The sequence below is a fragment of the Flavobacterium sp. JLP genome (genome assembly GCF_015350755.1).
In the GTDB taxonomy this organism is placed as follows: domain Bacteria; phylum Bacteroidota; class Bacteroidia; order Flavobacteriales; family Flavobacteriaceae; genus Flavobacterium.
On sequence record NZ_JADKPS010000001.1, the window covers coordinates 1 to 57,671 of the forward strand.

A 57,671-nucleotide genomic window follows, 5' to 3' on the forward strand; every position below is an offset into this window, starting at 1 on the left:
CTTTTTAAAACCCTGTCCAGTCCGGACAGGTTTTTTTTGTTTTGCACCCTTTTCTAAAAATAATGCTCTATAGATTCTACTACGAATTATAGAAGTTCATTTATCTTTTTATACTACTTGTTTATTAAGTGACAATTTGTAATTTTTGCTTTTACTTCCTTCAAATATGAATTTTAAGACAAGATTTTAAGCTACAATATTCAAATATGATGGCACACTGGAGGATGTTTAGACTCCTTATAAATTTTATTTGAATTACAATTATGTCATTAGGGTCTAAACACTTTTACTTTATTAAAGAAAAGAAAATTATGGAAGATTGTATACTTAATGGATACTCGGCGCAAGTAGCAGTTTTAAATGACTTGGGTTAAATAATAGTGGCAAATATCTGTCAATAAACATTCTTCACATTTTGGAATAGGTCTGCAGGTTTCTCTTCCTAAAAATGAAATTGCCATTCCAATTTCCGACCAGATATTTTTAGGTAATGCTTGCATTAAATCTTTTTCGACTTTATTTCCGTCTTTACTTTCTTTTATTATTCCTATTCGCGGAGCTACTCTAATAACATGTAAATCAGCTATAATACCTTCAGCAGGTTTGTTAGTTTCTCTTAAAATTACATTTGCAGATTTTCTTCCAATACCTTTTAAGGCTGTCAATCCATCCATGGTTAAAGGAATATCTTCGTCATTTTTAATAGTTTGAGCAATTTCTAAAAGCCATTTTGCCTTTGTTGGATAATTTCGAACTTTGCTAATATAAGGTATGAGTGTGTCAGAATCTGCTTTGGATAAACTTTTTAATGTAGAATACTTTTCAAATAAAGCTGGAGCAATTTTATTAATATTTGCATCTGAATCTTGCGCTGACAAAATCACCATAATCATTAACTGATAGGTGTTTTCATATTCTAAAGGATGTTTTTTTCCTTTATATTTTTTTAAAATTGGTTTTAATTTTGTTTCCCAATTCAATTTTTCTCCAAATAAATCCATTTTAATTTTCTTTTTAAATGAAATAAATATTTGCAACTCTTATAAAATTAAGTGATTTTAATGAAATCTAGTATTTTTTTTATAACATTTTGATTTCCTAATATTTTTCTATGTCCTAAACCATCTGTCAAAAATAAGGTTCCTTCCATTAAATGTTGATAAATATGAATTCCTGCTTTTACTGGAACTTCTGGATCATCGTTATCATGAATTACTAAAACTGGAATTTTTATTTTTTGTGCCGCTTTATATGCCGAAAAGTCATCCATTTTAACTTTATATTTATCTTCAAAAAGATCTCGAAGATGTTCACTCATTTTTTTCTTTAGACCTAATTTTGCAATAAACTCCTCCAAAATATCCTGCACAATATCACCACTTCCAATGATTACAGCTTTCTTTACCTGAAAGCCATCTTTTATTGCATTCAAAACAGACATTCCTCCTAATGAATGTCCAATTGCAATTTCAAAAGCACCAAACTGTTTTTCAATTTCTAATATGGAAGCAATAAATTCAGACATTATTGTGGTTTTTCCTTTAGATTTACCATGTGCAGGAGCATCAAAACTAATTGTAGAATATCCAATTTTTAAAAGCTCATCGGCTATTTTAAAGAGCTGTGTGCCTCTGCCTGACCATCCATGAACTAATAAAATCTTTCGTTCACTTTTTCCATATTCATAAGTAATAATGCTTTTGTTAATACTAGGTACATAAACCGTTTTTTGAATGCTCTTATGGTCCATGTCTAGCTCTCTTTTTGGAACCTTATGTTTTATTGGTGTTGTAAAAAGTCTTCCTGCATATTTTGTTCCTAGCTTAGTTGAAATAAAAGTGCATATTCTACTTGATAATATGATAAACTGTGGAATTTTTAAAGATTGCGTAGGATTAGTAGTCTTTTTTGTCATATCAATAATTTTTTTTTGGAGTCTTTAGTTTGCTTATTTTTTCCTAAATTTAGGAAACATAAAAGTAGTACAATAAATACAGGTTTGTTTCAAAAATACTTTTCAAATTAAGATATTAATAGGTTTATAAAGTTCTAAAATGGAAATATTTCATATCAGTGCAGAATGTTACCCAATGGCAAAGGTTGGAGGTTTAGCTGATGTAGTTGGCGCATTGCCTAAGTATCAGACAAATGCAGGGCATAAAGTTAGAGTTGTAGTTCCTTGTTATGATACAAAATTTAGAAAACAAAATGATTTTGAATGTGTTCATTGGGGAAGTGTTAAGCTTGGAAATTTTGATTTTCCGTTTAGTATTTTAAGGGAGACAACAAATAAACTCGGTTATGAATTATATCTGGTAGAAATTGATGAATTGTTTAATCGTCCAAATATTTATGGATATGAAGATGATATCGAAAGATTTTTATCTTTTCAAATTGCTGTATTAGATTGGATTTTAGCAAGAAAAACAATTCCGGATGTTATTAATTGTCATGACCATCATACCGGATTGATTCCGTTTTTGGTTAAATATGCGTATAAATATGAACTTCTGCAAAGTGTTAGAACTGTAATAACAATTCATAATGGTTTGTACCAAGGCTGGTTTGGCTTTGACAAATTGCATTATTTGCCTGAGTTCAATTTAATTCATGTTGGATTTTTGGAGTGGAATAATTCTTTGAATTCATTAGCAGTTGGTGTTAAGTGCGCACATGCAGTTACAACCGTTTCTCCTAGTTATTTAAATGAAATTAATCATGCAGCAAATGGATTGGAGTCGTTGTTCAATTCAGTTAAAAGTAAATCAAAGGGAATTTTAAATGGAATTGATATTGAAGTTTGGGATCCGCTAAGAGATCAAATGATAGAGGCTAATTATTCAATTGAAACTTTTGAAATAGGAAAACAGAAAAATAAGGAAAAATTATGCGAACAATTTGAATTAGATCCGACAAAACCGCTTTTTAGTTTTATAGGAAGATTATTTGAGGAGAAAGGAGGCGATTTACTGCCACAAGCCTCTGCTTTAGCACTTTCTGAGAATTTCGAGAATATAAATATCTTAATTTTAGGATCAGGAAGTTTAATTATCGAAGAGCAGTTAGTGCAATTACGAAATGATTATAAAGGAAATTACAATGTTTTTATTGGTTATAATGAAGAATTAGCGCATTTAATATATGCTGGATCAGATTATATTTTAATGCCATCTAGAGTAGAACCTTGCGGATTAAACCAAATGTATGCTTTGCGATATGGTACAATTCCGATTGTTAGAAGAACAGGAGGTTTGCGAGATACGGTAATTGATTTTGGTGATGATGGAAACGGAATTTGCCATGATCAGGCTTCAGTTGGAGATATTTGCTATTCTATAAATCGTGCTGTAAAATTGTACGCTGACAGAGCAAATTTTAATAAAATTAGAAAAATAGGAATGGAAACTGACCATTCCTGGGAAAGTGTTTGCCAAGAATATATCGAGATATACAACTTAATAATTGAGAAAAATGAAGTTTAAAAAGAAAAATGTAGTTGCTATTATTTTAGGAGGAGGCCAGGGTTCGCGTTTGTTCCCTTTAACAGAAACAAGATCAAAGCCGGCAGTTCCGATTGGTGGAAAATACAGATTGGTTGATATTCCTATTTCAAATTGTATCAATTCTGATATATTTAAAATATTTGTTTTGACACAGTTTAACTCTGCATCATTAAATGCACATATCAAAAACACTTTTAATTTTAGCATTTTCAGTCAGTCATTTGTTGATATTCTAGCTGCTGAGCAAACTCCAGATAACCCAACCTGGTTTCAGGGAACTGCCGATGCCGTTAGACAATGTATGTCGCATTTTTTGAAACACGATTTTGACCATGCTTTAATTCTTTCTGGTGATCAATTGTATCAAATGGATTTTAACGAAATGTTAGAAGCACATATTGCCGCAGACGCAGAAATTTCTATTGCAACCTTACCTGTTAATGCTAAAGATGCACCAGAATTTGGAATTCTTAAAACGGATCATGAAAATAGGATTCAGGCCTTCATTGAAAAACCACATCCTTCATTATTGCCAGAATGGGAATCTGAAGTAAGTGAGCAAATGCAGGAAAAAGGTAAAAAATATCTTGCATCAATGGGGATTTATATTTTTAATAAGCCATTACTGGAAGAATTAATGTGCAATCCTGAAACTAAAGATTTTGGAAAAGAAATTATTCCCGAAGCAGTTGGAAAACATAAAATACTAAGTTATCAATATGAAGGATATTGGACAGATATTGGAAATATAGAATCATTTTTTGAAGCCAATATTGGTTTAACGGCAGATATTCCGGAGTTTAATTTATTCGATAATGAGAATAAAATTTTTACCAGACCGAGATTATTGCCACCGTCAAAATTTAGAAACTCAATTATAAATCAGTCTTTAATTTCTGAAGGATGTATTATTAATGCAAAAGAAATTAAAAGCTCAGTAATTGGTATTCGCTCTAGAATTGGTGTGGGAACGGTGCTTGAAAATTGCTATGTAATGGGAAATGATTTCTATCAGGATCTTGACGAAATGAATCATGAAAGCACGATCAATAAAATTCATGTTGGAATAGGTGAAAATTGTTTTATAAAAAATGCGCTTGTGGATAAAAATGTACGTATAGGAAATAATGTACATATTAATGGAGGCAAACATTTAGATAATTTTACAAACGATTTATACAGTATTAAAGACGGAATTATTGTTATAAAAAAAGGAGCTGTTCTTTCTGATAATTTTAGAATTGAATAAATACTTAAAATTAATTATTGCCTTAAAAACTATATATGTCTAAAGTAATCACGCATTCTCTATTTACTGATTTTGATATTGATTTATTCAAAGCAGGAAAACACTTCAAATTATACGAAAAATTAGGAGCGCATTTAGTTGAAGTTAATGGAGTAAAAGGTGTTTATTTTGCAGTTTGGGCTCCAACTGCACACTCTGTCTCTGTTGTGGGCGACTTTAATTATTGGACACAAGGCGAACATCTTTTACAGGTTCGTTGGGATTCTTCTGGCATTTGGGAAGGATTTATACCTGAGATTGCAAAGGGAACACTCTATAAATATAAAATCCAGTCGAATATTGATGGAATTGTAACTGAAAAAGCAGATCCTTTTTCTCTTTATTGTGAAAAACCACCTCACACCGCTTCAGTTGTTTGGGATTTGGATTACAATTGGAAAGACGAAAAATGGATGAATACTCGCCAACAAAATAATGCATTAGACAAACCATATTCGGTTTATGAAGTGCATTTAGGATCTTGGAAACGAGCTGATCATAATCGTTTTTTGACGTATTTAGAATTAGCAGATGATTTAGTTGCATATGTAAAAGAAATGGGTTTTACGCATGTGGAGTTTATGCCTATAATGGAATATCCTTATGATCCTTCTTGGGGTTATCAATTGACAGGATATTTTGCTCCAACTTCTCGTTTTGGCAAACCGCAGGATTTTATGGTTTTAGTCGATAAATTGCATGAGGCTGGTATTGGTGTAATTTTAGACTGGGTTCCATCACATTTTCCTGATGATGCGCACGGTTTAGGGTTCTTTGACGGCTCACATTTATACGAACATCCCGACCGCAGAAAAGGGTATCATCCGGATTGGAAAAGTTTAGTTTTTAATTATGGGCGTAATGAAGTTCGTGCCTTTCTTATTAGCAATGCGGTTTTTTGGCTGCAGCTTTATCACGTCGATGGATTGAGAGTTGATGCAGTTGCTTCGATGTTATATCTTGATTATTCTCGAGAAGAAGGTGAGTGGGAACCAAATATTTATGGCGGAAGAGAAAACCTTGATACTATAAGTTTTCTTAAAGAATTCAATGAAGTTATTTATGCTAATTTTGAGGGAGTTCAGACTATTGCTGAGGAAAGCACTTCTTTTCCGATGGTTTCCAGACCAACGTTTACTGGAGGTTTGGGATTTGGAATGAAATGGATGATGGGCTGGATGCATGATACTTTAAAATATTTTCAAAAAGAAACAGTCTACCGAAAATACCATCAAAACGATCTAACTTTTTCAATGACTTATGCGTTTACTGAAAATTTTATGCTTCCATTTTCTCACGATGAAGTCGTTTATGGAAAAAAATCTATTGCTAATAAAATGCCTGGCGATGAATGGCAAAAGTTTGCAAACTTGAGATTGCTGTATGGATATATGTTTACGCACCCAGGAACCAAATTATTATTCATGGGATCTGAATTTGGCCAAAGCGACGAATGGAATTTTGAGAAAAGCTTAGATTGGCATTTGCTTCAATATGATTATCATTCTGGAATAAAAAAGTTAGTTACAGATTTAAATCAATTGTATAAATCATGTCCAGCTTTATATCAAAAACAGTTTACTGGCGAAGGTTTTGAATGGATTAATTATTCAGATCATCAAAATGCTGTTTTATCTTATATTCGAAAAGGAAATAATCCTGATCAAAATGTAGTTATAGTTTGCAATTTTACACAAGTAGTTAGAGAAAATTACAGAATCGGAATTTCACAAAAAGGTCAATTAGAAGAGATTTTTAATAGTGATGCTTTTATTTACGGAGGAAGCGGTGTTTGTAATGCTAAAACAATTAATATTGAATCTTCGCCTTACGATGGAAGAGATTATTCTGTCGAATTAATCTTGCCTCCGCTAAGTGTGACTGTTTATTCTTTCGCATAAAGTCTCAATAATTATTTTTCTTAATTCTGTTTTATCAGTTTTGCGTGCTTAAATTATCGAATTGTCGTTTTTTAGATGGCTAATTTAGCAGTCATTCATAAAAAACGTTTTCGTTAATAAACCTTTTATTCATAGTCGTTTACTAACTTTTTTTGTATGTTTGAAATAGAGATTAGCGTTATATAATTAATTCATTAGCGATATGATTACAAATACATCATTAGAATATAAAGGCGATTTATATCCATCAAAAATCGTTTCGCATGAGCATGAAGGCGATTCCATTTTTTTTCATACAGATAATAAAGTAATCTTAAAAGTCACTATTCTTAGAGACAGTTTAATCCGATTTCGCTTTACTACAAAAGGTTATTTCAGCAATGATTTTTCGTATGCAATAGATAAAACACAGCTTCACGGTTATAATTTTTTAGAACTTACAGAAGAAGAGACTTATTTTCAAATTAGAACCAGCAAGGTAAAATGCAAAATTCAAAAAGCAGATCTTCGTTTGTCTATTTACGATTTAAGCGATTTTTTAATTCTCGAAGATGAACTTGGTTTTCATTGGGAAGAAAGTTACGAATATGGTGGTAATATCGTAAAAATGAGCAAATCTTCTAAAGATGGAGAATGTTTTTACGGTCTTGGCGACAAAGCCACTCAAATGAATTTAAAAGGCAAAAGACTCGAAAATTTTGCTACAGATCAATATGCGTACCAAAAAGATCAAGAGCCTTTGTATAAAGTAGTTCCATTTTATATTGGCTTACATAATAAACAATCTTACGGCATTTTTTTTGATAATACCTTCAGAACTTTCTTTGATTTTTGTCAGGAAAGAAGAAATGTTTCCAGTTTTTGGGCAGAAGGCGGTGAAATGAACTATTATTTTATTTACGGCCCACAAATGGAAGATGTAGTAACTACTTATACTGATCTTACAGGTAAGCCTGAATTGCCGCCATTATGGGTTTTAGGATATCATCAATGTAAGTGGAGCTATTATCCTGAAAGTAAGGTAAAAGAAATCACATCAAAGTTTAGAGAATTAAAAATTCCGTGCGATGCCATTTATTTGGATATTGATTATATGGAAGGTTTTAGATGTTTTACATGGAGTAAAGAATATTTTCCAGATCCAAAAAGAATGGTGGCAGAATTGGCTGAAGATGGTTTTAAAACGGTTGTAATCATCGATCCTGGAATTAAAATTGATAAAGATTATTGGGTTTATCAGGAAGCTTTAGAAAAAGATTATTTCTGCAAAAGAGCCGATGGTCCTTATATGAAAGGAAAAGTTTGGCCGGGAGAATGTAATTTTCCAGATTATACAAATCCGGTAGTTAGAGAATGGTGGGCTGGATTATTTAAAGAATTAATTTCAGACATTGGCGTAAAAGGGGTATGGAATGATATGAATGAACCAGCTGTAATGGAGGTTCCTAATAAAACTTTCCCGATGGATGTTCGTCATTCTTATGACGGAAATCCTTGCAGTCATAGAAAAGCACATAATATTTATGGCACACAAATGGCCAGAGCAACTTATCATGGTGTAAAACGTTTTGCTTATCCTAAACGTCCTTTCGTAATAACAAGATCTGCTTATTCTGGTGCACAACGTTATACGTCTTCATGGACAGGAGATAACGTTGCAACTTGGGAACATTTATGGATTGCTAATATCCAAGTTCAGAGAATGTGTATTTCGGGAATGGGTTTTACAGGTTCTGATATTGGAGGTTTTGCGGAACAGCCAACGGGAGAATTATATGCGCGTTGGATTCAGCTTGGTGTTTTTCATCCTTTCTGCAGAACCCACTCATCTGGAGATCATGGCAATCAGGAACCCTGGGCTTTTGATGAAGAAGTAATCAATATTACTCGAAAATTTGTAAGTCTTCGTTATCAATTGCTTCCTTATTTATATACCATGTTTTGGCAATATATTGAAGAAGGAATTCCGATGTTAAAACCTTTAGTATATTACGATCAAGATGATACTCAAACTCATTACCGAAATGATGAATTCATCTTTGGAAATCAAATTTTAGTTTGCCCAATTCTTGAACCTAATGCTGTAGGCAGACGTATGTATATACCTAGAGGAGAATGGTATAATTACTGGACAAATGAGTTTACTACCGGCGGAAGAGAAGTTTGGGTTGATACTAAATTTGATGAAATCCCGGTTTTTGTAAAAGCAGGTGCAATAATTCCAAAATATCCGGTGCAGCAATATGTTGGGGAACTTGAGTTTGATGAATTGACACTTGATTTATACTTTAAACAGGGTAAAGAAAAATCTGTTGTTTATGAAGACGCACAAGATGGTTATGATTATAAAAAAGGACGTTATAGCTTTTTATCTTTTAGAACCATCGGGAAAGAAAAAGAATTAATTGTGCAGCTTCATAAAGAAGGAAAGTACGATACACCATACAGTAAATATAAAATCAATTTAATTGGATTGCCTTTTAGAGTAACTGAAATTGAAATTGATAATGAAAAAGTAGCATTTGATCAAGTTAGCTTTGATACAGACCATTTCTTAATTGTTGACAAAGAATTCAATGAACTTCATATAATTGGAGAATAAGTAAAAATTATGATAGTTTTTATGTTAATTATGTAAGATTTCGAAATTATGATTTTTGTATTTTTACTTTAAATTAAAATTTAAAAACATGAAAAATTATTTACTTATAGCGGCTTCAACAGTGCTCTTGTGTAGTGCCTGCGCAACTAATCCGATTACAGGAAAACAGAACTTAAATTTTGTTTCAAACAGCGAATTATTTCCAACTGCTTTTCAGGAATACAATAAATTTATTGCTGAAAACAAAGTTATCACAGGAACTGCAGATGCAAGAAGAGTTGAAACTGTTGGTTCAAGAATTAAAGCTGCCGCCGAAAAATATTTAACTTATTTAGGACAGACACAATATTTACAAGATTACCGCTGGGAATACAAATTAGTCGAAAATAAAGAAGTTAATGCATGGTGTATGCCAGGAGGAAAAATTGTGGTGTATTCAGGAATTTTACCAATTACAAAAGATGATGCTGGCTTAGCCACAGTTTTAGGACATGAAGTGTCTCACGCTTTGGCCAATCATGGTGCACAGAGAATGAGTGCAGCACAGTTACAGCAAATTGGAGGTGCAGCATTAGATGCAGCAACAAGTTCTAAATCTGAATCAACAAGACAAATATTTTCGCAAGCTTACGGATTAGGTTCTGAAGTGGGAGTGATGCTTCCATTTAGCAGAAGCAACGAAAGTGAAGCAGATAAAATAGGATTAACATTAATGGCAATTGCTGGATATAATCCAGATGACTCTATTACATTTTGGACAAGAATGTCTGCCAATGCAGGAGGTGGAACGCCAGAATTTATGAGCACCCATCCATCAGATGCGACAAGAATTGCAAATTTGAAAAAATTAATTCCTGAAGCAAAAGCTACAGCACTTAAAGTAGGTGTAATCAGATAATAATATCTCAAAAAAAATATAAAAGCTATTCTTTAAGAGTAGCTTTTTTTATGCGAATTCAGATTCTAAAAAGTTTATAATTTAATAATATAGATTTAGAAAAAATCACTTTGATTATGATAAAAAATGGATAAATTCGTAACCAATTAACTAAATCATTTTTATGAGAAACCTACCTAAAGGAGATAAAAAATTATTAAATGCATGGGCTTTTTACGATTGGGCTAATTCTGTTTATCCATTAGTTATTTCATCGGCAGTTTTTCCTATTTTTTATGAAAAGTTATTTTTAAATAGAGATCATTATATCGATGTCTTTGGTATGAATCTTAAAAATTCTGCTTTAATAAGTTTTGTTACCGCTGCAGCGTTTTTAGCAGTTGCTTTTATTTCACCATTTTTATCAGGTATTGCTGATTATGTTGGTAATAAAAAAATATTTATGAAATTTTTTTGCTACATGGGCGCCTTGTCATGTATAGGATTGTATTGGTTTAAGCTTGAAGATATTTATGTAGGAATACTTTTTTATTTTTTAGGATTAATAGGCTTCTGGGGAAGTTTGGTTTTTTACAACTCTTATTTGCCAGATATTGCTTTTCCTGAACAACAGGATAAATTAAGTGCCAAAGGATATTCTTTAGGTTATATAGGCAGTGTTGTTTTATTGGTGGTAAATTTAACTATGATTATGGGAGCCGAAAATGTTGCAGATGCAATGGTAGCAATGCGCTGCTCATTCTTGATGGTTGGCATTTGGTGGATTCTTTTCAGTCAATATACCTATTATTATTTGCCAAAAGGAAATAGTAAAGAGAATCAGAAAGTTACTAAAGATGTAATTTTTAATGGTTTTAAGGAATTGAAAAAAGTTTGGAAATTACTAGGAGAAAATATTTCTTTAAAACGATATTTAGGAAGTTTTTTTGTTTACAGCATGGCTGTTCAAACCGTTATGATTGTTGCGACTTACTTTGGAGCACAAGAAATTAAATGGTCTTCGGAAAGCGAAAGCACAGTAGGACTAATTATCTGCATATTAGTAATTCAGCTGGTCGCGATAATTGGAGCATTTTTAACATCAAGAGCATCAGCTAAATTTGGAAATATTCCAACTTTGATTGTTATAAATTGTATTTGGGTTGTATTATGTATTTTGGCTTATTTTATAACATTGCCAATTCATTTTTACGTTATGGCAACTTTAATTGGTTTTGTTATGGGTGGAATTCAGGCATTATCACGCTCAACCTATTCTAAATTATTGCCTGAATCTGAAGATACTGCCTCATTTTTTAGTTTTTATGATGTGGCCGAGAAAATCGGAATTGTAATTGGAATGTGCATTTACGGAATAATTGATCAGATTACAGGAAGTCCAAGATTTGCAATCGTAATTTTAGCATTATTTTTTGCCATTGGAGTTTTATTGTTAAGAAGAGTACCAAAAAAAGGTGTCTTAAATGAATAAGACACCCCACTAGTTTTTATTTAGAAAGCTCAATAATAAAGACGAAGATTCTGTTCTTTTTTTGATTAGATGATTTTTGAAATTTTTTATTATTGAGCTTTTTAATTTATGCTTTTGAAATATTTCCTGAACCAGAAACTTTTACATCTCTTTTTTCTGGATTCCCCGTATATTTAATATCTCCCGAACCAGAAACTCTTGCAGTTAAGCTTTCGTTGCAATTTACTTTGCTATTTCCAGAACCTGAAACATTTACATCTACATTTTTAGATTTTAAATCAGAAGCATCAATATCACCAGATCCAGAAAGTTTTGTTGTGAAATTAGAAGCATTTCCTTTTAAATGAACATTTCCAGATCCACTTAAATTAAGTTCTAAAGAGCTTGAATCTATTGCTAAATCAAAGTTTCCAGAACCAGAAAGTTTAGCCAGGAATTTATCATTTTTGATTGTGCTTTTCGATTGAATATCTCCTGATCCAGCCAAACTTAATTCAGAAATTTTATCGAACGGAACTGTAACTTGAACTTTTTTGCCAATACTTGAACGAATGTTAGTATTTTTCTTTACATAAATTTTCAAAGTATTTTCTTCTACTTCAACAATAATTGCATCTAGAATATTTTCTTCTCCTTTCAATATAATTTTGCCCTCTTTTCCTGCAACTAAGTCGACATCAAAAGAACCAGAAATTTTTATTGCGTCATATTCTGAAGTCGTTCTTGTGTCTGTTGTTACTTTACCATTCCCGGTAATTTTATTTGATTGCGCATTCGTCATAAAACTTATTAAAAATGCACCACAAACTGTTAATTGAATAAATTTTTTCATTGGTTTAATATTTTGATTATTGTCTTTTGATTAATGCTACGTTTCCGTAGTTAGAAGTTATTACTACTTTATTCTGTCCTTTTTTCTTATTGAATCCGCTTATTCTTTTGCTTGTATTTTTGCTTTCGTTTACTGAAATATCCAAAGTGTTGTCGCTTTTAATATTTCCGTATTTAGTATTAATATCAAAATCAAAAGCATAATTTATGTCATAACCCAGCGAAACGTCAGAATAACCTGAGTTTATATTTACATTATTCGCTTTGCTGGTTATGGTAGAAATATTTAGTTTGCTGTAATTCGTTTCTACATTTACACTATTAGAAATTTCGGCAATAGAGATCGTAAGATAATTTCCTGATCCTGAGAATGAATTTATTTTCTGAAATTTTAAATTTCCGTAATTACAGTCATACTTAATGTTTTGACCATCAGAAAGAACTAAATCACTATAGCTTGTATCAAGATTTAAATTGCCCGAGTCGTTTATTTTTAAACCAGAATATTTCGCTTCGATTGTTCCGTTTTTAATATAATCAATAGTCGAATTTTGGCAATATTCAATCTGAATTCTATTAGCTGTATTATTTAATTTTCCGAGTACAACCTTCCCATATTTGCACGTAATATCTGTAGAACCTTCTAAAGAAATAGCGTTAATATTTCCGTATTTATTCAGCAATTTCACAGTTCCGTTTTTTGGAATCTTTATCACATAATTAATTTCAAAACTATTGCTGCTCCCTTTGCTTTTTAAAGAAGAATTTCCAAGTTTGGTAATTGCTGTAACCATTGATTTCAGTGCTGTAATATCAACATCAATACTATTTAATTTTTCATTAACCCAAGTCTCATTTCCTCCTGTTACTTTAATCGTGATGTCAAGGTCAATTTTGTCTTCATCCCATGTAGATATTGAAATGTTGCCATATTTATTGTCAATATCAATTCCTGCATTCGAGTTTACGATAAACGTTTTTTTAATATTTTTTTGTTTTGAAATAAAAGTATCGTCATTTGAGAATCCTAAAAAAGGAATCAAAATAAATAGAATAAGAATTTTATAATGTTTTTTCATCAGTGGTGTTTTTTAGATTTTCGTTTTCTTCAATTCGCTGTAAAACGGTCTGCAAAAATGAAATTCGAGTTTGCAGATTGCTGATCATGGCATAAATTATTTGCTTGTTTTCGCCATTCTTTTGCAATTCATTAATAATTTTTTGATAATCCGCATCAAAAACTTTCATTTGCTTCAATGCGTCATTGATAATTTGTTCGTTTTCAGGTGAACTTTTTTGTTTCAGTTTTACGAGTTCATTATCAATTAATATTGAGAAAATAGAATCAGTTCGCTGTGTTTCCTTAGATGCAAATTTGAATTCTTTAGGTTTTTCATTTTTGTAAAAAACAGATATTCCCAGCATTAAAACTATCGAAGCTGCAATAGCAGTCACGAACCAGTAATTTTTTTTCTTTGGCTTTTTTGTGTTTAATTTATTTAAGAAATCTATTTGATGATCAGAATTCATTTCATGAACATCCCATTGATTCTCAAACTTGCTGAATAATTGCTCTAAATCGTCATTTTCCTTTTTCATATTTCCTCTAATTTTTTTCGTAAACTTTCTTTAGCTCTGCTTAACGTAGTTCTGCAGTTCGCATAGCTAATATTCAAAACTTCGCAAATTTCTTCTTGGTCATAACCTTCAATAAAAAAGAGCGTCAATACCATTCGATAATTATCTTTTAAATCCAAAATAGCATTTAGAACCTCTTTTACTTTAAGTGAATCCAAATCAATCTTTTCAGAAAAAAAGCTGTCATTTTCTTCGATTTTATAAAGCGTTTTACTCAAATCTTCGAACTGGAAAGTGTTGTTCTTCTTATAGAAATCAATGCTGTAATTGACAACGATTTTCTTTAGCCACGCCCCAAAAGCGACTTCTTGTTTGTAGTCGTTTATTTTTGTAAACGCTTTCAAAAAACCTTCTTGCATGACGTCTTGTGCAAAATGTTCGTCTTTTACAATACGATACGCCACATTGTACATGGCTTTACTGTAACGATTGTAAATTTCGAATTGTGCCTTTTGATTGTTTTCTCTACAAAGCGCGATTAATTCTTCGATATTTTGATTGGTTATGCTCAAGTAATGGTTGCTAGTTTTTTATAAGGACTTTACTTTTTTTGATATGTTACACTTTTGATAAAATTAATTGTAATTTTTTTTAAAATAGTGCGTTTCTCAGTATTAATTGATCTCTAATTTGAATTTCCAAAGTCTATTTTTTTGCTTTTGGCATAATGATTGTCTATTTTTATCGCCTATCTTGTAAATGAAACGCTTAGCAAAGTTTTACTTAAAACTGCCTTATCTAATGTTATTTTTATAGTTAGAATAAAACTTTTAATGACAAAACGACTTATATATTATTATGTCAAACCATAAAATACTTACCATTGACAATCTGTCACTTCAAGAATTTGATTCAGAAGCAGAATTAATTCCATTATTAACTCCAGAAGACGAAGAAGAAATGAATAACGAAGAGCTGCCTCTTTCGTTGCCAATTTTGCCTTTACGTAATACTGTTTTATTTCCAGGAGTTGTTATTCCAATTTCTGCAGGAAGAGATAAATCTATAAAGCTTATAAACGATGCCAATGCAGCAGGAAAAATTATTGGCGTAGTTTCTCAAATTAATGAAGAAGACGAAGATCCATCAAAAGAGGATATTCATAAGATAGGAACTGTAGCAAGAATTCTGCGCGTTTTAAAAATGCCTGACGGAAATGTTACGGTTATTTTACAAGGAAAAAAACGTTTTGAAATTGATGAAGTTGTTTCAGAAGAACCTTACATGACAGCTACTATCAAAGAGGTTTCAGAAGAACGTCCTGATGAAAATGATACTGAGTTTACCGCTATTTTAGATTCTGTTAAAGAATTAGCGATTCAAATTATCAAAGAAAGTCCAAATATTCCTTCAGAAGCTACTTTTGCTATTAAAAACATTGAAAGCCAGTCGTTTTTAATCAATTTTGTTTCTTCTAATATGAATTTATCCGTAAAAGAAAAACAAGGTCTTCTTTCGATAAATGGATTAAAAGAACGCGCTTTAGAGACTTTGCGTTATATGAATGTAGAGCTTCAAAAATTAGAATTGAAGAATGACATTCAGTCCAAAGTTCGTTTTGATTTAGATCAGCAGCAACGTGAATATTTCTTGCACCAGCAAATGAAAACAATTCAGGAAGAATTGGGAGGCGTTTCGCAGGAAGAAGAAATGGACGAAATGGGGCTGAAAGCGAAAACCAAAAAATGGGATGAAAAAACGCAGAAACATTTCGAAAAGGAATTGTCTAAAATGCGTCGCATGAATCCCCAATCTCCTGATTTTGGAATTCAGCGCAACTATTTAGAATTGTTTTTAGAATTGCCTTGGGGTGAATATTCTAAAGATAAATTTGATTTAAAATTTGCTCAAAAAATATTAGATAAGGATCATTTTGGACTTGAAGAAGTTAAAAAAAGAATGATTGAACATTTAGCAGTTTTAAAACTGAGAAATGACATGAAATCGCCAATTATTTGTTTGACAGGGCCTCCTGGAGTTGGAAAAACATCTATTGGGCGTTCTGTAGCTGAAGCTCTAGGCCGTGAATATGTACGTATTTCATTAGGCGGTCTGCGTGACGAAGCTGAGATTCGCGGACACAGGAAAACCTATATTGGTGCAATGCCAGGCCGTATTATACAAAGTTTGAAAAAAGCCGGAACATCAAATCCAGTTTTTATTTTAGATGAAATTGATAAATTATCAAGCGGAAACAGTGGCGATCCTTCTTCAGCTTTATTAGAAGTTTTAGATCCGGAACAAAACAATGCCTTTTATGATAATTTCCTTGAAATGGGTTATGACTTATCAAAAGTAATGTTTATTGCTACCTCTAATAATATGGCTGCAATTCAGCCAGCATTGCGTGACAGAATGGAAGTGATCAAAATGTCAGGTTATACGATTGAAGAAAAAGTAGAAATCGCTAAAAGACATTTATTCCCTAAACAATTAGAAGCACACGGTCTAACTAATAAAGATTTGACAATTGGTAAAAAACAATTAGAAAAAATTGTAGAAGGCTACACTCGCGAATCTGGAGTTCGTAATCTAGAAACTAAGATTGCTCAAGTAATTCGTAATGCAGCAAAAGCAGTTGCGATGGAAGAGGAGTACAATAAAAAAGTTACAGATGAAGACATTGTAACTGTTTTAGGTGTGCCAAGATTAGAACGTGATAAATACGAAAACAATGATGTTGCCGGAGTTGTTACAGGTCTTGCCTGGACAAGCGTTGGCGGTGATATTCTTTTTATTGAATCATTAATTTCTGAAGGAAAAGGTTCGCTGACTATTACAGGAAATCTTGGAAATGTTATGAAAGAATCAGCCACAATTGCTTTAGAATATATTAAAGCAAATGCAAAGAAGTTAGGATTAGATGTAGCTTTATTTCAAAAATATAACATTCACTTACACGTTCCAGAAGGAGCAACACCAAAAGATGGTCCAAGCGCAGGTATTGCGATGCTGACCTCTCTAGTTTCCTTGCTGACGCAAAAGAAAGTAAAGAAAAGTTTAGCGATGACAGGTGAAATTACACTTCGCGGAAAAGTTTTGCCAGTTGGAGGTATTAAAGAAAAAATTCTAGCCGCAAAAAGAGCTGGGATTAAAGAAATCATTTTATGCCACGAAAATAAAAGTGATATTGATGAAATCAAAGCGGAATATCTGGAAGGTCTTACTTTTCATTATGTAAAAGAAATGAGCGAAGTTTTAGCTTTGGCCTTAACGGATCAAAATGCAAAAAATGCAAAAACATTGAAATAAACTTCAATAAAAAAAATAATATTTAAAATCCAAATTCCAATTTTACTATTGGAATTTGGATTTTTTTTTATTGGAATTTATTTAATAGTTAATTTTATTTTTCCTGTTATATAATTTTATATTTGTATTTGCGTTATTCCCATATAGGAATCGCCCCAAAAGCATGTTAAAACGATCTGTTTTACTTTTTTTTATCTTAGTTTGCTCCGTTTCTTTCGGACAAGTTGGAGGGCGTTACACTTATCAATTCCTTAATTTAACGTCTTCGCCAAGGCAGGCAGCGTTAGGAGGAAAAACAATTACCATTTATGATGATGATGTCAATCAAGTTATGTTTAATCCAGCTGTTTTAAACGAGGATATGGATAATCACCTTGCAATGAACTATGGCAGTTATTATGGAGAAGCTTCTTATGGAACCGCTTCGTATGCATATACTTATGACAGACACGTACAAACTTTTTACGCAGGAGTCAGTTATGTAAATTACGGATCCTTTGAAGGTTATGATGAAAATGGGCAGGCGACTACAAATTTTTCAGGTAGTGAAGGCGCGCTGACACTGGGCTACGCTTACAATGTTCCCTTTACAGACCTGCATATTGGTGTAAATACAAAGCTAATAACTTCTACTTTAGAAACTTATAATTCTATTGGCGGTGCAATTGATGTGGGAATTATGTATGAAATTCCAAATAATTATGTAAATTTGGCCCTAGTATTTCGAAACATTGGTACGCAGTTTACTACTTATTCAGGAATACAGGAGAATTTGCCCTTTGAAATCATTGCTGGAGTTTCTCAAGAATTGGAGCATGTTCCGCTTCGTTGGCATCTTTCGTTAGAAAATTTGCAACAATGGAATATCTCTTTTTCGAACCCCGTTCGAGGAGAAACTAATATTGATGGGTCAACAAGCAGTGAAAAGATTTCGTTCGTAAACAACGCTTTACGACATGTTGTTTTTGGAGTTGAATTATTTCCTAAAAAAGCATTTAATCTGCGTTTAGGTTATAATTTTAGAAGAGGAGAAGAATTAAGAGTTGAAGATCAACGTAATTTTTCAGGAGTTTCATTAGGATTCGGTTTAAAAATGAATAGGTTAAAATTTAATTATTCATATTCGAGATATACATTGGCAGCTAATACAAGTCTTTTTGGTCTAATTTTAAATTTTCAATAATTATATGAAAATATTCCATCTATTTTTGTTTATTACCGTAGGGTTTTTAACGGGTTCAAAACTTTACAACAAAAAAGAAACTACCATTACCAATTTAGAAATAGAAAGGATAAATAATAGGGTAAGTGAAATAAGAAATATGATTAGTATTGATCCTAAATACAATACTAAGATTGCTTTCTTTGTTGACATGAGAATACCTTCTGGCAAAAACCGTTTTTTTGTTTACGATTTAGTAAACAATAAAATTCTAGATCAAGGTCTTGTAGCTCACGGATCTGGATCAGAAACTGGAGTAAAAGGAAGTTTAAGATTTAGCAATACGCCTAACTCTAACTGCACAGCATTAGGCAGATACGTTATCGGAAAAAACTACAAAGGAATTTTCGGAAAAGCATATCGATTAACAGGTCTTGATGAAACCAACAATAATGCTTTATCAAGAGCGATTGTTTTACATTATTACTCGGCTGTGCCTTATGAAGAGCAAGATTATTATATAAGTAATAGTCATGGATGTCCAATGGTTAACGAACAATTCTTTAAAAGAATTGAAAAATACATTGATAATTCAAAATCAAATATCGTCCTAGATATTTATTACTAGAAAATATTCATTGAAATATATAAAACTATTGTTATTGAGGAATTTTCATCAGTAACAATAGTTTTTTTTTGAAATTATTTTAATTCATAACTTCGTATAAGGCAATGTATTTCATATAATATTGTTATTGCTTACTGATAGACTGTTCCATATAAAAAGCAAAAGCAATATATTTGCATTATTAAAGTTTCCTAAAACTTTAAGCCCACAAAAATTTAAAAAATAAAAAATTGGAAAAAATCACCATTGCTATCGACGGATTTTCATCAACAGGAAAGAGCACTTTGGCAAAACAATTGGCAAAAGAGTTAGAATATGTTTATGTTGATACTGGTGCTATGTATCGTGCTGTGGCTTATTTCGCTATGAAAAATCAACTTATCGGAGGTGACTTTTTTGATAAAAAAACTTTAATTGAAGCTTTGCCTAAAATTCAGCTGGAATTTAAATTTAATGCTGACTTAGGTTTTGGTGAAATGTATTTAAATGGTGAAAATATAGAAAAGCAAATTAGAACTATTGAGGTTTCAAATTTTGTAAGCAAAGTAGCCGAAGTTTCTGAAGTGCGTTCTAAATTAGTAGAACAGCAAAAAGAAATGGGAAAAAACAAAGGTATTGTGATGGATGGAAGAGATATAGGAACTGTAGTTTTTCCAGATGCTGAACTTAAAATTTTCATGACGGCAAGTGCTGAAACTCGTGCACAGCGTCGTTTTGACGAATTACAGCAAAAAGGTGATAATGTATCATACGAAGAAGTTCTGAAGAATGTGGTTGATCGTGACCATATAGATACGCACCGTGAAGATTCTCCTTTGATAATTGCCGATGACGCAATTGAAATAGATAATTCTTACTTAACCAGGGAAGAACAATTTACTGCCGTTTTAGAATTAGTAAATGATGTTGTTAAAACAGCTTAATTTTTTGTAGATATCATTTTTAATGGTAGTTTTACCGCTTCATTTTATCTTAAAGACAATTTCATCATATGGGAATTAAAAACAGGTTAATTGTAATGAGTTTTCTTCAGTTTTTTGTTTGGGGAGCGTGGCTTATTACTATTGGAAATTATTGGTTTGGAACTAAAAATTGGGAAGGAACTCAGTTTGGTTTAGTGTTTGGGACCATGGGAATTGCTTCTTTATTTATGCCTACTCTTACAGGTATTATCGCTGACAGATGGGTTAATGCCGAAAAGTTATACGGTTTTCTACATATATTGTATGCAGTTGTTTTGTTTGGAATCGCTCAAATAACAACACCAGATAATTTTATTTACGTGATGTTTGCTGCGATGTGCTGTTATATGCCGACAATTGCTTTGAGCAACTCTATTTCGTATACTTCTTTAAAATTAAATAATAAAAATATAGTAAAAGATTTTCCGCCAATTCGAGTTTGGGGAACAATTGGTTTTATTGCCGCAATGTGGATTACCAACTTAAGCGGAAGCAAAGCAACCGAATATCAGTTTTATATTGCTGGAATTGGTGCTTTGATTCTGGGAATTTACGCTTTTACATTACCAAAATGTGAACCACAGCGTTTAACTAAAGAAAATGCTTCATTGGTAGAAACTTTAGGTTTAGAAGCTTTTAAACTTTTTGGAAACTATAAAATGGCTTTGTTTTTTGTATTCTCTATGTTTTTAGGAGGTGCATTACAGTTGACAAATGCTTACGGAGATGTTTTCTTAGATGAATTCAAGCATTTTCCAAAATATGCTGATTCTTTCGTAATTAAATATTCGACTATTATTATGTCGATTTCTCAGGTTTCTGAAACCTTATTTATTCTGGCAATTCCGTTTTTCTTAAGACGTTTTGGAATCAAACAAGTTATGTTGATTAGTATGCTGGCTTGGGTATTGCGTTTCGGATTATTTGCTTTTGGAGATCCTGTAGGCGGATTATGGATGATTATTTTATCTTGTATTGTGTACGGAATGGCATTTGATTTCTTTAATATTTCAGGTTCATTATTTGTAGAAAGTAATACAGATTCTAAAATACGTTCTTCTGCACAAGGATTGTTTATGATGATGACAAATGGAGTAGGAGCAGTTTTAGGAAGTTTAACTTCTGGCTGGGCAATTGACCGTTTCTTTACCAAATCATTTCATAATACAACTGAATTAGCTGGATTTTTACAAACCGAAACTACAAACTCAAAAATGTTGGATTTTGTAAAAGGTCAAGGAAATTCAATTTCTACAGATGGAATATTTAGCAATCCAATTTTAATGAAAGACTGGCATACGATCTGGTTGTCATTTGCGGCTTATGCTTTGGTTATTGCAATTGCTTTTGCTGTTTTGTTTAAACATAAACATGATCCGAAGGAGTTGGAGAATTTGAGTCATTAATTACAAGCAAGCTTTTATATTAGCAAACCCGACAGATTTTTAAATCTCTCGGGTTTTTTTAAGAGTATGATAAACTCTAAATTAACGTAAAAAGTTTAAATTTGATTTTGCAAAATTAAAATTTTAAAGTTATTATGAGACAAATTTTAGGAGTAATAGCTGGCTATGCCATTTTTGTTTTCAGTTCTATATTTTTGTTTAGATTTTCTGAAGTAAACCCGCATGAAGGTGCTTCGAAATTATTTATGGTTTTGACGTTTGTTTACGGAACTTTTTTCTCTTTCATCAGTGGAATGATGACGCAATTAATTGCAAAGACTAAAAACTTAAAAGTGAATTATATTCTCTTTGCTATTATGGCTGGGTTTGCGGCTTTTTCGCTTTTTAAATCAAATGGTAGCTCTTGGACGCAATTGCTGGCAATTTTTGTATTTGCTCCAGTTTCTATTCTGGGAGGGTATTTTTGGATTAAGAAAAAGAGTAGATAATATGCATCTTTGTAAAGTTTAAAACTTTTACAAGAATGGTCGCACATTTGGATTAGTTAGTTTTAAAAATCGCTATACATTCTTATCTAGCCCCGATAGAAGTGGAAACCCTTTTATGGCCGGTGTTCGGCATAAAAGATTGAAACGGATAGCGGGAATTTAGGCCTTTGAAAAACCTGAAATGTTCTGCTCCCTAATAAAGATCTGACAGTTATTTAGATTAATTTTGAAAAAATAGGCATTATTGTTTACCTTGTATAAATTAGTAAGAATATTTTTAACAGTATAGAATTAGTTGATATTATTCCAAAGAAGCTTTAAAAATTAATAAAAACTTTAAATAATTAAAATAGCTATGGAGAAATATTACAAACCATCAGGCAAATTTTCGTCAATTTTTATCTTGTATTTTTTACTGGTTACTGTTGTCGCATTTCCAATTTTGGGATTAATATATGCTTACTTTATATGGTATATTCCTTTTGTGTATATAAACTTTTTTATTACAATAGGTTTTGGCTTTTTCGTTGGATTTGTAATTGCTCAATTTGTTATTCAAAAGGGAAAAGTCAGAAATCCATTATTAGCGCTTATCATTGGATTGACAGGTGCTTTTTTAGCATTGTACATTCACTGGGCCATTTGGATTGATTTGGTTATTAATGCTGGAGAAAGCTACGGTTCAAATAAAATTGGTATTACAGTAAGTAATATTGATTTTTTGCAAGTTTTTTCATTAATACTTAAACCTGATTTAGTTTTTGAATATATCGGTCAAGTAAACCAATCCGGTACATGGGGTATCCGAGGAGCAACAGTCAGCGGTGCATTTCTTTGGTTTATCTGGTTAATAGAACTTATTATTGTTATTGCGGTTTCGGGTTTTCTATCTTATTTAGAAGCCAAAAAACCTTTTTCGGAATCTACTAATTCATGGTATGAAGAAATAGTACTTCCTGCTTTTAACTATATAGAGAACAAGGAGCAAATGATCGCAGCTATATCGCAAAGTACTCATGATAATTTTAATTTTTTAAATAAAGACATTAACAGCAAAACAGATAGTCACAGTATATTTACTCTTTATAAATCTAAATCTGGAAAAAACTATTTATCAATAGATAACAAGACATCAAAGACAGATGATAAAGGTAATGTTTCATTCAATAATGATCAAATTGTAGAATACATCGCTATTAATAGTGAATTTTCAAAAGTATTATTGCATAAATAATAAGTGACCTATCTATTTGTAATTACAAATAAATGTAGTAATTTTGCAAACCTTTTGGCAAAGAAGAGTTTCCTTTAGGTATCAACTATTTATGTAAAACAACTTCTGTTTTTTTCTACTGCTTTATGAAACTCAAGAAAAACAGAATACAAATTTTTTATCAGCATGTCTGAACAATTAAAATCACAAGAAGAGTTTTTAGCAAATTTTAACTGGCATAACTTCCAAGAAGGAATTGATGCAGTAGATGAGAAAAACTTACAAGAATTCGAAGAACTAGTTTCAAAAACTTTCATCGCTACAGATCAAGAAGAAGTAGTTGAAGGTGTAGTTGTTAGAATTACAGATAGAGACGTTATCGTTGATATCAACGCAAAATCGGAAGGTGTTATTTCTTTAAACGAATTCCGTTACAACCCGAACTTAAAAGTTGGTGACAAAGTAGAAGTATTAATCGACATCCGTGAGGACAAAACAGGTCAATTAGTATTATCTCACAGAAAAGCACGTACTATTAAATCATGGGATAGAGTTATTTCTGCAAATGAAACAGGAGAAATCGTTAATGGTTTTGTAAAATGCAGAACTAAAGGTGGTATGATCGTTGACGTTTTCGGAATTGAAGCTTTCTTACCTGGTTCTCAAATTGACGTTAAGCCAATTAGAGACTACGATGTATATGTAAACAAAATGATGGAATTCAAAGTGGTAAAAATTAACCACGAATTCAAAAACGTTGTTGTATCTCATAAAGCGCTTATCGAAGCTGATATCGAAGTACAGAAAAAAGAAATCATCGGTCAATTACAAAAAGGACAAGTATTAGAAGGTGTTGTTAAAAACATTACTTCTTATGGAGTGTTTATTGACTTAGGTGGTGTTGACGGATTAATTCACATTACTGACCTTTCTTGGAGTAGAATCAACCACCCAAGTGAAGTTCTTGAATTAGACCAAAAATTAAACGTTGTAATCCTTGATTTCGATGATGAGAAAACAAGAATTCAATTAGGATTGAAACAATTAAACGCTCACCCATGGGATGCTTTAGATGCTAATTTAACTATTGGTGATAAAGTAAAAGGTAAAGTAGTTGTAATCGCTGATTACGGTGCTTTCATCGAAGTTGCTGAAGGTGTTGAAGGTTTAATCCACGTTTCTGAAATGTCATGGTCAACTCATTTACGTTCTGCTCAAGATTTCGTAAAAGTTGGAGATGTTGTTGAAGCTGTTATCTTAACTTTAGATAGAGATGACCGTAAAATGTCATTAGGTATCAAACAATTGACTCAAGATCCATGGACTGACATTACTTCTAAATACCCAGTAGGTTCTAAACATACAGGTATCGTTAGAAACTTTACAAACTTTGGTATTTTCGTAGAATTAGAAGAAGGAATTGATGGATTAATTTACATCTCTGACTTATCTTGGACTAAGAAAATCAAACACCCATCTGAATTTGTAAATGTTGGTGAAAAACTTGATGTAGTTGTATTAGAATTAGATGTTGAAGGACGTAAATTATCTTTAGGTCATAAACAAACTACTGCTAATCCTTGGGATCAATACGAAGATTCTTTCGCTGTAGGAACTATCCACAATGGTGAAATTTCTGAAATCGTTGACAAAGGAGCTACTGTAGAATTCGGAGATGATATCGTTGCTTTCATTCCTACTCGTCACCTTGAGAAAGAAGACGGAAAGAAATTGAAAAAAGGTGATACAGCTGATTTCAAAGTAATCGAATTCAACAAAGAATTTAAAAGAGTAGTTGCTTCTCACACTGCTATCTTCCGTGAAGAAGAAGAGAAAAACGTGAAAGCTGCAACTGAAAATACTTCATCTAACTCTACTACTAATGCACCAGCTGCAACTTTAGGAGATAACAATGATGTATTAGCTGCATTAAAAGCTAAAATGGAAAAAACTGAGAAAAAATAATTCTTAGTTTCCTCTAAATAGAAAGTCCCACATTACTGTGGGACTTTTTTTTATGCTTTATATTTTTTTGTTTAAGGTTTTTATTTGTTTCAAATTTCAGGTTTCCTATTTAATAGAAATTTGATTATTTTACAGCTAATAATTTTGATTCTTCTGGAGTAAATTCATCCAAAATTGAATAAGAATTTATGCCTGCAATTTTCATTTCATCTAAAATATCAACTAAATTACCGTAATTAGATTTATTGCTAGGTTTAATAATAACTGTAATTCCTTTGCCAGGTTTTCCTCGTTGCGCTGAATATTCTAAAACTTTTTTATTTCTTTCTAGTAGTTCCTTTCTAATCCCACTTTTACCATATTTCATTTCTTTTGGGCCATCAATAGGGACAAATAGTAATCCCGAATAAGTAATTATTTTATTATGATCATCTAAAAGTATTGTAAAAGTGCGGTTTTCATCTGGCATCTGACAAGCAGAATTTTCAAAGCAATCATCACAATCGGGTCTGCCGTATTCTAAAACTTTAGGTTTAGCCAATTCAATTGTAACCATAAAAAATATAATCAGCAAAAACGAAACACTGACCATTGCGGTTAAATCAACTCTTGTACTTAATTTTTTACTTCTAACTTTTTTAGGTAGATTTTGCATACTGAATGAGTTTTGAATTTAAAATTAGGAATAAAAAGAAAGCAAAATCACGAAATTATTAAAAATAATAAAAAATATTTTTTATCATCAATAGCCTGTTTTACAATGTGTTTTGAGAATTATTCAATAATAAATTCAATTATTTTAATTTTCCGTAAAACCAAAACCAATATTCCCGCGTAAATGAGCTTATAACTTAAAACATTCATTATGAAAACTAGAAAATTTTTAGCAGTAGCAATTTTAGCATTAGGATTTGGATTTACATCATTTGCACAAAAAACTGTAATGGTTGGTGGAGCAGCAATGTACCCAACAAAAAACATTGTTGAGAATGCAGTAAACTCAAAAGATCATACTACATTAGTTGCCGCAGTAAAAGCAGCTGGATTAGTAGAAACATTACAAAGCAAAGGACCATTTACTGTTTTTGCTCCAACAAATGCTGCATTCGATAAATTGCCAGCAGGAACTGTTGAGACTTTATTGAAACCAGAAAACCTTAAAATGTTACAAACAATTTTGACTTACCATGTTGTGGCAGGAAAAATGAATTCTTCTGACATCGCTAAAGCAATTAAAATGGGTAAAGGAAAAGCGACTCTTAAAACTGTAAGCGGTGGAACTTTGACTGCTTGGATGGACGGAAAAGATTTATACATTACTGACGAAAATGGTAACAAATCTAAAGTTACAATTGCAGATGTTAATCAATCAAACGGTGTGATTCATGTTGTGGATACTGTTTTGTTGCCAAAACAATAATCTTCAAAAGCAAAAGAATACAATCAAAAAAGTCCTGTAAATACAGGACTTTTTTATTTTTATAAAGTGATGATTTTAATTATCTTTTAGCAGTCAACGTTGATCCCGCGGAAGCAATTACAACACAAACGACAGCTAGAATTTCATAAAAGCTAAGATTCTCCTGCAAGAAAATAAAAGCGCAAATAGAAGCAGCTGCAGGCTCTAAACTCATTAGAATACTAAAAGTGCGAGGAGGAAGCTGACCCAAAGCTTTCATTTCTAATGTAAACGGAATTGCACTAGATAAAAGGGCTAAAGCAATGCCCATTCCAAAAAGTGTAGGAGTAAGATTAGCCAAACCATTTTCGTAAAAACCAAAAGGTAATATTAATATTGCTGCAAATAACATTCCGGTCGATACGGCTTGACCACCATTCATAATTTTAGATATTTTACCTCCCAAAATAATATAAGCTGCCCAAAGCGCACCAGCTAAAAGGGCAAATATAACACCAAGAGAATCGACACGATCGTTTGTCCAAGGAGCGATTAAAACTATTCCGGCTCCAGCGAGCAAGACCCAGCAATAATCTATTAAACGTCTAGAACCAATTATTGCGACCAATAAAGGTCCGATGAATTCTAGAGTAACGGCTAAACCAATTGGAATTCGTTCAATGGCCATATAAAAAATCAAATTCATTGCCCCTAACGATAAACCGTACGGAACAACAATTCTCCATTGTTGTGATGTGATTTTAAACAGATTTGGTCTGTATGCTATAAATAAAATTATAGCAGAAATACCAATTCTAATCGAGGCTGTTCCCGCAGCTCCAATCGCAGGGAATAGCGTTTTTGCAATTGCAGCACCAGATTGAACACTTATGATTGCTAAAAGTACTGCCGGAACTGGCGGAATATTAAATTCTTTATTTTTCATGAGGAAGAAACTTGTAATAGAAGAATTAGAAATGAGTTAAAAAACATTTCTTATTTTATAGTAAGAATAAGTCGCTGAAATTCATTCAACTTTAATAAAACTTCTAACTACCCCAAAGCACGTTTTGTTATGTAAGCACGATATCCAATAATAACCATTTGCCATTTTTTTGCTTTAGAAATGTCTAAACCTTGTTTCGTAAAACTAGGTAAAAGAATTTTATTTATTTTGGCTAAAATTTTATACATGGCAGGTTTATTTTTTTCAAAGATATAAAAAAAGGCTTTGCGGTTAGGCAAAGTCTTTTTTTTGGTTTTGGCTAGTTTTGGATTATGATTTTTCGTTCAGTTTCTTTTCAATTTTTTCCAGCATTTCTTTAGCATTGGTGTTTTCTGGAGATAATTCTAAAGTTTTTTTATAATTTTTCTTTGAATCTTGTAATTGATTATTTTTAAAATAAACATCAGCCAGACTATCATAAGCATTTCCAGAATTTGGATTTTCTTTCACATTTAATTCAAAAACTTTTATTGCATCATTTATTCTGCCATGCGATAATAACGTATAGCCAATAACATTTAGTCGATATTCAAAATTCCAATCGGGATGATTCTTTTTTGTATTCAAATAATTTTGTTCTGATTTTGTGATTTCGAGTTTCAAAAAATCTTGATTAATTTTTTCACCGGATAAAAGATAATCATCAACTAAGGATTTATCTACAATAGATGCAACATGATTTATAACCTGACTTTGAACATATAAATTAGAATATTTATGGCCATTTGATAAAAATATGATAGTTAAATTGTTATCAATAAATTTTCTAAATGCTGTTTCATTTCCGCCAGTAAAACCATATGAAAGCGTTTTATTCACGGGAACAATTTCCCACCCGTATGCAAAACGATCTGTGTTGTTTGCAAAAGGATATGGTTTCCACATATTGTATCTGGTTTCTTCTTTTAAATAAATATCATTATCTAGATTCTGATTCCATTTTAGGAATTCAGTAAGTGTAAGATTTAAACCGTTTGCCGAATGAGAGTCTGGACCGCTGTTATAATTATTTTTTTCGTATTTTTTGGTTTCGGTATTGTAATTATAGCGAACTGCGCCTCTAGGGGTGATTTGCCCAAAATTAGATAAGAAGAAAACACTAGATTTTGCTTTTGGAAATTGATTGCTTAAAATATATTCTTCAAAAGTCAAACTTGTAATCTTTTCAATAATTTTAGCTAGAAATAAATAATTGGTCTGATTGTAACGATATTGATTTCCGGTGACAAATTGCATTGGTTTTTTTGACAACAAAGAAATTTTTTCAGTATAAGGTAAGGAAAACGGAATATCTTCAAACTGAACAATATCTGGAAGCCCAGAAGAATGTGTTAGTAAATTTTTAATTTTTATTTCCTGCCAATCTTCAGGAAGATTTTCTAAATATTTAGAAATAGGATCTTCTAAAGTTAATTTTCCTTTTTCTATAAGTTGAAAAATACCGACACTTGTAATTAATTTGGTTGTAGAAAAAATTTTAAAAGCAGTGTTTTTATCCACTGCTTTATTTTCTTCTATAGATGCTTTTCCATAATATTTCTCATAAACGATTTTTCCATCTTTTATCACGGCTAGTGCTGCACCAGGAATTTCATTTAATTCAATTACTTCTTTAATATAACTATCAATTTTCTGTTCGGTTACGTTATCTGTTTGACTAAAAGATAAATTTAAACCAAATAGAAGACACACAATAAAAAGGATCTTTTTCATTTATGAGAACGATTAAGATTTTTTACTTTCTTTTTCCCATTTCTTTATGTCCTTTTCATTTTCTTTCATGTTTTTCTCGTAAACTTTCATTTCCTTTTCAAATTTTTTCATTTTTTCTTCAAAATCTTTTCCGAATGATTGTTCCATAGAAGCGCTGTATTTTTCCATATCTGCGCTAAATTTTTCCATAGCAATTTCGTATTTTGCCATTTCTTTTTCATAATTAGCGCCTCTTTTCGACATTGCTTCCTCTACTTGTTTTTCGTAAGCAGATAAATCTGGTTGAAAGGCTTCCATCTTTTTTTCAAATTCAGCCATTTCTTTTTCGAAATTTTTCATAGCAGCCTTATCGTTCACATTTGCTGGAACACTTGGCGCTTTAGGCATTTTCGACATATCAAGAGGAGGAACTGGAGGCACCAGTCCTGCAGGAAATGGAGGTGCAACAGGAGCAGGAGGAACAACAGGCGAAACTGGCGGAACAGGAGGAGCTGGAGGCGCTATATCTGCAATTAAAGCACCATCACCGTCTGTTTCTTTAATTTCTACAACGCGATTTCTGATTGTCATTGGCCTATCAATACCGCCATCTGTAACTACGTCAATTTTTTTAGAGCCGTTATCTTCTGTTGTAATAACAATTCCACAGTTTTTAATCGCTTTATCACCTTCAATTTGAATGGTTTGAATTTCTTCTGTTCCTTTTGTAACTTCTACTGTAATAGCAGTTAATTCTTTTTCAGCATTTCTTTTTACATTAGAAATAGCGACATCAACATCATGATTTTTTTTCAGTTTTTCAGACATTGTTTTTAATTCTTCATCTGTTGTATTTTTTTTGATTTTGTATACATCTATAGAAGATATTTTTTCAGAAACTTCGTGAGCTTCTTTTTTCTCTTGTGCAATAGTTTTAATTTGAAATAAAAACACAAAGGCTACAAGGGCAGGAAGTATTGCATAATACTTCAAGTAATTACTTTTTTTTGATTGATTTTTGTTTAACATGACAATTCGTTTTTTGATTAATGATTGATAAAAATGATTGGTGATTGCAACACAACTTTCATGTGTTGTAATTTTTAAAAGCGTGTATTGGTACGCTTTTTTGTCTGATATTTTTTTTGCGGCTTCACTATCAGCGATAAATTCAAGATTTTGAAGAATTGCTTTTTTGTAAAGCCAAATTATTGGATTGAACCAAAACAACACACAAAATATTCTAGAAATCAATACATCTACAGTATGATGCTGATCGCTGTGTACTTTTTCGTGCTCAATAATATTTTCTAATTCTGATGCCGTATACATTGATGAGTTGTATACGATATAATCAAAATAAGAAAAAGGAGCGATATTTTCATTTACATCGACAAATTTAAAATCAGCTTGCTGTTCTACTTTTTTGCCTTTTAAAACCGAATTCAAACTATAAAAATCTGCTGCAAATTTTATTATTAGAGCAATAAAGCCAATTATGTATATAGCAAGCGCAACATAATTCCAGTTGATTTCGAATGTTTCTTCTTGAACAGTTTGAGGATAATAAACTTGAGAATAATTCATTACAGGCAGTGGAGTAGGATCGACCCAGACAATTTTAGTATAAACTAAAAAAGGCAAAGCGACTGAGGTTACTAAACCTGCCAATAAAAACCACCTATTACTTTTAAAGAAAGTTTCTTTGCGCAATAAAAAATAATAAGCAAAGTAGAACAGTACTAAGAGTCCACTTGATTTTGCAATAAAAATGAAAAGTGCTTCCATAAACGATTATTTATCTTCTTTCGGAGTTTCAATCATAGCTAAGATTTCGCGTAATTCTGCCGCAGAAATTTTTTCCTCTTTGGCAAAAAATGAAACCATACTTTTATAAGAACTGTTGAAATAATTATCAATTGCAGTACTCATAAAGCCTTTGCTGTAATCTTCAATACTTATAATTGGATAATATTGATGCGTATTTCCAAAGGCATTATGACTTACATATCCTTTCTCTTCGAGATTGCGAACAATAGTCGAAAGCGTATTATAATGCGGCTGATCTTCGGTGATTTCTGCCTGAATTTCTTTTACAAAAGCTTTTTTGAGCTTCCATAAAATATGCATTATTTCTTCTTCTTTATTGGTTAGTTTGTGCATGGTAATTGTTTTTTTTTAAGAAATTGAAATAAATATTATTTAGTTTCAATTTCAAGGACACCATTTTTACCTTGGTCTCCATATTTGCCTGTTGCATTGTCGCCAGTCAGTACATTAACAGATCCAATCTTCAAATTTTCAAGATCTTTAGTGTTTGTAATATTTGAAATCACTCCATCAATGACAACTAGTTGTGTCAAATGCGTACTTGTATTTTTACCATCTGTAGATACGTGAACCACTGTAGGCGTTTTAGCATTACTGTTTACGTTTACGCTAACAGAAGTATTTGTATTAGCTTTTCCGTTTACATTAGTATCGTTAGTATTTGTACTAGTGCTTGTGCTAATGCTTGTATAAGTATTATTAGTAGTTTTAACATCACTTGCAATTTTAGAATTTTGAACTTTTTTTACTTCAACTTTACGTTCTTTATCGATGGCTTTTACTTCATTTTCTTTATCCTCAGTCTTTAAGCCTATTTTCTTAGAACCGTCACTTTCAGTTTCAATAACAATTTCACAATCCTTGATTGCTTTGCTCCCTTTAACGCGATACGATTGCGATTGCTCAGAACCTCTTGTTAAATCAAATCTAATGGCGATTAATTCATTGTTTGAATTTCTTTCAACATCCGTGATCTTTGCGTCAACATTGTGATTTAGTTTCATTTTTTCAGCCATTTCTTTTAATTGCTGATCTGTAGTTGTTTTGCTGATTTTATAAACATCAACAGATTCTTTTTTACCTTTAATTTCTTTTGAAATTTCTCTTTTTTCTTTAGCAATTACTTCAATTTGAAATAAAAGCACAAAAGCGGCAAGTGCTGGAATTACTACATAATACTTCCAAGAATTTCTCTTTTTTGATTGATTTTTGTTTAACATAACGATTCGTTTTTTGATTAATGATTGATAAAAATGATTAGTGATTGATAGACAACTTTCATGAGTTGTAATTTTTAAAAGCGTGTATTGATAGGCTTTTTTATCTGATATTTTTTGTGCAGCTTCTTTGTCAGCAATAAATTCAAGATTTTGAACAATTGCTTTTTTATAAAACCACATTACAGGATTGAACCAAAAGAGAATACAAAAGGCTCTCGAAATTAAAACATCGATAGTGTGATTTTGATCGCTGTGCACTTTTTCATGCTCAATAATATTTTCTAATTCTGATTCCGTAAACATTGATGAGTTGTAAACGATATATTCAAAATAAGAAAAAGGTGCGATGTTTTCATTAACATCAACAAATTTAAAGTCTGCCTGCTGCTGTATTTTTTTTCCTTTTAAAACAGAATTTAAGCTGTAAAAGTCGAAAGCAAATTTCACTACTAAAGCTAAAACGCCAAGTCCGTAAATGGTAAGTAAAACTAAATTCCAATTAATTTCAAAAGTATCTTTTTCAACTTGTTGGCTGTACGATAAATAATTTAAGTTTGAAATTGGAGTAGGATCAACCCAGACAGTTTTAGTATAAACCAAGAAGGGAAGCGTTGCAGATGTTATTAATCCAGCTAATAAAAACCATCGATTACTATTAAAAAAAGTTTCTTTGCGCAACAAAAAATAATAGGCACAATAAAACAATATGATTAATCCAGCTGATTTTGCGATATAAGTGAAAAGTGCTTCCATAAACAACTATTTTTCTTCTTTTGGAGTTTCGATCATGGCTAAAATTTCGCGTAATTCTGCGGCAGAGATTTTTTCTTCTTTAGCAAAAAACGAAACCATATTTTTATAAGAACTGTTGAAATAATTATCAATAGCCGTTTTCATATACTTTTTGCTGTACGCTTCTAAAGTTATAATTGGATAATATTGGTGTGTATTTCCAAAAGCATTGTGCGCTACAAAACCTTTCTCCTCAAGATTACGAACAATAGTCGAAAGTGTGTTATAATGAGGCTGATCTTCTGTGATTTCTGCCTGCACTTCTTTTACGAATGCTTTTTTAAGCTTCCATAAAATATGCATGATTTCTTCTTCTTTGTTGGTTAACTTTTGCATGTGTTCTAATTTTAAATCAAACTTACAACTATTTTTATAGTTACACAACTACAAAAGTAGTTATTTAACTATTTTTTAAGTTTGATTTAAAATAAACATATAATAAAAACCTTTCAAATTTAATCTAATAAATTGAAATTGAATTGTTTATATGAAATTAAAATTTTAGGAAACTTTTTCTCGAAGTAATGCATTTTTTATCCATACACAGCAAAGAGTAGCAAAAACTCCTGTCGAAGCCATAAAAAGCCAGTTGGTTTGATAACCGAGACGAGTAATGATTTCGAAACCAACTTTAGAACTGATAATGTGCGCTAGACTAAAACTCATCGTATAAAGTGCCATGTAACGACCTTCCTGGCCACGCGGTGCACGGCTTAAAGCAAAAGCATTCGAAAAAGGGAACGTTAGAATTTCGCCAATTGAGATACAAATCATACTAAAAACCAGTACGCCAGCCCAAACGTTAATTAATAATAAGAAGAAACTCAAGGCCATAATAAAAGAACCCAGAATGATAATTCTGATTTTAGGAAAGCCTTTTCTTTCCATAAAACCAACAGTTGGCATTTCGAGAGCAAAAATCAAAAGCCCGTTTAAGGTCATTAAAAGTCCGGTTTGGAATTCGCTTAAACCAAACTTCTCGTTATGATATAAAGGTAAAGTTGTAAAAAGCTGAAAGAAAATCATGGCGGTAACAAAACTCACAAATAAGAAAACCCAAAAAATACGATCATGAAAAACCGATTTTATTTCTGCTGGAATTTCCATTTTATCGTCGTGAACAGCTTTTTTCTTTTCCTTAACTAATAGAGCAAATATTAAAATCGAAATAATGCAAGATGCTCCGTCAACCCAAAATAGTCCTTGATATCCAATTCCCATAATAATTAAACCGCCTAAAGCTGGTCCTGCAGCAAAGCCAAGATTTACCGCCAAACGTACTAAAGTTAAGGCACGCGTTCTATTTTCTGGTTTTGCATAAGCGCCAAGAGAAACAAACATTGCTGGTCGAAACATATCGGCAATAACCATTAAAACAAACATGGCGATGCAAAGTCCCCAGAAAGTTGTAATATATTGTATGAAGAAAAGCGAAACGCCGCTGGTAAACAGACTAAAAATCATTATTTTGTAAAATCCAATTTTATCTGAAAGTTTTCCGCCAAGCCACGAACCTAACATCGATCCTAAACCAAAAGAAACCATTATCCAACCTACTTGATTATAAGTAAATTGAAGATCTTCTTTTAGATATTTAGATAAAAAAGGAAGTACCATCGTGCCAGCGCGATTGATAAATGTAACTAGGGTAAGTATCCAAATTTCTCTTGAAAATCCACGAAAATTATTGATATAATGGTTGAAAGCAGTTTTGAGCATTATAAATTCTGTTGTTTGCAGCAAAGTTAGAAAACTTTGTCACGTATTCTGGTTGTCGCTTTGTTACTTTTAAACTATTTTTGCTCAAAATTTATAAGATGAAAAATAGTATTGTTTATATCGTTTTGCTGCTTTTTAATTTCGGCTTTAGCCAAAAGAAATTTGATCAAAATGAAGTTGTCAAATTTCAGAAAACAATAAATGCCGAATATGCTGATGCTAAGACAAGTCCGTTGATGGAGGAAGATTTAAAAACTTTTAAGGCTTTAGAATTTTACCCCATAAATGAAAAGTTTTTCGTGAACGCAAAGCTGGTAAAAGCTAAAAATGAGAAAGTTTTTGAAATGAAAACTACCGGAACGAGAACACCAAAATACATTAAGTACGGCACTTTATATTTTACTCTAAACGGCGTTGCTTTGCAATTGAATGTTTATCGAAGCATTGATCTTTCAAAACAAAAAGAATACAAAGATCATTTGTTTTTGCCTTTTTCTGATTTAACGAGCGGGAAAGAAAGTTATATAGGTGGAAGATATATCGATCTTAAAATTCCAAAGGGAGATAGTATAGTGGTCGATTTTAATCAAGCATATAATCCGTACTGCGCTTATAATCATAAGTATTCATGTCCGCTTGTTCCTTTAGAAAACGATTTGAATGTTGAGATTAGGGCAGGAGTTAAAACGTTTCATTAATGGAATTTTTTAATTTTCATACACATCAATTTACCAGCCAGTCTAACGTTTTAGAATTGGTAAATCAATATCCGCAAGAATTTGATGCTTCAATTCCGTTTTATTCAATCGGAATTCATCCTTGGCATATTGTGGCAGACAGAGTTGATGCTGATTTGAAAATTATAGAAGAAAAATTACAAACTGAAAATTGTTTCGCAATTGGAGAATGTGGTTTAGATAAACGAATCGAAATACTGCTGGAACAACAAATTACAGTTTTTGAAAAACAATTGGCTTTGGCAGAAAAATATAAAAAACCAGTTGTAATTCATTGTGTTGCTGCTTTTCAGGAAGTAACTGCAATAAAGAAAAAAATGAAAATTTCGGTTCCGATGATTATTCATGGCTTTTCAAAAAACAGCCAAATTGCGAATCAGCTTATTAAGGACGGATTTTATCTCTCATTTGGAAAATATTTGCTCAGAAATCCAGAATTAAAAACAGTTTTTCAGGATATTCCGAACGATCGTTTTTTTTTAGAAACCGATACAATTGAAGAAGATATTACACAGGTTTATAATCTTGCTAAAGAATATAAGAATATAACTATCAAAGAATTACAAGATATTATCTCTAGTAATTTTGAAGAAGTATTTGAGAGGAAGTTTTGAGTTATTAGTTATTAGTTATGGTGAAACTTTAAACCTGAAACGTGAAACTTTAAACTTTAAACAAATTTAAATTAAAATAAACAAAAGAATTATATGGCAGAGTGGACAGAAAGAGCCGAGCTTTTATTTACAAAAGATGGATTACAAAATTTGCAAAACTCAAATGTTTTAGTAGTTGGGTTAGGTGGCGTTGGATCATTTGCTGCTGAGTTTTTAGCAAGAGCAGGAGTGGGGAATATGACGATTGTTGATGGAGATGTCGTTGATATTACAAATATTAACAGACAATTGCCAGCTTTGCATTCAACTGTTGGACAGCCAAAAATTACTATTGTTGGTGATCGTTTAATGGATATTAATCCAGAATTAAAACTCACTCGAGTTCAGGAATTTTTATCTCCAGAGCGCGCGTTCGAAATTGTTTCTCCAGAATTTGATTATGTTTTAGATTGTATTGACAGCATTACGCCAAAACTTAATTTGATTATTGCAGCAAAACGCAAAAGAGTCAAAATCATTAGCAGCATGGGTGCAGGCGGAAAAATGATGGCCTCAAAAGTAAAAGTGGCTGATATCTCTAAAACGATAAACTGCTATTTCTCAAAAGCAATCCGCAAGAGATTAAAAGCTGTAAAAATCAACAAATTGAAAGTAGTTTTCTCATCTGAAATTCAAGATGAAAAAAGCTTAAAACTAACCGACGGAAAAAACTTTAAAAAATCTTTCTACGGAACAAACAGTTATATGCCAGGTTTATTTGGTCTTCACGCTGCAGAAACGGTAATTAGACATTTGTTGAGCAAATAGAGATATTAAGCTGCTAAGTGTTTAACTTAAAGCAAAAAAAACTTAATGACTTACTAACTCAGAATCTTAGAAACTTAAAAAAAATGATTAAAACAGTAATTTTTGATATGGACGGCGTAATTGTGGACACAGAACCCGTTCACCGTTATGCTTATTACAAACAATTTTCAGAACTAAATATCGAAGTTACTGAAGAAATGTACACTTCGTTTACCGGATTTTCTACACGAAATACATTTCAAACTTTAAAAGGATTTTTTCCGACTATAGAGCATGAGGTTGAAGATTTGATTCAGAGAAAAAGAAATATTTTTAACGATGCTTTTGATACTAAAGAAGATTTATTTCTATTAGAAGGAGTTGAAGATTTAATTAAAGATTTATACGCAAACGGAATTCAGTTAATTTTAGCTTCTTCTGCATCTAAAGTTACAATTGATCGTGTTTTTACAAGATTTAATCTGCACCAATATTTCACGCACATTGTAAGTGGAGAAGATTTTCCGCAATCTAAACCAAATCCAGCCATTTTCTTGCATGCAGCTTCGTTATCAATTGCTCCAAAGGAAAATTGTATTGTTATTGAAGACAGTACAAATGGAGTAAAAGCAGCAAAAGCAGCAGGAATTTATTGTGTTGGTTATAACAGTCATCATTCGAAATTACAGGATTTATCAGATGCTGATTTGATTATCAATGATTTTACTGAATTAAACGCGCAAAAAATATCACAACTTGTTTCTTGAATTAAGTTAAATTTAACAATTGTTCGCTAATTGAATTTGTAAATTTGAAGAAAACAAATAAACCTAAGAATGAAAAAACTACTTATTGCATTAGCTATTATAATAGCACCTTTTGCTGCAGATGCACAAATTAAAACACCACAAGCGAGTCCAAAAGGATATATTAAACAAACAGTTGGTTTGACAGATGTTGAAGTAACGTATTCAAGACCGGGAGCTAGAGGCAGAGCGGTATTTGGAAATTTAGTTCCGTTTGGTAAATTGTGGAGAACTGGTGCTAATGAAAACACCATTATCAATTTTAGTGATGATGTTGTTATCGACGGAAAAACTTTGAAAAAAGGAAAATACGCAATTTATACTATTCCGAAAATTGAAAGCTGGGAAGTAATTTTCTACCTTTCTACAGACAACTGGGGATTGCCAGAAAATTGGAGTGATGCATATGTTGCTTTGAGAACTACTGTTAAAGAAGATGCTTTGCCAACTCCTGTTGAGACTTTTACAATTGGAATTAATGGTTTAGATCCTAATTTTGGCTATTTAGAAATGGCTTGGGAGAATTCTCATGTAGCTTTAAAATTTGAAGTTCCAACTGCTAAAAATGCAACTGCAAGTATCGAAAAAACTTTGGCTGGACCAACTGCAAACGATTATTATGCTGCTTCGCAATATTTATTTTCATCAAACGGAAGTATTGAAACAGCTAGAACGTATGTTGATAAATCTTTAGAAATGAGCACAGATAAACCTTATTTTATCTTGAGATTAAAATCATTGATTCAAGCAAAACAAGGAGATAAAAAAGGCGCAATCGAAACAGCAAAAGCTTCATTAGCTGCTGCTGAGACTGCAAACAATCAAGATTACGTAAAAATGAACAAGGACAGTATCGCTGAGTGGAGCAGATAATCTCTTTTAATTTTTTTAATTATAAAATATAAAAATCCAAAGCTTTTAGTTTTGGATTTTTTTGTTATTTGAAAGAGTAGAAAAATGAAACCTTAAACTTGAAACAAATCAAACTAGACTAAACTTGACTTTCAATTCAAGCTCGGCGGTTCTGGAATTTTAATTGTTTTTTTTGTTTTCTTTACGATAAGCAAATAAAAAGTTATGCCTCCAAGAATAATAAGCAACGCAATTTCAAGCTGTCCAAGACTATTATTATCATTATACATGGCATTGGCACTTGCTAATTTTGCTTTCCCTTCCTTAATCTGAATTTGTGACAAGGATTCTAATGTTTTCAAGGCTGCTTCGCTCGAATAAGCAATTTTATTCCAGTTATTATTTTCAACTTGATTATTTATTTCTTTACAGGAAGATAAGAAAGCATCAAAATGTTCTTTCTCCTTATTTGTCAAAACAGTTTTAGCATATAAATCATCTATATTATGAACAATATTTAGAGTTTTAATGATTTCTTTTTTCTTTATATTGTCACTTATGCCAAGCTTTTCGGCTTCCGTTTTTATAAAATTAATTTCTTTTGAATATTGAAATATATAATGCGCAACAACCAATCGATCTTTATAAATTGCATTAATATTTTCGTTTACTTTTTTTGAATTTTGAAGTGTGTTGAAATTATTTAAAACAATAATCAGCATAACGACAAGCAAGATAAAAGCGGCTTTTGTTTTGTTGCTGTATTTTTTTAAATCTTTCATAATGCTGATTTTAAAAGAAATTTACAAATGATTAGCTTCTCAAAGATAAAGATTTTGATGGAGAATTAGCATCTTATAATCTTTGTTAAAATTGTTTATCAAAAACATATTGAAGTAATATTAAAAAAATAAAATAAAGCAAAGTTTGAATTAAACTGATACAAACACCAAAAATAAGAATCCGTTTAATTATATTTTATTTTTAAATTATGGTGCTTCGAAATGACTTAACATTTATATTTAATTTATCTGTTTGCTTTATTATTTACTCCAAAACCACTTCATCTTTACTTGGTTTACCTTTAAAAAAGATAAGTTGCATCAACAACGACAGTACAATAGTCAAAATTGCTCCAATGAAATTCAGCCATAAATAACCTAGTTTTTCTTGCTTGTAAATCATGAAATAATAGATGATAAAAATGGTGATTTGGCTGATTATAGCGCTATAAAACATAGGCTGTGCCTGAACGCGACGAAGGTAAAATCCGACTAAGAAGATCCCTAAAACAGTTCCATAGAAAATAGAACCAATTATGTTTACCAGCTGAATTAAATTTTCAAATAAAGTTCCTACACAGGCAAAAAGAATAGCTACAATTCCCCAAAAAAGTGTAAAAAATTTGGTTGCATTTAAATAATGCTTCTCTGATTTCTCAGCTTTAAGATTTCGTTTGTAAATGTCAATTGCTGTTGTCGAAGCCAAAGCGTTTAATCCTGAAGCTGTTGAAGACATTGCTGCCGATAGAATTACAGCCAACAATAATCCGATAAGTCCTTTTGGCAAATAATGCAGAATAAAGTGAAAAAACACATAATCTTTATCATTGGTTTCACTGTTGCTGTCTGCTCTCGAAATAATTTCTTTTGCACGGTCACGTAAATCTTTTTCTTTATTTGACAGTGCTACTAATTCTTTTCGTAAAATAGGGTTGTCATAGTCCTGATTTAGCTGATCGATATACAATAAATTGATGACTTTTTTGTCTTCTGAAAGTGTGCTTAATTTTTTTTCTAGAGCGTGATATTCTTCTTTATAAGCTGATTTTTCAATAACAATTTTATTATTTGGATTAAAATTTAACGGCACTGGATTGAATTGAAAAAAAACAAAAACCATAACTCCGGTCAACAGAATAAAAAACTGCATTGGCACTTTTAAAAGTCCGTTCATGATTAATCCCATTTGGCTTTCACGAACTGATTTTCCAGATAAATAACGTCCAACTTGAGATTGATCTGTTCCGAAATAGGCTAGTGCCAAGAAAAAACCACCCGTTATACCGCTCCAAAAAGTATATTTTTCTTCAGGATCAAAAGAGAAATCAACAATATTCATTTTATCATTCGCGCCCGCAATATGCATCGCGCTTGTAAAAGTCATATCGTTTGGCAAATAATGCAAAATCAAGAAAAATGTAATAAACATTCCCGACATGATCACAAACATCTGTTGTTTTTGGGTTACGTTAACCGCCTTTGTTCCTCCAGAAAAAGTATAGATAATGACAAGAACACCAATTATAATGTTCATTAAAGTTAAATTCCATCCTAAAAGTGCCGATAAAATAATTGCTGGAGCATAAATAGTAAGTCCGGTTCCTAAACCTCTCTGTACTAAAAAAAGTATTGCAGCAAGCGATCGCGTTTTTAAGTCGAAACGCTTTTCTAGAAATTCATAGGCCGTAAATACTTTATTTTTATGATATAACGGAATAAAGGTCAAGCAAATAACAATCATTGCAATTGGCAGTCCAAAATAAAACTGCACAAAACCCATTCCGTCATGATAAGCCTGTCCAGGAGTTGATAAAAAAGTAATAGCACTCGCTTGCGTCGCCATTACCGAAAGTCCAACTGTGTACCAAGGTGTTTCGTTGTTTCCTAAAATAAAATCTTCAACGTTTTTACTGCCTTTGGTTTTCCAAGAGCCATATCCAACAATAAATAAAAGCGTGACAATCAGTACGATCCAATCAAATAATTGCATAGGTTATGAGTATAATTGCATTATTAAGAAAAAAATTAGAATGTAAATAGCATTCGCCACCAAAACATAAGTGTAGCTTTTTTTCCATTTTTTTGTTTTTTTAGCTTCCATTTTTATGAATGTTTATTGCTTAAATTCTTGTTTAGGAGCTTCTATTGGCTGTTTCAGCGAAATTATATTTGAAAGTAATCGATACGCACCGGCTACACCTTCTGGCAACTCTCTAAAAAAGCTTAAACCGGTGTAAATATAATATCCTTTTCCATACGGCGCTACTAATAATGCCCCATCTTTAGCAGATTCACCTTTATCATGAGAAGATATAATAGGAGTGAAGGCAGGGTCATATTCATTAGGATAATACAAACCTTGCTCTTGTGTCCAGCCTTCAAAATCTTTTGTACTGATTTTGTTTGGTGTATTTAAAACAGGATGATTAGGTGCTAGAAAAGTAATTTTAGCATTTTCTTCAGTCACACGATCATTTGAAACTTTTAGCGGATAAGGCGCAATCTGGTCAGTGACCATTTTGCCATATGTATTGTATTGCACAATCATATTTTTACCGCTTTTTACAAAATCAAAAAGTATTTTTTGTTTGTTTGCTAAAGCATTTACAGTATTGTATGCCCGAATTCCAGTAATAACGGTACTAAATGAATCAAGTTTTTCAGGCGTGATTTCTTCTGGTTTTAAAAGAGTGACTTTGTATCCCATTTGCGTTAAACTTTCTGGAACTTCGTCGCCAGCACCCATGATGTAGCCAATAGCATCTCCAGAAGTTTTTAGGTCAATTCGAATGCATTTTGATTCGGCCGGTTTTAAAACCATTTGTTTGGTAATGTGCGGATAATCAATTATAGTCTGGTCTTTATCAAAACGTTTATTATCCACGGTAACAATACTTTTGGCAACAGCTTCTTCTGGATTTACCGGAGGAGTAACTTCAAAATAAAAGGTTTGCTCGTTTCCTTTTTTATCTAAAGAAAATGCAATTTGTTTCGGAGAAACTACCCAGCTTTTTGGTAAATCAAGTTGTAAATTTCCTTTTATTGCATCTTTTCCAGCACGAACTTTTACTGGAATCATTTTGCTTTTAGTGTCTTTAAAAATCAATACTTTTTCTAAAATCGAAGTTGTAACTTCTGGAACTATATCGAGAAAATTATACATTTCGCCTTTTACGCCATCGTTGTATTTGTAAACAACTGTGCGCTCAAACGGAATTTCAACACCGCTGATTTTTACATTAAAAACAACCTTAACTTCTCTTATAATATCTGGAATTCCAATATTTTCTTGGTTCGAAACCGTGTACATTCCAACGCTTGCTTTTTCCTTTAACCAATAAGGCTGTGTATATTCCAAATTATTTGGAAGCTGTATTTGAAGGTTTATTTTTTGGTCGTTATTGTTTTTTAAAATACTATTTTGGATCGTCGTTTTATTGTCAGGCAATGAGGTTACACTTGCCAATTGCATTTCAACAGAACATCTGTTTATCGCTTCTAGACTTAATTTAATAGTACTTCCTGGTGTTGTTTCTTGTTCGCTGGCAACAGCTTCTAGATATAATCCAGAGCAAGAGGCTATAATATTTTTTATTGCTGTTGCTTTTAGGGTTTTCCAATGATCATCGTCTAAAGCTTCAATCATTTCGTATGCCTTTACCAAATCAGGAATGCTGGCTGACGGATTGCTGAAATCATATTTCGTGATAATTTTAGAAATCAAATCACCAACTGGTTTTCCGTTTTTAACTCGGTTCCAAGTCGTGTCAATTCCATCAAACAAATTATCACGTTCTTTGGGATTTTCTCCATTAATAAGTTCTAGAAATTCAGTTTCTTCTCCACGTGCTCCAGTACTTCCAAATCCTTGTGATTGGTGGCGGCTTCGGCTTAAAGCAGCAATTTCCTGATTCGATTTTCCAATTCCAGTATAATAAACGCCAGTTTCTAATTTGGTGAATTTCGATTTATTAGCAGCATCAAATTTTTCCTGGCTTCCATAAAACCACCAAGACGGATTAAAAAATTGTCTTTTTACCTGCCAAGGTTTAACATATTTTAATTGTTCGGGATATATTTTAGGATCATTTGTTAATTTAAAACTTTCAACGCTCAGTATGGCTGAAGAAGTATGATGTCCGTGCGTAGTTCCTGGCGATCGATGATCAAATCGGTTAATAATAACGTCTGGCTGAAATTTTCTGATGGTCCAAACTACATCAGCAAGAACTTTATCTTTATCCCATATTTGTAAAGTTTCGTCTGGAGTTTTAGAAAAACCAAAATCGTTTGCGCGCGAAAAAAACTGTTCACCGCCATCAATTTTACGAGCTTCAATTAATTCCTGAGTTCTGATAACACCTAATAGTTCGCGCAATTGCGGGCCAATTAAATTCTGTCCTCCATCACCTCGTGTTAAGGATAAATACCCAGTTCTGGCATTCATTTCGTTTGCCATATAAGAAATCAAACGTGTGTTTTCGTCATCTGGATGAGCAGCAACATATAAAACGGAACCTAAAAAGTTTAGTTTTTTAATTTGATTGTAAATTTCTACAGAACTTGGTTTTTGTGGTTGTTGTGCAAAACAAATAGAAATCCCTGTTAAAAAAAATAAAAGAATTTGTAACTGAATTTTTCGCATAGCGTGATTAGGTGTTTTTGAAAGTGCTTCAAAAATACTAATTATATTGTTGATGAGTATTTAAATGAAATGTTAATGTTTGGTTATTGATTCTCTTTTTTAAGAGAATGTATTACAAAAATAAAGGCCTCTAATTATATCTAAGCTCTTTAAGCTATTGTTTGTTTATATTGATTAATCAACATTAGAATTGGTACTACTAGTTTTTTATTAAAAAAAAAGAGCATCAAAATATTTGATGCTCTTTTTTAAAATTGTTATTTAACAGTTTTTATCTTCTTCCGTGACCATTTCCATGGTGATCATCGTGTCTGTCGTCTCTATCGTGTCTATCATGTTTGTCATGATGTCTATCATTGTGTTTGAAATCTCTGTGATCATCATGACGATCGTTGTAACCATAAACGGGTCTTGGTTTATAAGGTCTTTGTGGTTCACCGTGATATCCTTTATAGTATTTTACTCTATGACGATCAAAATAAGTATATGGTGTTCTTCCGTGGTAGTCGTTTAAAACAACTTTGTATCCTCCATATAAATCATAGTTTCTGTATTGTCTTGGCAAATAGGTTGTTCTAACCCATCTTCCGCCTCCATAATAAATAAATTGAGAAGCTCGAACATCATAATAAGCCTCAATGTCTGGCAAATAATAATATTCCATTTCTGAATATCCTGAAGGACCCCAAGCTGGAGGTGTTCCTATATTAACGTTAATTGATACTTGGGCTTGTGTGGCATTTGCAACCAATAGAAATAATCCTGCGATTGCTATTTTTATTGTTTTCATTTTTTTAAGTTTTAATGTTAATCTTGTTTAGGGATATTCATATACTGTGCCAAAAATAAAAACAGAATGTATTTGGTCGAATAAATTGAGCATTTTAACGAGCTAATTAAAGCTAGTATTTTTATAAGTTTTTGATTTTTAAATTGTTCCGACAATTTAAAAACAAGAAAAAAAATGCAAAATATTTTATCTTATTTATAATCTACAACTCTGGGTTTAGCCAGTTCAAAATTTTGTAAACCGTAATCTGTAGTTTCAAAAGTATTGGTTTTAAATACATTATCACCATCAAAAGGTATTGTTGGATAATATGACAGTGATAATTGAAAAGAACTGAATACTAAGTAATCATTACTGATTAAAAGACCAAGAGTTACTTTAGAATATGCTTTGTTTCGAGACATGGCATTATTCGGACTTCCTAAAACTGCAATTGAATAATTAAAAAACGGATTCATACGAAAGCCCCAAAGCGCATGAGGCGTATAAGTTTGTGTCTGAAGCGATAATAGTAATTTGTTCGTTCCGTAAATAGCGCTGTTAAATCCTGCTAATCCATTTTCTTCATTAATATTAAGCTCGTCTCCAATAATGTTTTCTCGGTTTATACCAAGAACCAATTTTGGATTAACAAATTGTCTTAATTTCCATTTTCCTATACTGTATAGTTTTGTAAAGTAATTTGTTTCCATCGAAAATGCCGTTTGATAGGTTTTCGATTCATGAAAGAAAGTACCAGCTTCAAAATTCATACTCATAAATCCCCATCGGTAATAATTTCCAAATGAAAATTGCCCGCCTACATACGGTCTCCATATTGTATTTTTATATTGATAACCTAAAGTAACGCCATAAATTCTTCCTATGGGTACATCTTCAGTCTGTCCGTTTCTAAAGATGTAGCTGTCTTTTATAAATTTTCGAGTATTGATTCCAATCCCAGATAAAATAAGTTTTTCATCAGAATAAAAATGAGTCGGATCGTATACCTCAGTTGGAGTTTCGGTAAAATTTACATTTAAAAAACGACCTGTTACAATCAAATTTGTAACCCCATTTTTTTCATCAGCAAAAACCTTGCTGGCCTTTCCTGCCCATAAATCTTGCGAGTTATATTTAAATGGCTGATAAGCATACGTCATATCTGGAGCCTGCAATGTATCTTTTCTAAAATTTTGAGCAATGTAAAAACCGCCAGCCCATTTGGTTAAAGGAGAATAGAATAACCGTTCAATATTGATACTTTTTACATAATTATCATCAAGGTCCATTTTGTAATGCAAAGCAGCTCCTATATAGGTATTTTTGATATTTGGAACTGTGTAGGTAACATCATTTCCATTTTGACCATCATCAAAACGATTCGTAAAGCGATATTCAAGCTGTTGTCCTGAGCCAAAAAAATCTTTTTCTTTAAACCCGACTGAAACTTGATTGCTTGATATAGAAAATCTCGGAATCGTACTCCAAGAATCTAAAACTCGTATGGTTACATCAACAGAATCTGATGCAGCACCAACTACTTCATTTGTAATTCGAACTGCAGTAACATATTTCTGCGATCGAATCAAACGTTCAGATTCCTGTACTTTATAGCTGTCATAAGATGAGTTTTTTTTGAAAAGCAATAAATTAGTGATGGCAATTCTTTTTGTTTTTAAATGAAGTCTGTTACCCGTACGTTCTCCCCAATTTTTTGGAGTTTGTGTGGTATCCATAAGAGAATGACCAAATGGATCTAACGTTATAATATTAATTTTTCGAATGATTTTGCCATTATAATTTGCAGTATCACTTGGGATAATTAAATCTTCCTTTTTTCTGGGTTTATTTGCTCTAAACAAAAGTTTATGCAGTGTTTGAGTAAATTTATTCTTTTTAGAATAATTTCTAATTTTAGTGTATACTTCTGCGCTGTCTCTTTTAACTGTATTATTTTTTTTTGTTTTATCTACTTGAGCATATGTGCTTTGCAGACAAAAACATAAAAAGATAAAAACGATTATTTTATTGTTTAACGACATTCAGTATTTTTTCTATATAAAATTAGGTTTTGTATGAATATAGGTATTATTTTTCTTACTTTAAGAATAATATTGTTTAATTTTCAATCTTAGCTCGACGAACTCTCCAAGTAAATTTTTTAGGCATATGGTTTCCCATTAAGTAGCCCCAAGGTTCTAATGATTCAATTCTTTCAAAAATAATTTTCAAAATCGCTAAAAGCGGAATAGCCAAAAACATACCCGAAATTCCAGCCGCCGCGCCGCCAACGATAATTCCCATGATAGATACAAAGGCATTAATTTCGACTTTTGAATTTATTATTAATGGCACAAGTATATTATTATCAATTAATTGAACAATGACATTGACAATTAAAATGCCTAGAATTATTGATGTATCTGGAGTTCCAGTTAATGATGCTAAGACTGTAATGATTCCTGCAATTAAAATTCCGATATAAGGTATTAGATTCAGAATTCCAGTTATTAATCCTAATAAAATAAAATATTTTACTCCGATTATCCAAAGTCCTAAACTTGTTAATACTGAAACAACAATCATCTCAAATATTAAACTGATAATGTAATTATTAATAGAAACTTTGATTTGTGCTAAAATATCTTTTAAGGCGGCGTGGTTTTCTTTAGAAATTAATTTTGCTAAAAACAGTACAAAGTGATCTTTATATAATAAAAATAAAAAGGTATAAATTGGAATAATAGTGCAGTCTAAAAGAAGATCCGTTATTGATATTATAGCTGAGCCAATAGTACCTCCGCCATTTTTTACAGAATCTTTGGTAACATTATCTAAATATTTCTTCTGTTCTCCAATACTTATATGAAAATTCTCTTTGACAAATTTATGTATCTCTGTTATAAAAACATTTGTATTTTTCTTAATAGTTTCAAAATCATTCGCCATATCACTTACTTCGTAGGAAATAAAAAAGAGTATACCAGCAATAAAAGAAGCAAATAACAAAACACAAATGGCGGCAGCAAGATGTCTAGGGAACTTCAGCCTTGTGTTCAAAAATGTAAAAAGAGGAAGCAGTAAAACAGCAAATAAAAATGCCATTAAGACAGGAGTAATTATATCTTTTCCAATACAAAAAATAAAAGCAAAACAAATTAAACTTACTAAAATCAAAGAAAGTTTAGCATAAAATGGAAATTGTATTGTTCGAATCATTTGTATTAAAAAATTAAGGTTTTATAGTTTAGTAAAATATCTAAACAAAATTCCTTTTTTAATACATAAATAACGTTCTACGTTTCTAAAATAACGTTATAAAATTCCCACCAAATTTTTAATCAAAAAACTCTTTTTCTTCGTAATGCGCTGGCATGATGGATATTCCTTTTTGCAATAGCAAATTATTTGGAAAAATGATTCTTTCGCCTTCTTTTGTTCTCAAATTTACGTGAAAGGCACTTATATCTTCAATTTCGGCTTCTATAGGAAAATCTTTGTCGTGAATTTTTATAGTATCTCCAATTCTAAAGGGAAATGAAAAAAATAAAATCATTCCAGAAGTAATGTTGCTTAAAATAGACCATTGTGCAAACATTGCGACACCAATAACAGTAGCGATCGACGATACCGTTATAAAAATGTCTTTCGTATCAACTCCCCAAATCACAATCAGACTGATAGTTACTAGAATATTCATCAACAAATGAATGTATTTGATAACTAAATTTGTGCGATGTTCTAATAGCTGACTGGTGCTGGCGTAACGTCGAATCAATTTTGCAATAATAACTCTTAAAGCTACTAGAGTAAAAAGAAGAATTACGGTGGCTAATATTTCCTGGCTATATTCTTTAAAAGAAAACATAAATTAATTTTTACACTAAAGTACTCAAATATTCATAAACTTTAGCTGTGGGAAGTCCCATAACATTGGTATAAGAGCCTTCGACTTTTGCAACTGCCATAAAACCAAACCATTCCTGAATTCCGTAAGCACCGGCTTTATCATAAGGTTTGTAATTATCAATATAATACAAAATAGCCTCGTCTGACAATTCGTTAAAAGTAACTTTTGTAATATCATTTAATAGAGTAGAAGAAGTGTTAGTTTTAAAGCAAACCGACGTAATTACTTCATGCGTTGTATTCGACATGGATTTGATCATTTCAAAAGCATCTTCCGCACTTTTTGGTTTTCCTAATGCTTTATTTTGATGCCAGACAATGGTGTCGCTTGTTACTAATATCTCATTTTTTTTTAATTCGCCTTCGAAAGCACTTGCCTTTAGTTCGGCCAAGTAATCTGTGATCTCAACCGCTTTTAATTCCGGAGGGTAAATCTCTTCTATATCTTTTAGTCTAATTTCAAAATCAAGATCTAAATCTTTAAAAAATTGCTGTCTTCTTGGAGATCCAGAAGCTAAAATTAAAGTGTATTTTTTAAGTTTTTCTCTAAGCATTGTATAGATGATTTAGGTGAATTACCAGTATTGACAGAATTCCGAAAAGCAAAATCAGTTTTAAAATAGTACTCAAATGATGAAAATCTTTTGGCGATTTTGCAGTAAATATTTTAACTATAAAATACAATAAAGGTGCTAAAATAAAGGCAAAAGCATAAAGCGTTACAATGTACAGTTTGTTTGAAAAAAAGTATGTATTGATGTAAAGCAAACATAAAATAAATGCAATAACAGCAAATCCTAAAGCAATTTTAGAGGCTCTGTTAATTCCAATTGCAATAGGCAAAGTATTCATTCCTTGATTGTAATCACCATTTACATCTTCTATATCTTTAATTATTTCTCTAATAAAGTTTATCATAAAAGCATATAATGCATAATCGAGCAAAATAGAAAATACACTCGCCATTTGTGCTTGATTGTCAGGAATTGTTGCCGGAAATAAATCAAAAATTCCAATGATTATAACGCTCAGCGCCAATAGTAAGGCAACTATAAAATTACCTAAAATCATAATTTGCTTTAAACTAGTAGAATAAAAGTAAAGCAGTGATGCAATTAAAATAAAAATGGTAGCAAAACTCGGCTTCATGATAATATTTGACAACACAAAACCAGTAGCAACACCCGTAATATTCAATCCGATATAGATATTATAAGCGCTGGTTTCAGATATTCCTTTTCCAACAAGCACATCATTTGGTTTATTAATTGTGTCTGTAGCAACATCAAGAATATTATTGATAACATAACCTGCTGCGGCCAATAAAACAGTGCTTAAAACTAATAGCCCATATTGCCAGTCTGCTAAAGCGAGCGGAATATTTTGCTGTTTTAAAAAAGCATAACGAAACAAAATCTGCATAAAAGCAAGCATCAATAAGTTTTTATATCGAATGAGTTTGAGGTATTTCATTTTTTTCTTAAGTTTTAAAGGTTCATAGCAACAAAGGTTCAATGTCTTGCTCTATAATTCACAATTCATAATTCACAATTCACAATTATCTAATCGTGTTTTCCATTAAAATATTCCATCCATTTTCCCTGTACTTTCATTACTTGTTCTATTACATCGCGTGCAGCACCTTTTCCGCCCTTCACGTGCGAGATATAGCGGCAAATATTTTTAATTTCTGGACTTGCATCTTGTGGGCATGTTGGCAACCCAACTAATTTCATTACATGATAATCCGGAATATCATCGCCCATATACAACACTTGTTCTGGGTTTATATTGTAAGTATCAGTATATTCTTTAAAAGTTTTTACTTTATCTGGCGTTCCTAAATGAATGTCGGCGATTCCTAAATTGCGAAGACGAACACGAACACCTTCGTTGCTTCCTCCAGAAATAATACAGACATTATAACCGCTCTCAACAGCTGCCTTCATTGCATAACCGTCACGAATATTCATTGTACGAAGAATTTCTCCTTCATTGGTTACAAAAACGGAACTGTCTGTAAGTACGCCATCAACATCAAAAACAAATGTTGTAATGTCGTTCATTATTTCTTTATAACTTTTTGCCATTATTTTGTATAGATTGTGTTAGTATTTTATAGATATTCTTTTGATTTTGATTGGTTAGATAATCCAAATGCGATTCAATTGTTATTGAGTCATTGCGTTTTGCCGGTCCTGTTTGAGCATCAATCGGATCAAGCGTATTGATTTTTTCAGCAGTTTCCTGAATTAAAGGTTTTAGAATATCAAAAGGAACCTGATGTTCATCACAAATTTCCTGACCAATTTGATATAAATGATTCGTGAAATTATTCACAAAAACAGCTGAAACATGCAAAGCTTTCCGCTGATCTGAATTTATTGGGAAAACAGCATTTGAAATACCTTTTGCAACAGTTTCTAAAACACGAAAATCAAAAGTATTCTCAGCTTCCAGACAAAGCGGAACAGTAGAAAAATCAACCTCTTTGCTTTTAGAGAAAGTTTGAAGCGGATAAAAAACGCCTCTTCTGTTTTTTAAGTCTAAAGTTTCTAAAGAAGCAGCGCCAGAAGTATGAGCCACAAGCTGGTTTTGAAAAGGCAATTGTTTGGAAACTTCTAAAATTGCATTATCAGAAACTGCTATAATGTATAAATCAGCTTCTTTTAATTCTGCAAAATCATCAACAATTTTGTCATAATCAATTAAAGAAGCTAAAGTTTCCTTTTTTCTAGAAAATACTTGTACAATTTCGACCGTCTCACTTTTAGAGAAAGCTTTTATTAAATGCTGCCCAACATTTCCGGAACCAATTAGCGTTATTCGAATCATATCGCAAAATTAGCATTATTTTTTTTAATCGAATGGCTTTAAATTCGTTTGTCTTACGTTTAAAATAACTTCTAAATTCAATATTTTGGACAAAATTTAAAAGCCCGCAGTTATAATTACCAAAGTAATTACAAAAAGCGGACTTAAGCATTGATTTTGATTTATTTAGAATTTTACTGTGCCTTTAGGAACCGTTTCTCCAATAACTGTTTTTTTAGAAAAATCTGATTTTTTATCGGAAACAAATTCAATATTCGAACTTGCCTCACCATCAATTGTAATTGCTTTTGCTGAATTCGAACTGAATTCAATATTTTTGAAAGTCATATTTTTACCATTATAAATTTCAAATACGGTTGGTTTTGCAATATCTAATTTAGCATTGCTGATTTTTATTCCTTTTGCGTCGATAATAGAAAAACCGTTTTCTGCTTTTGCAGTCAGGTTTGATATTTCGATATTCTCGAGATTCATTTCAGGCAGACCTTGCAAAAATACAGCTTGATAAGCGCCGGCAATTGTAATATTTTTTATTAAAATATTTTTAAATTGAGGAGTTTCTTCGTTAACAGGCATTATTTTATTGGCCACTTTACTGCCGCCTTCAGCAAGCGTTTCAGCAATAGATTTTCCTCCATAGTACAAATCAAAAGAAATTGCCTGTGATGGAATATCAGTCATAAAAATATCTGAAATAAAGATATTTTCAACAACTCCGCCACGTCCGCGCGTACTTTTAAAACGCAATCCAACATCGGTTCCCATAAAAGTACAATTTGATACATGAAGATTTTTTACGCCTCCAGACATCTCGCTTCCAACTGTTACACCACCGTGTCCGTGATAAACGATATTGTTTTTGACAATAATATTTTCGCACGGAACACCGCGATCACGTCCGTCTTTATCTTTACCTGATTTTATACAAATTGCATCGTCACCAACATCAAAACTTGAATTTTCAATTACCACATTTTTGCAAGATTCAACGTCAAGACCGTCTCCGTTTTGAGAATACCAAGGATTTCGAACCGTAACATTACGAACGATTAAATCTTCGACCATTAATGGATGAATGTTCCAGGCTGGAGAATTCTGAAAAACAGGTCCGTCAAAAAGCACTCTTTTACTGTTTTGAATGCTTACCATTACCGGACGCAGGAAATCATGAATTGCCTCAAATTCTTCTTTGGTTTTTAAATCCAGACGTACATTTTGATCAGCTCCAACAGAAGCTTTCATGAAAGTCTCAGATGGATACCAGCTTTCTTTTTTATCATTTAAAACACCGCCTGAAGCAATAATTTTTTTCCATTGGCTTTCTGTCAATTTACTCTTTTTAACTTGTCTCCAAACTTCTCCTGAACCATCCCAAACACCGTTTCCAGTAAAGGCAACATTTTCTAGATTTTTGCCATAAATAGGAGAGATGCAGCGCCATGTATTTAGGCCTTCAAAACTGGTTTCAATAATGGGATATAAGCTTTTGTCTGGAGAAAATTTTATTAATGAGCCAGTTTCAGCATGTAATTCGATATTGCTTTTTAGGATAATTGGGCCTGTAAGCCAAACTCCAGGCGGAATAATAACTTTACCGCCACCTTTTTTAGAAACAGCCTCTATGGCATCGGAGAAAGCCTTTGTGTTTAAAATATAACCACCGTTTACTGCACCAAAATCTGTAATTTTTACCGTATTTTTTGGAATAATAGGCTCCTTGACTTTTGCCATTTTAAATTCAATATTCTTATAAGTTTCGTCAGATTTTGAATTTTGAGCAAAGGAGTCTGTACATAAGATAGTCATAACAATTGTCAATGCAAAGAAGAATGAATTAATTGGTTTAGTTTTCATGCAATTATAATTATAGGTTTGGTTAGAGATAGCCTTAATTCTTAATAGTGAAACAATTTTTTAAAGATAATTTAAAAATGACTAATCTTAAAATGAGAATTAATAATGTAATCGATTACACAAATCTATAAAAAAATATCAATATTCAAAGAAATTGGTGCAAAGAATTTCTTTGTAAGAATTAACATCTAGATGCGCTATATTAGCATCTAAAATCAAGTCATTTTTAGTTTTAATTAACAAATCACAAATATTAGAACTCAACATTTTTGAGTACTTTTGTGGCACTTTTATACAATGTAATTCCTCAAAAATGAATAAAAAAATATTCTCTTTTTTGTTTTCTACACGATTAATGGCCGTTCTTTTTTTAACATTTGCAATCGCAATGGGTGTTGGAACTTTTATCGAAAGTAAGTACAACACAGATACAGCCAGAATTTTAATTTACAATACTTGGTGGTTTGAAGCAATAATGGCTGTTTTCATGCTTAATTTCTTCGGAAATATTAAACGGTACCAATTGCATAAAAAAGAAAAATGGGCAACTTTATTACTTCATATTGCTTTTGTTTTTATCATTTTAGGAGCTTTTATTACACGTTATATCAGCTATGAAGGCATGATGCCCATTCGTGAAGGCGCTGCAGAAAACCAAATTTATTCAGACAAAACATTCCTGACTGTTTTTGCAGATGGAGAATATAAAGGTGAAATGAAACGAAGAGTTTTTGAGAAAAACCTTTTATTGTCACCGGTTACTAATAATAATTTCAGTATGTCTGGCAAGTTTGATGAAACGCCTTTTGAGGTGAGTTATGTAAACTATATTATGGGTGCTAAAGAAACTATAAAACCAGACCCAAGCGGAACTTTGTACCTTAAATTAGTTGAAGCCGGAGCAGGCGGACGTGAAGAACATTTCTTAAAGGAGGGAGAAGTTCAAAACATTCACAATGTTTTATTTGCTTTGAATAAACAGACTGATGGAGCAATTAATATAAATACAAAAGGAGAAAAATATACAATTCAGACACCTTTTGAAGGAGAATTTATGCGAATGGCAGACAAATTTAAAGGAAGCGTGACCAAAGATAACGTCCAGCCTTTAATGATGCGTTCGTTATATAGTATAGGTGATATTAGAATTGTTTTTCCAGATCCTGCTGTAAAAGGAATTGTTGATTATGAGTCTAATAATGATTTTAAAGCGAAATCGCATACCGATGCCTTGATTGTAAAAGTAAAAGCAGAAGGACAGGAAAAAGAAGTAAGACTTTTAGGTTCTAAAGGCAGTATTGGTGAACCGCAAACCGTTAAAATTGGAAAAATAGAATACAGTTTATTCTACGGAAGCAAGGCTTACGTTTTGCCTTTCAAAATTAAATTGAACGATTTTATTGCAACTAAATATCCAGGAACAGAAAAAAGCTATTCGGCTTTTGAAAGTAAAGTTACCGTTCAGGATTCTGCAGAAACTTTTAATGCAGATATTTATATGAATCACGTTTTAGATCATAAAGGATATCGCTTTTTTCAATCATCTTTTGATCCGGATGAAAAAGGAACAGTTTTATCTGTAAACCACGATTTTTGGGGAACTTCGATAACTTATTTAGGGTATTTTATGTTATTTTTCGGATTAATGGCAATTATGTTTACTAAAGATTCTCGTTTTACTGATTTGAAAAGAAAATTAGAAAATGTAAAAAAGAAAAAAGAAAAACTGATTACAATTTTAGTATTAATGATCAGTTTGAGTGGTTTTGCTCAAGCACCTCACGTTCACACTCCTGGCCACGATCACAATCACACGACAGATCCAAATGATCATGCAAATCACGTTACTGCTGCACCAAGTCAGAGACAGTTAGATTCGTTATTAACGATTTATAAAGCTCCAGAAGCGCATGCAGCAAAATTTGGACGTTTGATTATTCAGGATGCTGGAGGAAGAATGAAGCCTATTAATACTTTTTCATCTGAATTGTTGAGAAAAGTAAGTCAGAGTGATACATATAACGGAATGAATTCTGATCAGGTATTTTTGTCAATGACACAATACGCTCAGGTTTGGATTCAGATTCCGCTTATTTATTTAAGATCAGGGAATGACAGTATTCGTAAAATTATTGGTGTAGAAAAAGATGCAAAACATGCTCCGTTTGTACAATTTTTTGATGCTAACGGTAATTATAAACTTTCTCCTTATTTAGATGCAGCTTATAAAGCAGCAAATCCGAATCAGTTTGAAAAAGATTTTATCGAAACGGATAAAAAAGTTAATCTAATGGAATCTGCTTTGAGTGGCAGTATTTTGAAAATTTTCCCTATTCCGAATGATCCAAACAATAAATGGGTTTCGTATTTAGAAAGAGAGCACGGCGCATTAAAAGGAATGGATTCTACGTATGTAAAGCAAATTCTGCCTTTATATTTCAGTGCTTTAAATAATGCTTCTATTTCTAAAAACTTCAATACAGCTGATCAATTGGTTGAAAGCATTAATGGCTTTCAAAAGAAATTTGGAAGCAAAGTACGTCCTAGCGAACAAAAAATTGATGCAGAAATCGCTTATAATAAATATGACGTTTTCAAAAAATTGCCATATTGGTATATTACAGCGTCAATCTTGATGTTGATTTTTACGATTATAAATATCTTTTTTGAGAAAAAATGGCTTCGTTTTACAGTAAATGGATTCCATATTATTGTTGGGTTTTTATTTGCTCTTCATACTTTAGGATTAGTTGCCCGCTGGTATATTTCAGGACACGCACCTTGGAGTAATGCTTATGAATCAATTATATATGTGGCATGGGCGACCATGTTCTTTGGATTGGCTTTTGACAGAAAATCAAAACTGACTGTAGCATCATCTGCTTTTGTTACAGCAATGATTTTAATGGCTGCCTACATGAACTGGATTGATCCAGAAATCGCCAATTTACAGCCTGTCTTAAACTCTTATTGGTTAATGATTCACGTTGCTGTAATTGTAGCAAGTTATGGCCCATTTGCACTAGGAATGATCTTAGGTTTCGTTGCACTGCTGTTGATTTTCTTTACAACTGAAAAGAACAGAGCTAAAATTGAATTAAACATAAAAGAGATTACCTATATCAATGAAATGGCTTTGACAATTGGTCTAATTATGTTAACTATTGGTAACTTTTTAGGAGGACAATGGGCGAATGAAAGCTGGGGACGTTACTGGGGCTGGGATCCAAAAGAAACTTGGGCCTTAATCTCTATTATGGTTTATGCATTTGTAATTCACGCACGTTTTGTGCCGGCTTTACGCGGAAAATGGTTTTTTAATTTAATGAGTATGTTCGCGTTTATCTCTATTTTATTCACATATTATGGAGTAAATTTCCATTTGGTTGGACTGCATTCATACGCAAGCGGAGAAGCACATTCTCTAAATTGGATTTGGTATTCATTGGCAACAATTTCTGTTATTGGAGCTATTACATATCCTAAATACCATAAATATTACAAGAGTAAAAAAGTAAAAAATAGATAATTATTAGAAGTAATTATTAATTCATAAAAAAAGGTTCAATGATAAGTTGAACCTTTTTTTATTTGACTATTTCTATAAATTGTTAATCTTACCTGAAATCTTTAGAAAAACTTTTTTCTAAACCAAAAGGCTACATTTACTAAAGCAATCAAAGCAGGTACTTCAACCAAAGGCCCAATCACACCGGTAAATGCCTGACCACTATTAATGCCAAAAACTCCAATAGCAACAGCAATGGCCAATTCAAAATTATTTCCGGTGGCAGTAAACGCAATTGCAGCACTCTTAGAATAATCTGCACCAAAATACTTTCCTGTAAAGAAACTCAGAATAAACATAACTAAAAAATAAATAAATAAAGGAATCGCAATTCGTATCACATCCATCGGAATCTGAACAATCATTTCACCTTTCAGATTAAACATAATAAAAATGGTAAATAATAATGCAATTAATGTGATAGGTGAAATAAACGGAATATATTTATTGTGAAACCATTCTTCTCCCTTCACTTTTATTAAAATGTAGCGGCTTATAATTCCGAGTGCGAACGGAATTCCTAAGTAGATTCCAACACTTTCTGCAATTTGAGTAATACTTATATTTATTTTAAAACCAGAATAACCAAAATAAGGAGGTAAAATCGTGATAAAAAAATAAGCATATATGCTATAAAGTAAAACC

49 protein-coding genes (1 of these 49 running past the window's edge) are annotated in these 57,671 nt (G+C 31.9%); 21 read left to right on the plus strand and 28 right to left on the minus strand.

Translation table 11 applies throughout. From position 1 onward, the window contains the following. Positions 1–356 precede the first annotated feature (356 nt). Complete coding sequence (locus tag IRZ83_RS00005; protein WP_194565921.1) at positions 357–1,001, minus strand: endonuclease III domain-containing protein; 645 nt, start codon at positions 999–1,001, stop codon at positions 357–359. A 47-nt stretch (positions 1,002–1,048) separates the two neighbouring features. After that, on the minus strand, positions 1,049–1,915 hold the full coding sequence (locus IRZ83_RS00010) for an alpha/beta hydrolase (RefSeq protein WP_194565923.1): 867 nt from the start codon (positions 1,913–1,915) through the stop codon (positions 1,049–1,051). Between the two features lie 139 nt (positions 1,916–2,054). Between IRZ83_RS00010 and IRZ83_RS00015 the strand changes: the two genes are divergently transcribed. From IRZ83_RS00015 to IRZ83_RS00040, 6 genes are all read left to right on the plus strand, one after another. Further along, positions 2,055–3,482, plus strand: a complete 1,428-nt coding sequence (locus IRZ83_RS00015; RefSeq protein WP_194565925.1) for a glycogen synthase — start codon at positions 2,055–2,057, stop codon at positions 3,480–3,482. Then, positions 3,472–4,752, plus strand: a complete 1,281-nt coding sequence (locus IRZ83_RS00020; RefSeq protein ID WP_029270516.1) for a glucose-1-phosphate adenylyltransferase — start codon at positions 3,472–3,474, stop codon at positions 4,750–4,752. Before IRZ83_RS00015 ends, IRZ83_RS00020 begins: the two co-directional genes overlap by 11 nt. Positions 4,753–4,787: 35 nt before the next feature. Next, a complete protein-coding gene (gene glgB, locus IRZ83_RS00025) occupies positions 4,788–6,692 on the plus strand; it encodes a 1,4-alpha-glucan branching protein GlgB (RefSeq protein ID WP_194565927.1) in 1,905 nt (634 codons plus the stop codon). 202 nt (positions 6,693–6,894) lie between these two features. Further along, entirely contained in the window at positions 6,895–9,294 is a 2,400-nt protein-coding gene (locus IRZ83_RS00030) for a glycoside hydrolase family 31 protein (RefSeq protein ID WP_194565929.1), read from the plus strand. 88 nt (positions 9,295–9,382) lie between these two features. Continuing rightward, positions 9,383–10,192 carry a M48 family metallopeptidase gene (locus IRZ83_RS00035; RefSeq protein WP_194565931.1) on the plus strand — a complete coding sequence of 270 codons (810 nt, stop codon included), beginning with the start codon at positions 9,383–9,385 and terminating at the stop codon, positions 10,190–10,192. A 163-nt stretch (positions 10,193–10,355) separates the two neighbouring features. Next, positions 10,356–11,663, plus strand: a complete 1,308-nt coding sequence (locus IRZ83_RS00040) for an MFS transporter (RefSeq protein ID WP_194565933.1) — start codon at positions 10,356–10,358, stop codon at positions 11,661–11,663. 106 nt (positions 11,664–11,769) lie between these two features. Here the strand turns inward: IRZ83_RS00040 and IRZ83_RS00045 are convergent, their stop codons facing one another. The 4 genes from IRZ83_RS00045 to IRZ83_RS00060 are packed head-to-tail and all read right to left on the minus strand — an operon-like array spanning position 11,770 to position 14,644. Further along, positions 11,770–12,495, minus strand: coding sequence for a head GIN domain-containing protein (locus IRZ83_RS00045; protein ID WP_194565935.1), 726 nt, complete (start codon positions 12,493–12,495; stop codon positions 11,770–11,772). Between the two features lie 16 nt (positions 12,496–12,511). Next, positions 12,512–13,573, minus strand: coding sequence for a hypothetical protein (locus IRZ83_RS00050; RefSeq protein WP_194565937.1), 1,062 nt, complete (start codon positions 13,571–13,573; stop codon positions 12,512–12,514). Further along, complete coding sequence (locus tag IRZ83_RS00055) at positions 13,557–14,093, minus strand: anti-sigma factor (RefSeq protein WP_194565939.1); 537 nt, start codon at positions 14,091–14,093, stop codon at positions 13,557–13,559. Before IRZ83_RS00055 ends, IRZ83_RS00050 begins: the two co-directional genes overlap by 17 nt. Beyond that, positions 14,090–14,644 (minus strand): RNA polymerase sigma factor, encoded by a 555-nt coding sequence (locus tag IRZ83_RS00060; protein ID WP_194565940.1) that lies wholly within the window; start codon positions 14,642–14,644, stop codon positions 14,090–14,092. The genes IRZ83_RS00055 and IRZ83_RS00060 overlap by 4 nt, the downstream gene beginning before the upstream one ends. 286 nt (positions 14,645–14,930) lie before the next feature. On the opposite strand from IRZ83_RS00060, the gene lon reads away from it, so the two are divergent. From lon to rpsA, 8 genes are all read left to right on the plus strand, one after another. Further along, positions 14,931–17,384 carry an endopeptidase La gene (gene lon / locus IRZ83_RS00065; protein ID WP_194565941.1) on the plus strand — a complete coding sequence of 818 codons (2,454 nt, stop codon included), beginning with the start codon at positions 14,931–14,933 and terminating at the stop codon, positions 17,382–17,384. 163 nt (positions 17,385–17,547) lie between these two features. After that, on the plus strand, positions 17,548–18,567 hold the full coding sequence (gene porQ / locus IRZ83_RS00070) for a type IX secretion system protein PorQ (protein WP_194565942.1): 1,020 nt from the start codon (positions 17,548–17,550) through the stop codon (positions 18,565–18,567). A gap of 4 nt (positions 18,568–18,571) precedes the next feature. After that, positions 18,572–19,174, plus strand: coding sequence for a murein L,D-transpeptidase catalytic domain-containing protein (locus IRZ83_RS00075; RefSeq protein ID WP_029270496.1), 603 nt, complete (start codon positions 18,572–18,574; stop codon positions 19,172–19,174). A 230-nt stretch (positions 19,175–19,404) separates the two neighbouring features. After that, positions 19,405–20,097, plus strand: coding sequence for a (d)CMP kinase (gene cmk / locus IRZ83_RS00080; RefSeq protein WP_194565943.1), 693 nt, complete (start codon positions 19,405–19,407; stop codon positions 20,095–20,097). Between the two features lie 68 nt (positions 20,098–20,165). Then, on the plus strand, positions 20,166–21,542 hold the full coding sequence (locus tag IRZ83_RS00085; RefSeq protein ID WP_029270494.1) for a nucleoside permease: 1,377 nt from the start codon (positions 20,166–20,168) through the stop codon (positions 21,540–21,542). Between the two features lie 134 nt (positions 21,543–21,676). Further along, the gene (locus IRZ83_RS00090) at positions 21,677–22,030 is read left to right on the plus strand and encodes a hypothetical protein (protein WP_194565944.1); all 354 of its coding nucleotides are present in this window, start codon (positions 21,677–21,679) and stop codon (positions 22,028–22,030) included. A gap of 355 nt (positions 22,031–22,385) precedes the next feature. Further along, the gene (locus IRZ83_RS00095) at positions 22,386–23,264 is read left to right on the plus strand and encodes a hypothetical protein (RefSeq protein ID WP_194565945.1); all 879 of its coding nucleotides are present in this window, start codon (positions 22,386–22,388) and stop codon (positions 23,262–23,264) included. A gap of 165 nt (positions 23,265–23,429) precedes the next feature. Beyond that, positions 23,430–25,208: a 30S ribosomal protein S1 gene (gene rpsA / locus IRZ83_RS00100; protein ID WP_029270489.1), complete on the plus strand. Its 1,779-nt coding sequence runs from the start codon at positions 23,430–23,432 to the stop codon at positions 25,206–25,208. A 124-nt stretch (positions 25,209–25,332) separates the two neighbouring features. Here rpsA and IRZ83_RS00105 read toward each other — a convergent pair whose 3' ends face one another. Beyond that, positions 25,333–25,863 carry an ExbD/TolR family protein gene (locus IRZ83_RS00105; protein WP_194565946.1) on the minus strand — a complete coding sequence of 177 codons (531 nt, stop codon included), beginning with the start codon at positions 25,861–25,863 and terminating at the stop codon, positions 25,333–25,335. A 210-nt stretch (positions 25,864–26,073) separates the two neighbouring features. Between IRZ83_RS00105 and IRZ83_RS00110 the strand changes: the two genes are divergently transcribed. Further along, complete coding sequence (locus IRZ83_RS00110) at positions 26,074–26,628, plus strand: fasciclin domain-containing protein (RefSeq protein WP_029270485.1); 555 nt, start codon at positions 26,074–26,076, stop codon at positions 26,626–26,628. Positions 26,629–26,707: 79 nt separating this feature from the next. Here the strand turns inward: IRZ83_RS00110 and IRZ83_RS00115 are convergent, their stop codons facing one another. The 8 genes from IRZ83_RS00115 to IRZ83_RS00150 all read right to left on the minus strand — a co-directional run bounded on the left by IRZ83_RS00115 (position 26,708) and on the right by IRZ83_RS00150 (position 34,866). Next, positions 26,708–27,553 carry an EamA family transporter gene (locus tag IRZ83_RS00115; RefSeq protein ID WP_194565948.1) on the minus strand — a complete coding sequence of 282 codons (846 nt, stop codon included), beginning with the start codon at positions 27,551–27,553 and terminating at the stop codon, positions 26,708–26,710. Positions 27,554–27,660: 107 nt separating this feature from the next. Continuing rightward, on the minus strand, positions 27,661–27,801 hold the full coding sequence (locus IRZ83_RS00120) for an SsrA-binding protein (RefSeq protein ID WP_194565950.1): 141 nt from the start codon (positions 27,799–27,801) through the stop codon (positions 27,661–27,663). Between the two features lie 82 nt (positions 27,802–27,883). Then, positions 27,884–29,326: a serine hydrolase domain-containing protein gene (locus IRZ83_RS00125; RefSeq protein WP_194565952.1), complete on the minus strand. Its 1,443-nt coding sequence runs from the start codon at positions 29,324–29,326 to the stop codon at positions 27,884–27,886. Positions 29,327–29,338: 12 nt separating this feature from the next. Then, a complete protein-coding gene (locus IRZ83_RS00130) occupies positions 29,339–31,093 on the minus strand; it encodes a M56 family metallopeptidase (RefSeq protein WP_194565954.1) in 1,755 nt (584 codons plus the stop codon). A 6-nt stretch (positions 31,094–31,099) separates the two neighbouring features. Beyond that, the gene (locus tag IRZ83_RS00135) at positions 31,100–31,468 is read right to left on the minus strand and encodes a BlaI/MecI/CopY family transcriptional regulator (RefSeq protein ID WP_194565956.1); all 369 of its coding nucleotides are present in this window, start codon (positions 31,466–31,468) and stop codon (positions 31,100–31,102) included. A gap of 35 nt (positions 31,469–31,503) precedes the next feature. Beyond that, positions 31,504–33,108: a M56 family metallopeptidase gene (locus IRZ83_RS00140; protein ID WP_194565958.1), complete on the minus strand. Its 1,605-nt coding sequence runs from the start codon at positions 33,106–33,108 to the stop codon at positions 31,504–31,506. Positions 33,109–33,114: 6 nt separating this feature from the next. Next, positions 33,115–33,483 (minus strand): BlaI/MecI/CopY family transcriptional regulator, encoded by a 369-nt coding sequence (locus IRZ83_RS00145; protein WP_029270473.1) that lies wholly within the window; start codon positions 33,481–33,483, stop codon positions 33,115–33,117. Between the two features lie 165 nt (positions 33,484–33,648). Further along, the gene (locus tag IRZ83_RS00150) at positions 33,649–34,866 is read right to left on the minus strand and encodes an MDR family MFS transporter (protein ID WP_194565960.1); all 1,218 of its coding nucleotides are present in this window, start codon (positions 34,864–34,866) and stop codon (positions 33,649–33,651) included. A gap of 98 nt (positions 34,867–34,964) precedes the next feature. Between IRZ83_RS00150 and IRZ83_RS00155 the strand changes: the two genes are divergently transcribed. From IRZ83_RS00155 to IRZ83_RS00175, 5 genes are all read left to right on the plus strand, one after another. Next, positions 34,965–35,564: a DUF1684 domain-containing protein gene (locus IRZ83_RS00155; protein WP_194565962.1), complete on the plus strand. Its 600-nt coding sequence runs from the start codon at positions 34,965–34,967 to the stop codon at positions 35,562–35,564. Then, positions 35,564–36,217, plus strand: a complete 654-nt coding sequence (locus tag IRZ83_RS00160; protein WP_194565964.1) for a TatD family hydrolase — start codon at positions 35,564–35,566, stop codon at positions 36,215–36,217. Before IRZ83_RS00155 ends, IRZ83_RS00160 begins: the two co-directional genes overlap by 1 nt. Before the next feature lie 93 nt (positions 36,218–36,310). Further along, complete coding sequence (locus tag IRZ83_RS00165; protein ID WP_029270464.1) at positions 36,311–37,024, plus strand: ThiF family adenylyltransferase; 714 nt, start codon at positions 36,311–36,313, stop codon at positions 37,022–37,024. Positions 37,025–37,107: 83 nt separating this feature from the next. Next, positions 37,108–37,770 carry an HAD family hydrolase gene (locus tag IRZ83_RS00170; RefSeq protein WP_194565966.1) on the plus strand — a complete coding sequence of 221 codons (663 nt, stop codon included), beginning with the start codon at positions 37,108–37,110 and terminating at the stop codon, positions 37,768–37,770. 69 nt (positions 37,771–37,839) lie between these two features. Then, entirely contained in the window at positions 37,840–38,682 is an 843-nt protein-coding gene (locus IRZ83_RS00175; RefSeq protein ID WP_194565968.1) for a DUF2911 domain-containing protein, read from the plus strand. 131 nt (positions 38,683–38,813) lie between these two features. Here IRZ83_RS00175 and IRZ83_RS00180 read toward each other — a convergent pair whose 3' ends face one another. The 12 genes from IRZ83_RS00180 to IRZ83_RS00235 form a co-directional block, all read right to left on the minus strand. Then, positions 38,814–39,443 carry an MCP four helix bundle domain-containing protein gene (locus tag IRZ83_RS00180; protein WP_194565970.1) on the minus strand — a complete coding sequence of 210 codons (630 nt, stop codon included), beginning with the start codon at positions 39,441–39,443 and terminating at the stop codon, positions 38,814–38,816. Positions 39,444–39,708: 265 nt separating this feature from the next. Beyond that, the gene (locus IRZ83_RS00185; RefSeq protein ID WP_194565973.1) at positions 39,709–41,433 is read right to left on the minus strand and encodes a sodium:solute symporter; all 1,725 of its coding nucleotides are present in this window, start codon (positions 41,431–41,433) and stop codon (positions 39,709–39,711) included. Positions 41,434–41,556: 123 nt separating this feature from the next. Further along, the gene (locus IRZ83_RS00190) at positions 41,557–44,088 is read right to left on the minus strand and encodes a PIG-L family deacetylase (protein WP_194565975.1); all 2,532 of its coding nucleotides are present in this window, start codon (positions 44,086–44,088) and stop codon (positions 41,557–41,559) included. 271 nt (positions 44,089–44,359) lie between these two features. After that, positions 44,360–44,878: a hypothetical protein gene (locus tag IRZ83_RS00195; RefSeq protein WP_029270452.1), complete on the minus strand. Its 519-nt coding sequence runs from the start codon at positions 44,876–44,878 to the stop codon at positions 44,360–44,362. Positions 44,879–45,069: 191 nt separating this feature from the next. After that, a complete protein-coding gene (locus IRZ83_RS00200) occupies positions 45,070–46,902 on the minus strand; it encodes a hypothetical protein (protein ID WP_194565977.1) in 1,833 nt (610 codons plus the stop codon). Between the two features lie 76 nt (positions 46,903–46,978). After that, on the minus strand, positions 46,979–48,079 hold the full coding sequence (locus IRZ83_RS00205) for an AI-2E family transporter (protein WP_029270447.1): 1,101 nt from the start codon (positions 48,077–48,079) through the stop codon (positions 46,979–46,981). 118 nt (positions 48,080–48,197) lie between these two features. Next, the gene (locus IRZ83_RS00210; RefSeq protein WP_194565979.1) at positions 48,198–48,728 is read right to left on the minus strand and encodes a mechanosensitive ion channel domain-containing protein; all 531 of its coding nucleotides are present in this window, start codon (positions 48,726–48,728) and stop codon (positions 48,198–48,200) included. Positions 48,729–48,738: 10 nt separating this feature from the next. Further along, positions 48,739–49,323, minus strand: a complete 585-nt coding sequence (locus IRZ83_RS00215) for a Maf-like protein (RefSeq protein ID WP_194565981.1) — start codon at positions 49,321–49,323, stop codon at positions 48,739–48,741. Next, entirely contained in the window at positions 49,316–50,242 is a 927-nt protein-coding gene (locus IRZ83_RS00220) for a geranylgeranylglycerol-phosphate geranylgeranyltransferase (RefSeq protein WP_194565983.1), read from the minus strand. The genes IRZ83_RS00215 and IRZ83_RS00220 overlap by 8 nt, the downstream gene beginning before the upstream one ends. A gap of 89 nt (positions 50,243–50,331) precedes the next feature. After that, positions 50,332–50,859: a KdsC family phosphatase gene (locus IRZ83_RS00225; protein WP_194565985.1), complete on the minus strand. Its 528-nt coding sequence runs from the start codon at positions 50,857–50,859 to the stop codon at positions 50,332–50,334. Further along, complete coding sequence (locus IRZ83_RS00230) at positions 50,843–51,604, minus strand: Rossmann-like and DUF2520 domain-containing protein (protein ID WP_194565986.1); 762 nt, start codon at positions 51,602–51,604, stop codon at positions 50,843–50,845. Before IRZ83_RS00230 ends, IRZ83_RS00225 begins: the two co-directional genes overlap by 17 nt. A 165-nt stretch (positions 51,605–51,769) precedes the next feature. Next, entirely contained in the window at positions 51,770–53,458 is a 1,689-nt protein-coding gene (locus tag IRZ83_RS00235) for a glycoside hydrolase family 28 protein (protein WP_194565987.1), read from the minus strand. Between the two features lie 313 nt (positions 53,459–53,771). Here IRZ83_RS00235 and ccsA point away from each other — a divergent pair, with 313 nt between their 5' ends. Next, positions 53,772–56,987: a cytochrome c biogenesis protein CcsA gene (gene ccsA / locus IRZ83_RS00240; protein WP_194565994.1), complete on the plus strand. Its 3,216-nt coding sequence runs from the start codon at positions 53,772–53,774 to the stop codon at positions 56,985–56,987. Positions 56,988–57,088: 101 nt separating this feature from the next. Here the strand turns inward: ccsA and arsB are convergent, their stop codons facing one another. Then, on the minus strand, positions 57,089–57,671 hold the 3' portion of the coding sequence (arsB, locus tag IRZ83_RS00245) for an ACR3 family arsenite efflux transporter (protein ID WP_194565996.1). The gene runs 479 nt beyond the window's last position; the window shows 583 of its 1,062 coding nt (coding positions 480–1,062); its start codon lies off the right edge, out of view; it ends in the stop codon at positions 57,089–57,091.

Excerpts from the sequence above, each read along its gene's own strand:
- IRZ83_RS00030 (WP_194565929.1), top strand. The coding sequence starts at position 6,895 with ATGATTACAAATACATCATTAGAATATAAAGGCGATTTATATCCATCA.
- IRZ83_RS00040 (WP_194565933.1), top strand. The coding sequence starts at position 10,356 with ATGAGAAACCTACCTAAAGGAGATAAAAAATTATTAAATGCATGGGCT.
- IRZ83_RS00055 (WP_194565939.1), bottom strand. The coding sequence starts at position 14,093 with ATGAAAAAGGAAAATGACGATTTAGAGCAATTATTCAGCAAGTTTGAG.
- IRZ83_RS00160 (WP_194565964.1), top strand. The coding sequence starts at position 35,564 with ATGGAATTTTTTAATTTTCATACACATCAATTTACCAGCCAGTCTAAC.
- IRZ83_RS00135 (WP_194565956.1), bottom strand. The coding sequence starts at position 31,468 with ATGCACAAACTAACCAATAAAGAAGAAGAAATAATGCATATTTTATGG.
- IRZ83_RS00095 (WP_194565945.1), top strand. The coding sequence starts at position 22,386 with ATGGAGAAATATTACAAACCATCAGGCAAATTTTCGTCAATTTTTATC.
- IRZ83_RS00120 (WP_194565950.1), bottom strand. The coding sequence starts at position 27,801 with ATGTATAAAATTTTAGCCAAAATAAATAAAATTCTTTTACCTAGTTTT.
- IRZ83_RS00170 (WP_194565966.1), top strand. The coding sequence starts at position 37,108 with ATGATTAAAACAGTAATTTTTGATATGGACGGCGTAATTGTGGACACA.
- lon (WP_194565941.1), top strand. The coding sequence starts at position 14,931 with ATGTCAAACCATAAAATACTTACCATTGACAATCTGTCACTTCAAGAA.
- ccsA (WP_194565994.1), top strand. The coding sequence starts at position 53,772 with ATGAATAAAAAAATATTCTCTTTTTTGTTTTCTACACGATTAATGGCC.
- IRZ83_RS00075 (WP_029270496.1), top strand. The coding sequence starts at position 18,572 with ATGAAAATATTCCATCTATTTTTGTTTATTACCGTAGGGTTTTTAACG.
- IRZ83_RS00175 (WP_194565968.1), top strand. The coding sequence starts at position 37,840 with ATGAAAAAACTACTTATTGCATTAGCTATTATAATAGCACCTTTTGCT.
- porQ (WP_194565942.1), top strand. The coding sequence starts at position 17,548 with ATGTTAAAACGATCTGTTTTACTTTTTTTTATCTTAGTTTGCTCCGTT.
- IRZ83_RS00050 (WP_194565937.1), bottom strand. The coding sequence starts at position 13,573 with ATGAAAAAACATTATAAAATTCTTATTCTATTTATTTTGATTCCTTTT.
- IRZ83_RS00225 (WP_194565985.1), bottom strand. The coding sequence starts at position 50,859 with ATGGCAAAAAGTTATAAAGAAATAATGAACGACATTACAACATTTGTT.
- IRZ83_RS00085 (WP_029270494.1), top strand. The coding sequence starts at position 20,166 with ATGGGAATTAAAAACAGGTTAATTGTAATGAGTTTTCTTCAGTTTTTT.
- IRZ83_RS00045 (WP_194565935.1), bottom strand. The coding sequence starts at position 12,495 with ATGAAAAAATTTATTCAATTAACAGTTTGTGGTGCATTTTTAATAAGT.
- IRZ83_RS00215 (WP_194565981.1), bottom strand. The coding sequence starts at position 49,323 with ATGCTTAGAGAAAAACTTAAAAAATACACTTTAATTTTAGCTTCTGGA.
- IRZ83_RS00020 (WP_029270516.1), top strand. The coding sequence starts at position 3,472 with ATGAAGTTTAAAAAGAAAAATGTAGTTGCTATTATTTTAGGAGGAGGC.
- IRZ83_RS00105 (WP_194565946.1), bottom strand. The coding sequence starts at position 25,863 with ATGCAAAATCTACCTAAAAAAGTTAGAAGTAAAAAATTAAGTACAAGA.
- IRZ83_RS00185 (WP_194565973.1), bottom strand. The coding sequence starts at position 41,433 with ATGCAATTATTTGATTGGATCGTACTGATTGTCACGCTTTTATTTATT.
- IRZ83_RS00190 (WP_194565975.1), bottom strand. The coding sequence starts at position 44,088 with ATGCGAAAAATTCAGTTACAAATTCTTTTATTTTTTTTAACAGGGATT.
- IRZ83_RS00155 (WP_194565962.1), top strand. The coding sequence starts at position 34,965 with ATGAAAAATAGTATTGTTTATATCGTTTTGCTGCTTTTTAATTTCGGC.
- IRZ83_RS00145 (WP_029270473.1), bottom strand. The coding sequence starts at position 33,483 with ATGCAAAAGTTAACCAACAAAGAAGAAGAAATCATGCATATTTTATGG.
- IRZ83_RS00230 (WP_194565986.1), bottom strand. The coding sequence starts at position 51,604 with ATGATTCGAATAACGCTAATTGGTTCCGGAAATGTTGGGCAGCATTTA.
- IRZ83_RS00005 (WP_194565921.1), bottom strand. The coding sequence starts at position 1,001 with ATGGATTTATTTGGAGAAAAATTGAATTGGGAAACAAAATTAAAACCA.
- IRZ83_RS00110 (WP_029270485.1), top strand. The coding sequence starts at position 26,074 with ATGAAAACTAGAAAATTTTTAGCAGTAGCAATTTTAGCATTAGGATTT.
- IRZ83_RS00115 (WP_194565948.1), bottom strand. The coding sequence starts at position 27,553 with ATGAAAAATAAAGAATTTAATATTCCGCCAGTTCCGGCAGTACTTTTA.
- IRZ83_RS00140 (WP_194565958.1), bottom strand. The coding sequence starts at position 33,108 with ATGGAAGCACTTTTCACTTATATCGCAAAATCAGCTGGATTAATCATA.
- IRZ83_RS00010 (WP_194565923.1), bottom strand. The coding sequence starts at position 1,915 with ATGACAAAAAAGACTACTAATCCTACGCAATCTTTAAAAATTCCACAG.
- IRZ83_RS00220 (WP_194565983.1), bottom strand. The coding sequence starts at position 50,242 with ATGAAATACCTCAAACTCATTCGATATAAAAACTTATTGATGCTTGCT.
- IRZ83_RS00125 (WP_194565952.1), bottom strand. The coding sequence starts at position 29,326 with ATGAAAAAGATCCTTTTTATTGTGTGTCTTCTATTTGGTTTAAATTTA.
- IRZ83_RS00200 (WP_194565977.1), bottom strand. The coding sequence starts at position 46,902 with ATGTCGTTAAACAATAAAATAATCGTTTTTATCTTTTTATGTTTTTGT.
- IRZ83_RS00235 (WP_194565987.1), bottom strand. The coding sequence starts at position 53,458 with ATGAAAACTAAACCAATTAATTCATTCTTCTTTGCATTGACAATTGTT.
- rpsA (WP_029270489.1), top strand. The coding sequence starts at position 23,430 with ATGTCTGAACAATTAAAATCACAAGAAGAGTTTTTAGCAAATTTTAAC.
- IRZ83_RS00180 (WP_194565970.1), bottom strand. The coding sequence starts at position 39,443 with ATGAAAGATTTAAAAAAATACAGCAACAAAACAAAAGCCGCTTTTATC.
- IRZ83_RS00210 (WP_194565979.1), bottom strand. The coding sequence starts at position 48,728 with ATGTTTTCTTTTAAAGAATATAGCCAGGAAATATTAGCCACCGTAATT.
- IRZ83_RS00090 (WP_194565944.1), top strand. The coding sequence starts at position 21,677 with ATGAGACAAATTTTAGGAGTAATAGCTGGCTATGCCATTTTTGTTTTC.
- IRZ83_RS00035 (WP_194565931.1), top strand. The coding sequence starts at position 9,383 with ATGAAAAATTATTTACTTATAGCGGCTTCAACAGTGCTCTTGTGTAGT.
- IRZ83_RS00195 (WP_029270452.1), bottom strand. The coding sequence starts at position 44,878 with ATGAAAACAATAAAAATAGCAATCGCAGGATTATTTCTATTGGTTGCA.
- IRZ83_RS00150 (WP_194565960.1), bottom strand. The coding sequence starts at position 34,866 with ATGCTCAAAACTGCTTTCAACCATTATATCAATAATTTTCGTGGATTT.
- IRZ83_RS00165 (WP_029270464.1), top strand. The coding sequence starts at position 36,311 with ATGGCAGAGTGGACAGAAAGAGCCGAGCTTTTATTTACAAAAGATGGA.
- glgB (WP_194565927.1), top strand. The coding sequence starts at position 4,788 with ATGTCTAAAGTAATCACGCATTCTCTATTTACTGATTTTGATATTGAT.
- IRZ83_RS00130 (WP_194565954.1), bottom strand. The coding sequence starts at position 31,093 with ATGGAAGCACTTTTCATTTTTATTGCAAAATCAAGTGGACTCTTAGTA.
- IRZ83_RS00015 (WP_194565925.1), top strand. The coding sequence starts at position 2,055 with ATGGAAATATTTCATATCAGTGCAGAATGTTACCCAATGGCAAAGGTT.
- IRZ83_RS00205 (WP_029270447.1), bottom strand. The coding sequence starts at position 48,079 with ATGATTCGAACAATACAATTTCCATTTTATGCTAAACTTTCTTTGATT.